50 protein-coding genes and 1 tRNA gene (1 of these 51 cut by a window edge) are annotated in these 57,671 nt (G+C 70.3%); 37 read left to right on the top strand and 14 right to left on the bottom strand.

From position 1 onward, the window contains the following. From HKK74_RS27495 to HKK74_RS27470, 6 genes are all read right to left on the bottom strand, one after another. On the bottom strand, positions 1 to 1,105 hold the 5' portion of the coding sequence (locus HKK74_RS27495) for an acyl-CoA dehydrogenase family protein (protein WP_187246252.1). Its footprint begins 47 nt before the window's first position; only the first 1,105 of its 1,152 coding nucleotides appear in the window; its start codon is at positions 1,103 to 1,105; its stop codon lies beyond the left edge, outside the window. A 206-nt stretch (positions 1,106 to 1,311) separates the two neighbouring features. After that, the gene (locus tag HKK74_RS27490) at positions 1,312 to 1,650 is read right to left on the bottom strand and encodes a hypothetical protein (protein WP_187246251.1); all 339 of its coding nucleotides are present in this window, start codon (positions 1,648 to 1,650) and stop codon (positions 1,312 to 1,314) included. 52 nt (positions 1,651 to 1,702) lie between these two features. After that, positions 1,703 to 3,070 carry a glutamine synthetase family protein gene (locus HKK74_RS27485; RefSeq protein ID WP_187246250.1) on the bottom strand — a complete coding sequence of 456 codons (1,368 nt, stop codon included), beginning with the start codon at positions 3,068 to 3,070 and terminating at the stop codon, positions 1,703 to 1,705. Positions 3,071 to 3,225: 155 nt separating this feature from the next. Continuing rightward, entirely contained in the window at positions 3,226 to 4,470 is a 1,245-nt protein-coding gene (locus HKK74_RS27480) for a hypothetical protein (protein ID WP_187246249.1), read from the bottom strand. 93 nt (positions 4,471 to 4,563) lie between these two features. Then, positions 4,564 to 6,429 carry an ABC transporter ATP-binding protein gene (locus HKK74_RS27475; protein ID WP_187246248.1) on the bottom strand — a complete coding sequence of 622 codons (1,866 nt, stop codon included), beginning with the start codon at positions 6,427 to 6,429 and terminating at the stop codon, positions 4,564 to 4,566. Then, positions 6,426 to 8,327 carry an ABC transporter ATP-binding protein gene (locus HKK74_RS27470; protein WP_312881824.1) on the bottom strand — a complete coding sequence of 634 codons (1,902 nt, stop codon included), beginning with the start codon at positions 8,325 to 8,327 and terminating at the stop codon, positions 6,426 to 6,428. The genes HKK74_RS27475 and HKK74_RS27470 overlap by 4 nt, the downstream gene beginning before the upstream one ends. 132 nt (positions 8,328 to 8,459) lie before the next feature. Between HKK74_RS27470 and HKK74_RS27465 the strand changes: the two genes are divergently transcribed. From HKK74_RS27465 to HKK74_RS27370, 20 genes are all read left to right on the top strand, one after another. Continuing rightward, complete coding sequence (locus HKK74_RS27465; RefSeq protein ID WP_312881823.1) at positions 8,460 to 9,131, top strand: TIGR03085 family metal-binding protein; 672 nt, start codon at positions 8,460 to 8,462, stop codon at positions 9,129 to 9,131. 407 nt (positions 9,132 to 9,538) lie between these two features. Further along, on the top strand, positions 9,539 to 9,745 hold the full coding sequence (locus tag HKK74_RS27460; RefSeq protein WP_187246247.1) for a cold-shock protein: 207 nt from the start codon (positions 9,539 to 9,541) through the stop codon (positions 9,743 to 9,745). A gap of 154 nt (positions 9,746 to 9,899) precedes the next feature. Beyond that, positions 9,900 to 10,274, top strand: coding sequence for a phosphoribosyl-AMP cyclohydrolase (hisI, locus tag HKK74_RS27455; protein ID WP_187246246.1), 375 nt, complete (start codon positions 9,900 to 9,902; stop codon positions 10,272 to 10,274). Between the two features lie 10 nt (positions 10,275 to 10,284). Then, positions 10,285 to 10,947 (top strand): Trp biosynthesis-associated membrane protein, encoded by a 663-nt coding sequence (locus HKK74_RS27450; RefSeq protein ID WP_187246245.1) that lies wholly within the window; start codon positions 10,285 to 10,287, stop codon positions 10,945 to 10,947. Between the two features lie 41 nt (positions 10,948 to 10,988). After that, positions 10,989 to 11,648: a winged helix-turn-helix domain-containing protein gene (locus HKK74_RS27445; protein WP_187246244.1), complete on the top strand. Its 660-nt coding sequence runs from the start codon at positions 10,989 to 10,991 to the stop codon at positions 11,646 to 11,648. Between the two features lie 129 nt (positions 11,649 to 11,777). Beyond that, positions 11,778 to 12,206 carry a DUF2752 domain-containing protein gene (locus HKK74_RS27440; RefSeq protein ID WP_187246243.1) on the top strand — a complete coding sequence of 143 codons (429 nt, stop codon included), beginning with the start codon at positions 11,778 to 11,780 and terminating at the stop codon, positions 12,204 to 12,206. 238 nt (positions 12,207 to 12,444) lie between these two features. Beyond that, positions 12,445 to 13,251 (top strand): indole-3-glycerol phosphate synthase TrpC, encoded by an 807-nt coding sequence (gene trpC, locus HKK74_RS27435; RefSeq protein ID WP_187246242.1) that lies wholly within the window; start codon positions 12,445 to 12,447, stop codon positions 13,249 to 13,251. Between the two features lie 95 nt (positions 13,252 to 13,346). Further along, complete coding sequence (trpB, locus tag HKK74_RS27430; protein WP_187246241.1) at positions 13,347 to 14,585, top strand: tryptophan synthase subunit beta; 1,239 nt, start codon at positions 13,347 to 13,349, stop codon at positions 14,583 to 14,585. Between the two features lie 86 nt (positions 14,586 to 14,671). Then, positions 14,672 to 15,487: a tryptophan synthase subunit alpha gene (gene trpA / locus HKK74_RS27425; RefSeq protein WP_187246273.1), complete on the top strand. Its 816-nt coding sequence runs from the start codon at positions 14,672 to 14,674 to the stop codon at positions 15,485 to 15,487. A 166-nt stretch (positions 15,488 to 15,653) separates the two neighbouring features. Then, on the top strand, positions 15,654 to 16,184 hold the full coding sequence (locus HKK74_RS27420) for a MauE/DoxX family redox-associated membrane protein (RefSeq protein WP_246492025.1): 531 nt from the start codon (positions 15,654 to 15,656) through the stop codon (positions 16,182 to 16,184). A 91-nt stretch (positions 16,185 to 16,275) separates the two neighbouring features. Next, entirely contained in the window at positions 16,276 to 17,073 is a 798-nt protein-coding gene (locus HKK74_RS27415) for a DsbA family protein (RefSeq protein ID WP_187246240.1), read from the top strand. Positions 17,074 to 17,159: 86 nt separating this feature from the next. After that, positions 17,160 to 18,485: a prolipoprotein diacylglyceryl transferase gene (gene lgt, locus HKK74_RS27410; RefSeq protein WP_187246239.1), complete on the top strand. Its 1,326-nt coding sequence runs from the start codon at positions 17,160 to 17,162 to the stop codon at positions 18,483 to 18,485. After that, entirely contained in the window at positions 18,482 to 19,195 is a 714-nt protein-coding gene (locus HKK74_RS27405; RefSeq protein WP_312881821.1) for a VIT1/CCC1 transporter family protein, read from the top strand. The genes lgt and HKK74_RS27405 overlap by 4 nt, the downstream gene beginning before the upstream one ends. 208 nt (positions 19,196 to 19,403) lie before the next feature. Continuing rightward, entirely contained in the window at positions 19,404 to 20,171 is a 768-nt protein-coding gene (locus HKK74_RS27400) for a hypothetical protein (protein WP_187246238.1), read from the top strand. Between the two features lie 95 nt (positions 20,172 to 20,266). Continuing rightward, positions 20,267 to 21,337, top strand: coding sequence for a hypothetical protein (locus tag HKK74_RS27395; protein ID WP_187246237.1), 1,071 nt, complete (start codon positions 20,267 to 20,269; stop codon positions 21,335 to 21,337). Between the two features lie 148 nt (positions 21,338 to 21,485). Then, positions 21,486 to 22,430 carry a hypothetical protein gene (locus HKK74_RS41050; protein WP_187246236.1) on the top strand — a complete coding sequence of 315 codons (945 nt, stop codon included), beginning with the start codon at positions 21,486 to 21,488 and terminating at the stop codon, positions 22,428 to 22,430. A 389-nt stretch (positions 22,431 to 22,819) separates the two neighbouring features. Beyond that, positions 22,820 to 27,382, top strand: a complete 4,563-nt coding sequence (gene gltB, locus HKK74_RS27385; protein WP_376771562.1) for a glutamate synthase large subunit — start codon at positions 22,820 to 22,822, stop codon at positions 27,380 to 27,382. 15 nt (positions 27,383 to 27,397) lie between these two features. Further along, on the top strand, positions 27,398 to 28,861 hold the full coding sequence (locus HKK74_RS27380; protein WP_187246235.1) for a glutamate synthase subunit beta: 1,464 nt from the start codon (positions 27,398 to 27,400) through the stop codon (positions 28,859 to 28,861). Between the two features lie 100 nt (positions 28,862 to 28,961). Further along, positions 28,962 to 29,411 carry a helix-turn-helix transcriptional regulator gene (locus tag HKK74_RS27375; protein ID WP_222722788.1) on the top strand — a complete coding sequence of 150 codons (450 nt, stop codon included), beginning with the start codon at positions 28,962 to 28,964 and terminating at the stop codon, positions 29,409 to 29,411. A 115-nt stretch (positions 29,412 to 29,526) separates the two neighbouring features. Next, positions 29,527 to 29,985: a VOC family protein gene (locus HKK74_RS27370; RefSeq protein WP_187246234.1), complete on the top strand. Its 459-nt coding sequence runs from the start codon at positions 29,527 to 29,529 to the stop codon at positions 29,983 to 29,985. Between the two features lie 55 nt (positions 29,986 to 30,040). On the opposite strand, the gene HKK74_RS27365 is transcribed toward HKK74_RS27370, so the two are convergent. Next, a complete protein-coding gene (locus HKK74_RS27365; protein ID WP_187246233.1) occupies positions 30,041 to 30,733 on the bottom strand; it encodes a maleylpyruvate isomerase family mycothiol-dependent enzyme in 693 nt (230 codons plus the stop codon). Between the two features lie 102 nt (positions 30,734 to 30,835). Continuing rightward, positions 30,836 to 32,263, bottom strand: coding sequence for a pyridoxal phosphate-dependent decarboxylase family protein (locus HKK74_RS27360; protein ID WP_187246232.1), 1,428 nt, complete (start codon positions 32,261 to 32,263; stop codon positions 30,836 to 30,838). A 95-nt stretch (positions 32,264 to 32,358) separates the two neighbouring features. Here HKK74_RS27360 and HKK74_RS27355 point away from each other — a divergent pair, with 95 nt between their 5' ends. From HKK74_RS27355 to HKK74_RS27340, 4 genes are all read left to right on the top strand, one after another. Then, positions 32,359 to 32,628, top strand: a complete 270-nt coding sequence (locus HKK74_RS27355) for a hypothetical protein (RefSeq protein ID WP_222722787.1) — start codon at positions 32,359 to 32,361, stop codon at positions 32,626 to 32,628. 96 nt (positions 32,629 to 32,724) lie between these two features. Then, the gene (locus tag HKK74_RS27350) at positions 32,725 to 33,279 is read left to right on the top strand and encodes a type 1 glutamine amidotransferase domain-containing protein (RefSeq protein WP_187246230.1); all 555 of its coding nucleotides are present in this window, start codon (positions 32,725 to 32,727) and stop codon (positions 33,277 to 33,279) included. Positions 33,280 to 33,468: 189 nt separating this feature from the next. Then, positions 33,469 to 34,905 (top strand): pyruvate kinase, encoded by a 1,437-nt coding sequence (pyk, locus tag HKK74_RS27345; protein ID WP_187246229.1) that lies wholly within the window; start codon positions 33,469 to 33,471, stop codon positions 34,903 to 34,905. A gap of 105 nt (positions 34,906 to 35,010) precedes the next feature. Further along, positions 35,011 to 35,190: a hypothetical protein gene (locus HKK74_RS27340; protein WP_187246228.1), complete on the top strand. Its 180-nt coding sequence runs from the start codon at positions 35,011 to 35,013 to the stop codon at positions 35,188 to 35,190. Positions 35,191 to 35,199: 9 nt separating this feature from the next. Here HKK74_RS27340 and HKK74_RS27335 read toward each other — a convergent pair whose 3' ends face one another. Together HKK74_RS27335 and HKK74_RS27330 are read right to left on the bottom strand one after the other, a co-directional pair. Next, complete coding sequence (locus tag HKK74_RS27335; RefSeq protein WP_312881819.1) at positions 35,200 to 35,913, bottom strand: helix-turn-helix domain-containing protein; 714 nt, start codon at positions 35,911 to 35,913, stop codon at positions 35,200 to 35,202. A 93-nt stretch (positions 35,914 to 36,006) separates the two neighbouring features. Further along, positions 36,007 to 36,092, bottom strand: a tRNA-Leu gene (locus HKK74_RS27330). A gap of 99 nt (positions 36,093 to 36,191) precedes the next feature. Between HKK74_RS27330 and HKK74_RS27325 the strand changes: the two genes are divergently transcribed. From HKK74_RS27325 to HKK74_RS27300, 6 genes are all read left to right on the top strand, one after another. Then, positions 36,192 to 36,800: an ANTAR domain-containing response regulator gene (locus tag HKK74_RS27325; RefSeq protein WP_312881818.1), complete on the top strand. Its 609-nt coding sequence runs from the start codon at positions 36,192 to 36,194 to the stop codon at positions 36,798 to 36,800. A gap of 307 nt (positions 36,801 to 37,107) precedes the next feature. Next, positions 37,108 to 38,262: a branched-chain amino acid ABC transporter substrate-binding protein gene (locus HKK74_RS27320; protein WP_312881831.1), complete on the top strand. Its 1,155-nt coding sequence runs from the start codon at positions 37,108 to 37,110 to the stop codon at positions 38,260 to 38,262. A 90-nt stretch (positions 38,263 to 38,352) separates the two neighbouring features. Further along, a complete protein-coding gene (locus HKK74_RS27315; protein ID WP_187246224.1) occupies positions 38,353 to 39,318 on the top strand; it encodes a branched-chain amino acid ABC transporter permease in 966 nt (321 codons plus the stop codon). Positions 39,319 to 39,488: 170 nt separating this feature from the next. Further along, on the top strand, positions 39,489 to 40,619 hold the full coding sequence (locus tag HKK74_RS27310) for an ABC transporter permease subunit (RefSeq protein ID WP_446678438.1): 1,131 nt from the start codon (positions 39,489 to 39,491) through the stop codon (positions 40,617 to 40,619). Next, positions 40,616 to 41,425, top strand: coding sequence for an ABC transporter ATP-binding protein (locus HKK74_RS27305; RefSeq protein ID WP_376771561.1), 810 nt, complete (start codon positions 40,616 to 40,618; stop codon positions 41,423 to 41,425). Before HKK74_RS27310 ends, HKK74_RS27305 begins: the two co-directional genes overlap by 4 nt. Continuing rightward, positions 41,415 to 42,185, top strand: a complete 771-nt coding sequence (locus HKK74_RS27300) for an ABC transporter ATP-binding protein (RefSeq protein ID WP_187246222.1) — start codon at positions 41,415 to 41,417, stop codon at positions 42,183 to 42,185. The genes HKK74_RS27305 and HKK74_RS27300 overlap by 11 nt, the downstream gene beginning before the upstream one ends. Positions 42,186 to 42,295: 110 nt before the next feature. On the opposite strand, the gene HKK74_RS27295 is transcribed toward HKK74_RS27300, so the two are convergent. Continuing rightward, positions 42,296 to 42,853 (bottom strand): DUF4352 domain-containing protein, encoded by a 558-nt coding sequence (locus HKK74_RS27295; protein WP_187246221.1) that lies wholly within the window; start codon positions 42,851 to 42,853, stop codon positions 42,296 to 42,298. Positions 42,854 to 43,234: 381 nt separating this feature from the next. On the opposite strand from HKK74_RS27295, the gene polA reads away from it, so the two are divergent. The 5 genes from polA (at position 43,235) to coaE (ending at position 51,475) form a co-directional block, all read left to right on the top strand. Next, positions 43,235 to 45,928, top strand: coding sequence for a DNA polymerase I (gene polA / locus HKK74_RS27290; protein ID WP_187246220.1), 2,694 nt, complete (start codon positions 43,235 to 43,237; stop codon positions 45,926 to 45,928). A gap of 704 nt (positions 45,929 to 46,632) precedes the next feature. Further along, complete coding sequence (gene rpsA, locus HKK74_RS27285) at positions 46,633 to 48,123, top strand: 30S ribosomal protein S1 (RefSeq protein WP_187246219.1); 1,491 nt, start codon at positions 46,633 to 46,635, stop codon at positions 48,121 to 48,123. Between the two features lie 129 nt (positions 48,124 to 48,252). Further along, a complete protein-coding gene (locus tag HKK74_RS27280) occupies positions 48,253 to 50,205 on the top strand; it encodes an endonuclease/exonuclease/phosphatase family protein (protein ID WP_312881817.1) in 1,953 nt (650 codons plus the stop codon). Positions 50,206 to 50,308: 103 nt separating this feature from the next. After that, entirely contained in the window at positions 50,309 to 50,845 is a 537-nt protein-coding gene (locus HKK74_RS27275) for a GNAT family N-acetyltransferase (protein ID WP_187246218.1), read from the top strand. A gap of 27 nt (positions 50,846 to 50,872) precedes the next feature. Beyond that, a complete protein-coding gene (coaE, locus tag HKK74_RS27270) occupies positions 50,873 to 51,475 on the top strand; it encodes a dephospho-CoA kinase (RefSeq protein ID WP_187246217.1) in 603 nt (200 codons plus the stop codon). A gap of 14 nt (positions 51,476 to 51,489) precedes the next feature. Here the strand turns inward: coaE and HKK74_RS27265 are convergent, their stop codons facing one another. Together HKK74_RS27265 and HKK74_RS27260 are read right to left on the bottom strand one after the other, a co-directional pair. Further along, positions 51,490 to 51,891, bottom strand: a complete 402-nt coding sequence (locus HKK74_RS27265) for a hypothetical protein (protein ID WP_187246216.1) — start codon at positions 51,889 to 51,891, stop codon at positions 51,490 to 51,492. Between the two features lie 88 nt (positions 51,892 to 51,979). Continuing rightward, the gene (locus HKK74_RS27260; protein WP_187246215.1) at positions 51,980 to 52,891 is read right to left on the bottom strand and encodes a glycerophosphodiester phosphodiesterase; all 912 of its coding nucleotides are present in this window, start codon (positions 52,889 to 52,891) and stop codon (positions 51,980 to 51,982) included. Positions 52,892 to 53,043: 152 nt separating this feature from the next. Between HKK74_RS27260 and HKK74_RS27255 the strand changes: the two genes are divergently transcribed. Next, positions 53,044 to 54,222 (top strand): sensor histidine kinase, encoded by a 1,179-nt coding sequence (locus HKK74_RS27255; RefSeq protein ID WP_187246214.1) that lies wholly within the window; start codon positions 53,044 to 53,046, stop codon positions 54,220 to 54,222. A 7-nt stretch (positions 54,223 to 54,229) separates the two neighbouring features. Here HKK74_RS27255 and HKK74_RS27250 read toward each other — a convergent pair whose 3' ends face one another. Then, positions 54,230 to 55,180 carry a glycerophosphodiester phosphodiesterase gene (locus HKK74_RS27250; protein ID WP_187246213.1) on the bottom strand — a complete coding sequence of 317 codons (951 nt, stop codon included), beginning with the start codon at positions 55,178 to 55,180 and terminating at the stop codon, positions 54,230 to 54,232. 220 nt (positions 55,181 to 55,400) lie between these two features. Between HKK74_RS27250 and uvrB the strand changes: the two genes are divergently transcribed. After that, positions 55,401 to 57,518 (top strand): excinuclease ABC subunit UvrB, encoded by a 2,118-nt coding sequence (uvrB, locus tag HKK74_RS27245; RefSeq protein ID WP_187246212.1) that lies wholly within the window; start codon positions 55,401 to 55,403, stop codon positions 57,516 to 57,518. The last annotated feature ends 153 nt before the right edge of the window (positions 57,519 to 57,671 follow it).

The raw sequence follows: 57,671 nt of genomic DNA, 5'->3' as shown, positions 1-57,671 counted from the left end.
GGATCTGGTTGGTGCCCTCGAAGATCTGCATCACCTTCGCCTCACGCATATAGCGCTCGACCGGGTAGTCGCGGGTGTAACCGTTGCCGCCGAGCACCTGCACGGCGTCGGTGGTGACCTTCATCGCGGCGTCGGTGGCGACGAGCTTGGCGATCGACGCGGCCCGGCTGTACGGCAGGCCCCGGTCACGGCGCCTGGCGGCGTCGAGATAGGTGGCGCGGGCCGACTCCACCGCGGCCGCCATGTCGGCCAGCAGGAACGCCAGCCCCTGGTGCTCGATGATGGCTCGCCCGAACTGCCTGCGGCCGCCGGCATAGGCCACGGCCTCGTCCAGCGCCGCCTGGGCGAGGCCGACCGCGCACGCCGCGATGCCGAGACGGCCGGAGTCGAGCGCCGACAGGGCGATCGGGAAGCCCTGGCCCTCGACGCCGATCAGCCGATCGGCCGGCACGCGCGCGCCGTCGAAGTGCAGCTGGGTGGTGGTCGAGCCGGTCAGGCCCATCTTGCGCTCCGGTGGCCCCGGCGTCATCCCGGCCATCTCGCCGTCGATGAGGAAGCAGCTGATCCCCCGCGTGCCCTCATCAGAGGTGCGGGCGAAGAGCGCGTAGAAGTCGGCCTCGCCGCCATGCGTGATCCAGGACTTGCCGCCGGTGACGACGTAACCGTCCCCGTCCCGGACTGCGCGGGTGCTCAGCGCGCCCGCGTCGGATCCGGCCTGTGCCTCCGACAGGGCGTACCCGCCCAGGAGTTCACCGGCGAGCAGTTCGGGCAGCCGCTCGCGCTGCCGCTCGGAGCCGAACGCCGCCAGCGGGTGGCAGGACAGTGAGTGCACGCTGACCCCCACGGCGACGGACTCCCAGGCCGACGCCAGCTCCTCCAGCACCTGGAGGTAGACCTCGTAGGGCTGGCCACCGCCGCCCTGCTCTTCCGGATAGGCCAGCCCGAGCAGCCCGGACCGTCCGAGCAGCCGGAAGATCTCCCGGGGGAACTCCGCCCGCTCCTCGGCCGGCGCGGCGCGGGGCGCGAGTTCGGCGGTGGCGATCTCACGTGTCAGCGCCAGCAGTTCCTCGGCCTCGGACGAGGGCAGAACGCGGTCGGCAGGCATGGTGCACCTCTCACTGTCACGCCGGACGCGGCGTAACAGACATAACAAACTTAACGGGCGTATTGGATGAACAGGGCCTCGCGGGCCCGACCTGGTCGTCCGCCGACCAAGGTACGCGCCCGCCGGGGCGGCGATGATCGCGGCCCGCTCGTCAGCTCATCGGAGCGGTGACCCGTCCCCGGCGGGCGGCATGGGACGTGGCGTGCTCAGCCGCCGCCGCCCTGGGAGATCTTGACGACCACGTTGTCCTGGGTGACCGACTGGACCGAGACGTTGAAGCCCTCGGCCTGCTCCTCCCCGTTGACGGGGACGGTCACGGTCTGGCCGGCGACATTGAGGGTGACCTGGTCGCCTTTCACGCCGACCAGCTCGGCCTTGACACCGAGGATGGAGGCGCTCGCGTCCACGCCCCGGTCGAACGTCACGGTGCAGGAGTTGATCGAGCAACTGGTGTCGGTTCCCTCGCCGCCGCACCCGGTGACGGTGCCGAGGGCCAGGAGGGCGAACGGGACGGTGACGAGAACGCGGCGAAGAGGGGAGATCATGAAGCCGAGTCTACGGTGCGCGGTCGTGGTCGAGCTCGATCGGTGAGCCGGCTCAGAACCTGGCGAAGTGGTGGAAGCACTCGAAGGCGGCGTCATGCCCGGCGAACTCCGCGATGTCGGAGCGCTTGACGGCCAGGTAGGCCTCGCGCCGCAGCGGCCCCAGGGCGTCCATGAGCAGCGGGTCGCCCTCGAGCGCGTCCAGGGCCTCCTCCAGCGACACCGGCAGGCGCCGGACGCCGCGCCGCTCACGCTCCTCGTCGGTCAGCGTGGCCGGATCGACGCCCACCGCCTCGCCCGGGTCGGTCCGGTTGCGCACCCCGTCGAGACCGGCGTGGATGTAGGCGCCGAGCGCCAGATACGGGTTGGCGCCGGAGTCCGACGGCTTCAGCTCCAGGTTCGTGGAGCCGGCCACGTCGTCGCCCATGGGCGAGCAGATCCGGACGGCCGCCTCCCGGTTGTCCATGCCGTAACAGGCGTAGGCGCTGGACCACGCGCCCGGCACCAGCCGGCGGTAGCTGTTCACCGTCGCCGCGGTGAACGCCATGAGGGCGGGCAGGTGCGCGAGCAGGCCGCCGATGAAGTGATAGCCGGTCTCGGAGAGGCCGTGCGGGTCGCCGCCGTCGTGGAAGAGGTTGCGGGACCCGTCGAGCGACCACAGGGACGCGTGCAGGTGGCACCCGTTGCCGATCTGGTCGGGAATGGGCTTGGCGGCCATGGACGCCCAGAGACCCCGCTGGAACGCCAGGGCCCGGACCGTCTCGCGGTAGAGCACATGGTTGTCGGCCGCGCGCAGCGCCGGCGCGTGCCGGACCGAGAGCTCCTGCTGACCATGCCCGTACTCGGGGTAGTAGAGCTCGGGTTCGAGCCCCTGTGCCTGCAGCGCCCGTACGAGGTCCAGGGCGAACTCGTGCGCGAGGTGGAACCCGGTGGCGGAGTAGCAGGCGCTGTCGTCGAGCGGCTCCAGCCGGTCCGGCCCGCCCGCCGGGCCCGGCACGCGGCGGCCGAGTGTGAACTCCGGTTCGAAGGCGGCCCGCAGGGCGGTGCCGTCGGCGGCCAACTCGGCCACCGCGTCCTTCAGGAAGGTGCGCGCACACGCCTCCCAGGGGCGCCCGTCCAGCCGTACGAGGTCGGCGCACATCGCGGCGGCGCCCGGCGCGTAGGGCAGCATCGTGAACGTCGAGGGATCGGGCACGATCCGGACCTCGCCGACCGGGCCGGCGCCCTCCACGGGCTGCAGCAGGTCGAGCATGGACATCGCCATCATGCCGACGGTATGGCCGATCCCGCTGCGCATCCGCTGGCCCAGCCGGGTCAGCGTGGTGGCCTTGCCGCGGATCACGCCGTCGTGGTCGGCATAGAGGAACCTGATGAGTTCGGCGTTCTCGACCGTCGCCCGCTCGACCACCCGCTGTTCACCCATGCTCCCTGGTTAACACGGGCGCGGGCGCCCGTACAGGGCACATCCGCGGGCCGCCGCGCCCGGCGCACGTTCGCATGGGAGCCGCGCGGTCACCCTCGGAGGGGCGCGTCCCGGCCGCCGAGCCGGCGCGTCGACCCGTGGGGCGTCGGGGAGCGTCAGAGACGAAGCGCCGCCGCGGATCGCACGTCGGCGTCCTCGGCGGCGCAGCCGGACAGGCGGCGGATCCGCAGCATGTTGTCGTCGCTCGGGGGAGCGGTGGCGACCGCCGCGCGCCGGACGTCCTCCTCGCAGTCCCAGAGCCCTTCGGTGGCGTAGGCCTCGGAGGTGTAGGGAGCGGTCCGGGCGAGGGCGGCCAGCAGGCGCGGTCGCAGATAGGCGTATTCCGACTCGGTCCAGGTCTTCTTCAGCAACGGGACGGCCGCGCCCGAGCGCAGCCGCCCCAGGCCCTCGATGGGGCTCGCGGCGGCACCCCAGTTCCGCTCGGTGAGGGCGGTGTCGAGATCGCCCAGCAGCGCGGGCACGTCCTGCTCGGTGCCGTGCCGGGCGAGCACGGAGATGCCCACGTCGAAGCAGCCGGACCGGCGGGCGATCCAGATCCGGGCTCGGGGCACCGCGAGCGCGCCGAGATCGCGTATCGCGTGGCACACCGCTCCGCCGTAGCGTCCGGGTTGCCCGCGCAACAGCTCCTCGGCCAGGTCGAGCAGGGCGGGGCTGCGGCGGCGCCCGAGCTCGAGGATCGCCGCGACCGCCGAGTCGCCGGAATGCCTCGCCTGCTCCAGAAGCTCGGCGTCGGACCGCCCCGAGGTGTCCGGGCGCGCCGCGCAGCGGACGCCCGGACGGCCGGCGGCCTCGTGCTCGGCCACGGCGGCGGCGATCCGGGGCTGCCGGCGTGCCCAATCACGGATGACCGGGTTGTCCGGCTCGGCGACGAGCCAGCGGAGATCGTCGTCGTTACAGCGGGCCACGGCGATCTCGTCGAGGCCGCCGGCGAGCGCCGGGTCGCCGACCGAGCTGAGCGCGTGCAGGGCGTCGTACCAGTGCGTGCCCTCCTCGGCGTATCTCCTCAGCGGCCCGGCGGCCTCGCGGCGGCTCAACCGCAGCAGATCGGCCAGAACGTCGATGGCCAGCGAGTCACGCCAGAGATCGGTGTCGGCCGGTCCGCCGGGATCGGCGAGATGATCGGCCACGGGACCGATGGAAAGTTCCAGGTCGACGATGAGCCTGGCGTAGAAGAGGCTGCGGGACTCGACCTGGCGATCCCAGCGAGGATCACTGCGGATGCAGTCGTAGACGAACTCGCCCGCGCCCGGTCTCGCCGCCGCTCGCCGGGCGGCCCGGCCCAGGCCGCGCTGCAGTTGCCCGTGCAGCGTGTCAGCTGGTTGCATCACGACCTTGTCCATGTGTGCAGGATGCGCACTCGACAACATAACGGGCAAGCCCTTTATGGTGCGAGCTTGGGCAGGGCCAGGGAACGGAACGCCCGGAGGCCCGGCTCACACCCGGCGCTGCGCGATCCACGACTCGTGCAGATCCGCGTAGACGCCCGGCTCGCCGACCAGTTCGGCGTGCGGGCCGCGCTGCACGATGCGCCCCTGGTCGAACACGATCACCTCGTCGGCCGCCTCGGCCGTCGACAGGCGGTGCGCGATCGAGATGGCCGTACGACCGCGGGTCACGCCGTCGAGCGCACGCTGGATCCGCACCTCGGTGGCCGGATCCACCGCGGAGGTCGCCTCGTCCAGGACCAGCAGGTCGGGGTCGGCGATGTAGGCGCGGGCCAGCGCCACGAGCTGCCGCTCGCCCGCCGACAGCGACTCGCCCCGCTGGCCGACCGGGGTGTGCAGGCCGCGGGGCAGCCCCTCGAGCCAGTCGGTCAGCCCGAGCTCGGTCAGGGCGAGACGGATGTCGTCGTCGCTCGCGCCGGGTCGCCCGTAGCGGATGTTGTCGGCGATGCCGGCATCGAACAGGAAGCCGTCCTGCGGCACCATCACGATCCGCTCTCGCAGGGACGAGAAGCGCACCGTGTCGAGGGGGACATCGTCGATCAGCACCCGGCCCGAGGTCGGATCCATCAGCCGGGTCAGCAGCTTGGCGAAGGTCGTCTTCCCCGACCCGGTCTCGCCGACGACCGCGACCCGCGAGCGCGGGGCGATCTCGACGCTGACCTCGTGCAGCACGGTGGGGCCCGACCGCGCGGCCCGGTCCGCGAACGCCTTCTTCTCCGGCGCCTTCCCTCCTTCTGGGTTCGCCTCCTCGGAGTGCGCCGGGTAGGCGAACGAGACGTTCTCGAACCGCACCTCGATGGGCCCCCTCGGCAGATCGCGCCCTGCCGGTCCCGGGTCGGCGACGTCGGGAGTGGTGTCCAGCACTCCGAGCACGCGGCGCCACCCGGCGATCGCGTTCTGCGCCTCGTTGAGCACCTCGGTGGCCACCTGCATGGGCCCGACGAACAGGGTGACGAGGAACAGGAAGGCCACCAGCCGGCCCGCGGTGAGATGCCCGCCCACGCCGAGCAGGGTGCCCGCCACCACCACGCCGGCGGTGGCGACCGCGGCGACCAGCTCGCTCACGGGAAAGGTCAGCGCGACCAGGCCCTGCGCCCGGACCTGTGCCCGCTGGTGCAGGCCGACGGACTCGTCGACCCGCTGGGCGGTGCGCCCCTCGGCGGCGTACGCCCGGATCACCGACGCGCCGACGACCGACTCGCTGACCGCCGACAGCAGGTCGCCGACCCGTTCCCGCACCGTGGTGTACGCCCGGGAGACCAGGCGCTGGAAGTGGCGCAGCGCGAGCGCCAGCGGCAGGAACGACACCCACACCAGCAGGGTGAGCTGCCACGAATAGACGGCCATCAGCACACTCGCCACGACGAGCTGGCCCAGCGACACGATGATCATCAGTCCGCCCCACTGCATGAACTGACTGATCTGGTCGACGTCGCCGGTCACGCGCGAGACCAGCGCGCCGCGCCGCTCGCCGCTCTGAGTGAGCATCGACAGGTCGTGGACATGCCGGAAGGCCCGCACGCGCAGTGCGGCGAGGCCCGTCTCGGTCGTCCTGTACAACCGGACGTTCATTGCGTACGCGCACAGCGCCGTCACCAGGACCGCCACCGCGCACACCAGCACGGCCGTGCGGATGAAGGCGATGTCCGGCTCGCCCCCGTGCGCGGTCACCGGGCGCAGCCCCTCGTCCAGTGTCTGCTGTACGGCGACCGGCACCACGATCCGGCCGATCGTGGCGACCAGGGCGAGGGCCAGTGTGCCGGCGAGCCCGGCGCGGAACTCCGGGCTGAGCCGCAGTCCCCGGCGCAGAGTGCTGAGCGCTCCCTCTCGCTGGGCGACGTCGTTCAGGCTCACGCCAGTGCCTCCTCGTCCTCCGCGGCGGCCTGCTCCGCGGCTCGTCTCTCCTCGTCCGCGCGCTCGTACGCGTTGACCAGATTGCGGTAGCCGGTAGAGCGGGCCAGCAGCTCGGCGTGGCCGCCTTGGTCGGCGACCCGGCCGTGTTCGAGGTAGACGATCTCGTCGGCCAGCGAGATGGTCGCCTTGCGGTAGGCCACCACGACGACGGTCGCGGCGGTCTCGCGCAGGCCCCGCAGAATGCGGGTCTCGACCTGTGGGTCGACGCTGGAGGTCGCGTCGTCCAGTACCAGGAGCCTGGGCCGGCGCACCATCGCCCGGGCGAGGGCGAGCCGCTGCCGCTGGCCGCCCGACAGCGTCGCGCCGCGTTCGCCGACGCGGGTGTTCAACCCGCTGGGCAGCGCCGCGACGAACCCGTCGGCCTGGGCGACGCGCAGCGCCTCCCAGACCGCCTCGTCCGGCACCTCCAGGCCCAGCGTCACGTTGCCGCGCACTGTGTCGTCGAACAGGAACGCCTGCTGCGGGACGAGGGCGGCGGTCGCCGCGAGACCGCCCTGCCGCAGGTCGCGCACGTCCACGCCGTCGAGCAGCACCGTGCCGGCGGCCGGGTCGACCAGCCGTACGAGCAGGCCGGTCAGCGTCGACTTGCCGGATCCGGTGGGCCCGACCACGGCGACCGTGCCGCCCGCCGGGACGGTGAAGGACACATCGCGCAGCACCGGCCCGCCGCCGTCATCACCGGCGTCGTCTCCGCCGCCGCGCCCCTTGCCGCGTGCGCCGTCACGCGTGCCGTCTTCGTCTGGGTGATCGCGACTTGGGGCGTCGTAGCCGAAGCGCACCTCGCGGACCTCCAGCGAGGCGGCGGTGTCGCCGTCCAAGGTCCGCGTGCCGTGCGGCAGCGAGCCGGTCGCGTCCAGCACACCGCGCACCCGCTCCCAGCCGACGACGCTGCGCGGAACCTCGGCGAGAACCCAGCCGAGTGCCCGGATCGGCCAGGCGAGAAGAGTGAACAGGTAGGCGACGTGCACCAGGTCGCCCGCGTGGATCGCGCCGTGCTCGAGCCGGATCGAGCCGATGAGCAGCACGGCGAGCACGCCGAGGTTGGGCATGGCCTCGAGCAGGGGGTCGAACAGCCCCCTCACCCGGCCGACGGCCACGTTGGCGTCGCGGAGCCTCTCGGCCCGGGCCGCGAAGCGCTCGGTCTCGATCTGCTCCCGGCCGAGCGTCTTGATGACCAGCCCGCCCTCGAAGCTCTCGTGCGCCACCTCGCTGACCTCGGCCCGCAATTGCTGTGCCCGCGCGGCGATGGGGGACAGCCGCCGCTGGTAGACGACGTTGAGCAGCGCGATCGCGGGGAAGACCAGGAAGCCGACGATGGCGATCACCACGTCGGCGAGCAGGATGGAGGCCGCGGCGATCACGAGCATGAAGAGCACGCCCACGGCCATCGGCAGCGGTGCGATGGGCGCCCAGACGGCCTCGACGTCGGCGTTGGCGTTGGACAACAGCTGGCCGGTGGGGTGCCGGTGGTGCCAGGCCAGCGGCAGGCGCAGGTACTGCCGGGTGACCGCGCGGCGGTACGTCGCCTGGAGGCGGTACTGCATGAGGCCCGCGAAGAACCGGCGGCCGGCGACCCCCAGGGCCTTCAGGAACGCCACTCCGGTGATGGCGAGCGCGCCCGCGGTGAGCGCGCCGGCCGTGGTCCGGCCGTCGCGGAACGCGGGCAGCACGATCTCGTCGGTGGCCCAGCCGAGCACCCATGCGGTCGCCACCGTCATGGCCGCGTAGAGCGCGCTGGCGATGACCGACAGTGTGAAGATCCGGGGCTCCGCCCGGATCGCGACGGCGAGCACCCGTAGCCCTTCCCGCAAAATATTGCGGTCTGCCGCCTTCTGCACGAGGTTCCTCCGAACGATGGAAGCTTGAGACTGCTCATGCCTACCATCCGGAGACGTCCGCTTATTCCCGCCATGATGCGGTCTGTGGCCCACCCACGCACCAGCAGGGCCTGAGGGCTTAGCATCTCGGGCGTGAGCGCCTCCTCGAATCCGGCGTCCGGGCCGTCGCCGGCGCCCGGCCTGGCGCGGGCGGAGCGGCTGGCCCTCTGCGACCTGATGGCGCGGCTGGGCCCGGACGCGCCCACCGGATGCGCGGGCTGGACGACGGCCGATCTGGCCGCCCATCTCGTCATCCGTGAATACCGGCCGGACGCTGGGCCGGGGATCCTGTTCCGCCCACTGAGCGGCTACACCGAACGCGTCCGTCTCGCGGTTAAGGACTCGACCCCATTCCCACAGATGCTTGACCGGATCCGGGAGGGGCCGCCGAAAGCCTCGCTCTGGCGCCTGCCAGGGATGGACAAAGCGGGCAACTCCGTTGAGTACTTCGTGCACCACGAGGACGTCCGGCGCGCCCAACCGGACTGGCGGCCGCGCTCCCTTCCCCCGGACGCCGAGGAACGGCTGTGGCGACGGTTGAAAATGGCACGATTTGTTCTGCGTAAAGTGCAGGTCGAGGTCACCTTGGTACGGCCTGACGGCAAGACGATACGAGTCAGCAAGGGCGCCGGGCAGGCTCGGGTGCACGGCCCGGTCGGCGAGCTGATGCTCTGGGCACTGGGGCGGGGCGAAGTCGCCCAAGTGCGCTTCACCGGTGCGGCCGACGCCGTGCGGGCTCTAGCGGACGCGCGCTGGAGCCTTTGACGCGAACCCTGCCCCCGCTTGGCCGCAACGCGGCTCGCGCGGCTCGCGGGGGACGGTCCTCGGTGAAGCGCGCATCGGTGCTCGGCCGCCCGACTCGGAGCCCTTCCCGTGGCCCGTCTCTACGGGACCGCCGCTCGCCGATACGTCGCCTATTGTCAAGGTTAGAGCGCCGGTTTCCGGTCGGGGAATCGCGTTCTTCTGTTTCCCCGCTTAAGGCGCAAGCGATGATACGGTGGTGCCGTCGGTTGCAGTCGTGGTTCTCGATCGTTTGACTCAGGCGCCCGCGGACTGATGGCAGCGGGCGTTTTGGTTTTCCAGGGGCCGTACCCGGAAGACGAGAACGTTGCGCAGTGACCGCACTGGGCTCACGAGGTGTGCGCCCAAAGTTTTGCCGCAAGGAGAAAGACATGGCCCAGCAGGGCACCGTGAAGTGGTTCAACGCTGAGAAGGGCTTCGGCTTCATCGCTGTCGACGGCGGTGGTCCGGACGTCTTCGTGCACTACTCGGCGATTCAGTCCTCCGGTTACCGGACTCTCGACGAGAACCAGCGTGTCGAGTTCGAGGTCACACAGGGTAACCGGGGTCCGCAGGCCGACCAGGTCCGCCCCCTGTAAGTCTCCAGTCGTCGAAAACGGGGCCCGTACCGATCATGGTGCGGGCCTCGATTTCGTGCGGCGAGGCGTCTTCTCCTGCCCTGTTCGGTGTCATCGGCCGGTCTCCGGCGATGCGATGCGGGGCCGGCCGGGTCGAGGCGGCAGAATGGACCGCATGTCCGTACGCTCGTCCGACCTGGACCCCAAGATCGCCGATCGGCTGAAGCGCACCGCCGACGGTCTCGTTCCCGCCATCGCCCAGCAGTACGACACCGGTGAGGTGCTCATGCTCGGCTGGATGGACGACGAGGCGCTCCATCGCACGCTGACCACCGGCCGCTGCACGTACTGGTCCCGCAGCCGCCAGGAGTACTGGGTCAAGGGCGACTCGTCGGGTCACCAGCAGTGGGTGAAGTCGGTGGCGCTCGACTGCGACGGCGACGCCATCCTGGTCAAGGTCGACCAGGTCGGTGCCGCCTGTCACACCGGCGACCGCACCTGCTGGGACGCCGACGTGCTCGATCCCGTCGTCGGCACCCGGCCGGAATGACCAGGTCGTCGTGAGCCCCCGCCGGGAGTTCGCCACCGCGGCCCTGATGTGCGCCGTGGGGGCCGGCTCGGCCGTCGTCGCCGGTGGCCGCTCATGGGCGACCGTCCGGGCCACGGACACGATCACCCCTCTCTCGCAGCACGTGACGGGGCGCGAGCTCACGGCCGTCGCCCTGGCGCTGGGCTGGGCGGGACTCGCCGGGCTGGCCGCGCTGTTCGCCACGCGCGGCAGGGTCCGCGCCGCGGTCGGCTGCCTGCTGGCGCTGTTCGGCGCCGGCATCGGCTACGCCTCCGCGACGGCCGTGCGCGATACGAACGTGCTGCGCGTCGCGGCGGAGAAGAGCCCGATGCTGCGGCTGGACGGTGACGCCGTCGTGCAACCGGCCGCCTGGTGGATCGTGTCCCTGGCGGGCGGCCTGCTGCTCGCCGCGGCCGGTGTGATCATCCTGCTCCGGGGTGCCCGCTGGCCCGGCATGTCCGCGCGCTACGAGACCGCCGGCACCGGCGGGGCGCGCGAGGGGACGCCGCCCGGCCCGCCGCGCGCGGGAGCGACCACGCGGCCGCAGGACGGTGACGCCTCGACCCTCTGGAAGTCCCTGGATCGCGGAGAGGACCCCACGCTCACCCCAGCGGACCGGGATGATGGAGGCGCGCGGGAGAAGGAGGAGCATTGATGTCCGGCGGGAACCCCACGCCCCCAAAGGGCTAGGGCACGGTGGTCGATGAGGACGGGCGCGTGCTGGTGGTCGAGCACGATCCCGGCGTCGCCGAACTGGAACGGCTGTATCTGACCCGGGAGGGCTTCGTCGTCGACGTCGAGCCCGAGCCCGCGGACGCCCCCGCGGCCGCGGCCCGGATCCGGCCCGACATCGTGGTGCTCGACGTGTCCGCACCGGGCGTACGGCCGGCGGAGCTCTACCGCCGGGTGGCCGAGGCGGCCCATCCGGCTCCGATCATCTGCGTGCACTCGCCCGACACCGACCAGGGCGAGCTCGGCGAGTACCGGGTGAGCCGGCCCTTCGGCCCTCGGCTCCTGGTGGCCGCCGTGGCCGACGCGCTGCGCCGGCGTGACGCCGGCGACGGTGCCGACGTGCTGCGCATGGGAGCGGTCACGCTCGACCCGCAGACCCGTTCCGTGAGCGTACCGGGCGGCCCCGCGGCGCTGACCGCCACCGAGTTCGACCTGCTCGCCTTCTTCATGGCCAACCCGGGCCGGGTCTTCACCCGGGAACAACTGCTCGACGCGGCGTGGGCGCCCGGCGCCAGCGCGGGCACCCGCACGGTCGACGTCCACATCGCCCAACTGCGCGCCAAGCTCGGCGCGGCCAGCCCCATCCGCACGGTGCGGGGCGTCGGCTACGCCGCCGACCTGTGAGATCCGCCGAACCCGGAAGGGTGGGGCGGCCGGGCGCGGCGGGCGCGATGGGCGATGGGCGGTGGGGACAGGGGCGGACGAGCGCGGTCCCGGCATGCCCGGCGACGCCATGGAACGTAGGCTGGGCGGGTGGCCCAGACCCGTGTTCCGACCCGGCCCCGGCGGTGGCGCGCGCTGGCGGCACCGCTCGCGCTGCTGGGCGCGGTGACGGCGGCGACCGCGTACGTGGCCGCGGTCGACCCGAACGAGGCCGGGCACTACCCCACCTGCCCCTTCCTGTGGGCGACCGGCCTGTACTGCCCGGGTTGCGGATCCATGCGCATGGTGCACGCGCTCGCCCACGGTGACGTCGGCGAGGCCTTCGGCCGCAACCCGCTCGCCCTCCTGCTGCTCCCGGTGCTCGGCTACCTGTGGTGGCGATGGCTCACCGCCGCGGCCGCCGACCGGCCGGTGAGCGCCAGGCTCGTACGGCCCGCGACGGCCTGGGCCCTCGGCGCGTTGCTGATCGCCTACTGGATCGCGCGGAACCTTCCCGTCGGTCACGCACTCGCGCCCTAGCAGGCAGGCCATGGTCGGCGGCGGCCGCCCGGACCGTCCTCCCCGCCTCTTCCGCCTCCCGGGTGCGGAGGCGGGTCGGCCCTCCGGATACGATCGGTGAACGCAAGGACCGCTTTCCGCTGACGAGGGGACCCGACCCAGTGAGCGACGTGACGAGCCGCCAGGTGAGGAACGGAGCGAACAGTTTGGTACAGCAGTGCTGCGAGCGTGTCGATGAGCCGCTAGGTGAGGTGGGCGTGTGAGCGTGCTCGACGACATTCTCGAAGGCGTGCGGGCCGATCTCGAAGAGCGGCAGCGCGCGATCTCGCTGGACGCGCTCAAGGAGATGGCCCGCCACGCGCCCTCCCCGCTCGACGCGATCGGCGCGCTCAGGTCCGAGGGCGTCTCGGTCATCGCCGAGGTGAAGCGCAGCAGCCCCTCCAAGGGAGCTCTCGCTGCCATCGCCGACCCGGCCGCGCTCGCCCGCGACTACGAGGCCGGCGGAGCCAAGATCATCAGCGTGCTCACCGAACGTCGCCGGTTCGGCGGCGGCCTCGACGACCTGGCCAACGTGCGCAACAGCGTCGACGTCGCGGTCCTGCGCAAGGACTTCATTCTCACCTCCTACCAGCTCTGGGAGGCGCGCGCCTACGGCGCCGACCTCGTGCTCCTCATCGTCGCGGCGCTGGAGCAGCCGGCCCTTGTGTCGCTGGTCGAGCGTGCCGAGTCGATCGGGCTGACCCCGCTCGTCGAGGTGCACACCGAGGACGAGGTCGAGCGGGCCGTCGACGCGGGGGCCAAGGTCATCGGGGTCAACGCCCGGGACCTCAAGACCCTCAAGGTCGACCGCGGCGTCTTCGCCCGGATCGCCCCGCTGATCCCCAGGAACATCATCAAGATCGCCGAGTCGGGAGTGCGTGGGCCGCACGATCTGCTCGCCTACGCCTCCTCCGGCGCCGACGCCGTCCTCGTCGGCGAGAGCCTCGTCATCGGCAAGAACCCGCGTGCCGCCGTCGCCGATCTGGTCGCGGCGGGTGCGCACCCGGCGCTCCGGCAGGGCAAGTAGGATCAGCCCTATGCCGCAGCCGCGTGAACGATGGCGTGCCTATCCGCTGTACCACTGACCGGATAGGCCCCTTCAAGCACGACAGGACAACATCGATGACCATCGACGCCGCGCGGCGTGATTTCGCCGTGCCCTCAGAGAGCGGCCACTTCGGCCGGTTCGGCGGCCGGTTCGCCCCCGAGGCCCTCATGGCCGCGCTGGACGAGCTGACCGTCGAGTACGCGACCGCGAAGGGCGATCCGAAGTTCCAGGCGGAGCTGACCGACCTCCTGGAGAACTACGCCGGCCGCCCAAGCCCGCTGACCGAGGCGAAGCGCTTCGGCGAGCACGCGGGCGGGGTCCGGATCCTGCTCAAGCGCGAGGATCTCAACCACACCGGCTCGCACAAGATCAATAACGTGCTCGGCCAGGCGCTGCTGACCCGCCGCATGGGCAAGAAGCGCATCATCGCCGAGACCGGCGCCGGCCAGCACGGTGTGGCCACCGCGACCGCGGCGGCGCTGCTCGGCCTCGAGTGCGTCGTCTACATGGGCGAGGAGGACACCGTCCGGCAGGCCCTCAACGTCGCCCGCATGCGGATGCTCGGCGCCGAGGTCGTCTCGGTCAAGACCGGCAGCCGCACCCTCAAGGACGCGTGCAACGAGGCGTTCCGCAACTGGGTTTCCACGGTCGACGGCACGCATTACTGCATCGGCTCGACCATGGGCCCGCACCCGTTCCCGATGATGGTCCGCGACTTCCAGCGGATCATCGGGGTCGAGACCCGCCGGCAGGTGATCGACCTGACCGGGTCCCTGCCCGACGCCGTGGTGGCCTGCGTCGGAGGCGGGTCGAACGCGATGGGCATCTTCCACGCCTTCATCCCGGATACCGACGTGAAGCTCTACGGTTTCGAGGCCGGCGGCGACGGAGTCGGCACCGGCAAGCACGCCGCCACACTGGTCGGCGGATCCGTCGGGGTCATCCACGGCATGCGCACCTACCTGCTGCAGGACGAGGACGGGCAGACCATGGAGACGCACTCGGTCTCGGCCGGGCTGGACTATCCCGGGGTCGGCCCCGAGCACTCATGGCTGCACGACACCGGCCGCGCCGTCTACCGGGAGATCAACGACGCCGAGGCCATGGACGCGTTCTCGCTGCTGTGCCGCACCGAGGGCATCATCCCGGCGATCGAGTCGGCCCACGCCCTCGCCGGCGCTCTGAAGGTCGGCCGCGAACTCGGTGCGGACGCCACCGTCGTGGTCAACCTCTCCGGGCGCGGCGACAAGGACATGCACACAGCGGCACAGTGGTTCGGGCTCATGGACGAGGAAGCGGGAGCGGGCCGGTGAGCGGGCACGAAGAGCCGGCGGGCGGGCGTGACGGCCGCGCCGAGACGGTGAGCGGCGGCCTCGGGGCCGGCCCGGCGCGCGGTGGCGTGGCCGGGGCGTACGAGAAGGCGGGGGCCGAGGGCCGCGCGGCGCTCGTCGGCTACCTCCCCGCCGGATTCCCCTCGGTCCAGGGCGCGATCGACGTGGCGACCGAGATGGTGCGGGCCGGGTGCGACGTCATCGAGATCGGCCTGCCCTACAGCGACCCGCTGATGGACGGCCCGACCATTCAGGACGCCGTTCACCAGGCGCTCGTCGGGGGTGTGCGGATCTCCGACGTCTTCCGCACGGTCGAGGCGGTGGCGGCGACCGGTGCGCCGACGCTGGTCATGACGTACTGGAACCCGGTCGACCGGTACGGTGTCGACGCCTTCGCGAGGGACCTGAGATCGGCGGGCGGCGCCGGCCTGATCACCCCCGACCTCGCCCCCGAAGAGGCCGGAGACTGGCTCGAGGCCGCCGAGACCCATGACCTCGACCGGATCTTCCTGGTCGCGCTGAGCTCCACCGACGAACGCATCCAGAAGATCACCGGGGTGTGCCGCGGCTTCGTGTACGCGGCCTCGCTCATGGGCGTCACCGGTGCCCGCAGCGTGGTCGACACCGGTGCCGCGCGCCTGGTCGAGCGGACCCGCAAGGTCATCTCCGACCGTCCCCCGGGTGCGCCGCGCCTGCCGATCGGCCTGGGACTCGGCGTGGGCACCGGCGATCAGGCCGCCGAGGTGGCCGGGTTCGCCGATGGGGTCATCGTCGGCTCGGCGTTCATCCGCAGGCTGCTCGACGCCCCGTCCGAACAGGCGGGTCTGGACGCCGTACGCGAGCTCACCGCCGAACTCGCCGAGGGAGTGCGCCGGGGACGGTGAGACGCCGGTCCCCGGGGCATCGTCGACATCGGCTCGTGGAACCCGGCAGGATTTGGAACCACGTTCTGACGTCGCGCTTATGTCACGCGGCGTAAGGTACGTCGCGCCGGGGCGCGCACGGGCGCAGCCCGGTCCGTCCCGGCCGGCCGATGGAGACGAGGAGACGATGGCGATCAAGGAGACGATGGCGATCGAAGACGCCGCGGTTCCCGACGCCGGCGGCGCCTGGACCAAGGCGCAGCCCTGGATCACGACGGCCGGCCGCGTGGGTCTGGCCGGCGTGCTCGGCTACGCGGGCTGGGCGAAGGTCACCGAGCCCCCGGCGCTGCAGAAACTCGCCGTTTCCTCGTACCAGATCCTGCCGGATAGTCTGGTGGCACCGGTCGGCTTCGGTCTGCCCATCCTCGAGCTGGTGCTCGCCGTGCTGCTCCTACTGGGTTTCGGCACCCGCTTCACCGGCGCGTTCTCCGGCCTGCTGATGATCATTTTCATCGGCGGGATCATCTCGGTCTGGTCACGTGGACTTTCGATCGACTGTGGATGTTTCGGTAGTGGAGGGGCCGTCGAACAGGGCCAGACACGCTATCTTCAGGAGATCTTGCGAGACACCGGATTCCTTGCCCTCGCGGCCTGGATCACGGCGTTCCCCCGCAGCAAGCTCGCGTTGGACCGCCTGCTCGGACTGTACAAGGACTGACTTCGCCGGCCGGAGCCGTAACGCACCGGCGGACCTGTGCGCCGGGCCGCGCGGGTCATGAACGGGCAGTGATGAATTCGAAGGAGACGAGATGAGCAAGGCCGCGCGGGAGCGTACGGCCCGGGACCGGCTCGCCGAGGAGCGCAAGCGGCAGGCCGAGCGGCACAAGCGGCTCCGGGCGATCATGGTCACCTTGGGTGCCATCGCGGTGATCGCCGTCGTCGTGGTCGCCTTCGTGGCCGTCCAGTCCAACAGGGACAACACGGACGGCTACCAGGGGCCCCTCGCACCGCTGTCCCGCCAGGCCGACGGCTCGGTCGTGATGGCCAAGGCCGGGGTCGCCGGCCCGGTCCTCGAGGTCTTCGAGGACTTCCAGTGCCCGGCCTGCAAGAACTTCGAGGACGTCAACGGCGACACCGCGAAGCGGCTGGCGGCCGAGGGCAAGGTCAAGGTCATCTACCGGCCGTTCCGGCTGTTCCAGCAGGAGCCGCTGAAGTCGAACTCGCAGCGCGCGGCCAACGCCGCCGAGTGCGCCCCCGCGGACAAGTGGATCGCCCTTCACGACCTCATCTTCAAGAACCAGCCGGCCGAGGGCAGCAAGGGCTTCTCCAACAAGGACCTGATCGGCTGGGGTAAGGAGGCCGGCATCAACGACGCGGCCTTCGAGAAGTGCGTGAACCAAGGCGAGAAGAACTCCGTGGTCGACCAGGCCACCCAGTACGCGAGTTCCGCCGGTGTGCAGGGCACCCCCACCCTGAATCTCAACGGCACGAAGCTCGGCGACGACGCGACCTACACCCAGGCGGGTCTGGAGAAGGCGATTCAGGCGGCCGCGTCCGCGCCCGCCCCGAGTGCCACACCGAGTGCCACACCGAGCAAGAGCAACTAGAGTCCGCTTTGTACGCCGCGCCGCGGGTCCTCGATCGGTGAGGACCCGCGGCGGGCGCGGCCTTCCGGAAGGTAGCGTCAACCGTCATGCAGCCGCTCGCCTCTCTCCCCAGCCCATCCGATGGTGTCTGGCACCTCGGCCCCCTTCCCCTGCGGGCTTACGCCCTCATGATCATTATCGGGATCGTCGTCGCGATCTGGCTGGGTGAGCGGCGCTGGACCGCTCGTGGCGGTACACCGAACGTCGTGGTCGACGTCGCGGTCTGGACCGTGCCCTTCGGCCTCGTGGGCGGCCGGCTCTACCACGTGATCACCGACTACGAGCGTTACTTCGGCGACGGGCAGGACCCCGTCAACGTGCTGAAGATCTGGCACGGGGGGCTCGGGATCTGGGGGGCCATCGCGCTGGGCGCCGTGGGCGCCTGGATCGGCTGCCGGCGGCGGGGCATCTCGCTCGGCGCCTTCGGCGACGCCGTCGCCCCGGGCATCGCGCTGGCCCAGGCGATCGGCCGGTGGGGCAACTGGTGGAACCAGGAGCTGTACGGGAAGCCGCTCAACACCTGGTGGGCGGTGAAGATCGACGCCGCGCACCGGCCCGCGGATCCGAAGTACGCCGACATCGCCACCTACCACCCCACATTCCTCTACGAGTCGCTGTGGTGCGTCGGGGTCGCCGTCCTCGTCATCTGGGCGGGCCGGCGGTTCCGCCTCACCCATGGCCGCACGTTCGCGCTCTACGTCGCCGCCTACACCGTGGGGCGGTTCTGGATCGAATCCCTGCGCATCGACGACGCCCACCACCTCCTGGGAATGCGGCTCAACAACTGGACGGCTCTGATCGTCTTCATCGGCGCGGTGGCCTACCTCTGGCAGGCCCGTGGCCGTGCGGGTGGTGAGGAGGCCGTCACCGTCGCGGCGGCGGGCGTCGAGACCGCCTCGTCCACCGCCGACACCGCCGACCCCGTGCCCGCCGGTTCCGTCGCGGCGCCCGCTGCCGTCCAAGTGGAGAAGTCCGCGTCCGGATCGCCGCAGGCCGGCCCGGTCGCGGTGGCCACCGACGAGCGCGAGACCCCGCCCCCGGACGCGCCTGACGCCCCGGTGCCCGGCGCGCCGGAGAGCGCCACGGCCGATGAGCCGGTGGCGCCGGGAGGCGAGACGGCGGGCGCGGCGACCGAGCAGCTGGCCGACCAGACGACCGGTGCGGCGACCGAGCAGGCGGCGGACGAGGCCGCGGGCGGGGACGGTGACCGGGACCCGGAGGAGCCCGGCGATGAGTCCGGGACTCCCGCCGTGGACGAGCCGCGGCCCCCCGCCCAGGAGGACGCCGCCGAAGGCGATTCCGCCGTGGCGGGCGACCGCTCGAAGACGGCCGGGCCCTCGGCCGAGGAGGCGGCCGACAAGGAACCGTCGTGAGCGCGACGGCCTCCGACACAGAGATCCATCACGAGCACAGGGACGTCACGGGAGGCTGGCTACGGCCGGCCGTGTTCGGCGCGATGGACGGGCTGGTCTCCAACTTCGCGCTCATCGCGGGCGTCGCGGGCGGCCGGGCCGACCAGGAGGTCGTGGTGCTCGCGGGTCTGGCCGGCCTGGCGGCCGGTGCATTCTCCATGGCGGCGGGGGAGTACATCTCGGTGGCCTCGCAGGCCGAGCTCGCCGAGGCCGAGATCGAGGTCGAGCGGAGTGAGCTCGCCCGTCACCCGCGGGCCGAGCAGGCCGAGCTGGCCCGCCTCTATGAGGCTCGAGGGCTGGAGCCGGAGCTGGCCGCAGAGGTGGCCCGCCAGCTGTCCCGCGATCCTGAGGAGGCGCTGAGGGTCCACGCCGAGGCCGAGCTCGGCGTGTCACCGGACGATCTGCCGTCGCCGCTGCTGGCGGCCGGCTCCTCGTTCCTCTCGTTCGCCGTGGGCGCGTTCCTGCCCGTGCTCCCGTACCTGCTCGGCGCGCAGAGCCTGTGGCCGGCCGCGCTCATCGCCGCGGCGGGGCTGTTCCTGGCCGGTGCGGTCGTGTCCAAGATCACCGCACGGTCCTGGTGGTTCGGCGGCCTGCGCCAGTTCGCCTTCGGCGGGGTGGCCGCTCTGATCACTTTTGCCGTCGGCTCCCTCATCGGGACCAGCGGACTCTGACCCTTAACGTGCGACAAAACCGGAGGAATCGGGTGTTTGCCCGCGGCGTTCCCCAGGGGACCGCTAAGCTCACGAACGGCGAGCGACGTCCGCGCAAGCGGCCGCTCGCGTCGCAGTCACGGCGCGACGTCCGTGCGGCATCGGCGAAGGCGGACCCGCCGAGTGGGCGGAGCGAAGCGGAGGAATCGTGAGCGATACGAGTTCGCCCATGAAGACACGGCAGGCCGGAGGGGACGACGACTTCTGGCCCGAGGAACGATCGAGGCCCGTGTCCCCCAAGCTGCTGATGGGGATTGCCGCGGTACTGGTCATTGTGGTGATCGGCGTCGTGGTCGTCATGGTCCTCGGCTCGGGCGACGACGACAAGGGGGGAGCGGCCACCGGGAACGGGCCGGGCGCGCCGCCCACCGTGTGGGTCGGTACCGCCGCGAGCGCGGGCACGGCGAAGCTCAACCTGCGCAGCGCGGACCGGCGGCCGCTGAACGAGGGCGAGATCTTCACCAACGAGGTCAAGAGCGTCTCGCACGGCAAGTACACCTTCAACCTCGCCGCCTCCCAGCTCTCCAACGACTGCGGTTCGGTGACCTGGGGTCAGCGCCTCCAGGCCGACCTGCGCAAGTACGGATGCACCCAGATCGTGCGGGGCGCGTACCTGTCCACCGACAAGAAGCACGTCGGCCAGTTCATCGCCATCAACCTCGACCGGCTGGAGGGCGCGGACCAGATCGTCCGTGATCTCGACCCGCAGACCAACGCCGGGTTCGTGCTGCCGCTCAACGCGCCGGGCGTGTCCAAGTTCGGGACGGGCTTCAGCGCCGCCTACGGTCAGCCCTTCGGGCACTACGTGGTCCTCAGCTGGGTGCAGCGCAACGGGGGCGCCCGGCCGGACTCGATGAACGAGCTGCTCGACGCCAGCGTCGCCATCGAAGGCGCCGACGACTTCGTCTGGCAGCGCCTCATCCTGGCCGGCGGCTGAGGAGACCGCATGGACGGTTCCGCTTCGCAGGTCCACCTGGACCGGGCGCCTGTCCGGACGCTGGCCCGAACCCCGGGAAGGTCGCTCGCGCCGAGGTGAGCAGAGACCCGAACCCCTCCCACGGCGGTCGCAGGTCCGCGCCGGCCGCACGGGGATCCCGGCAGGACAAGGCCCGGCAAGAGCGGGCCCGCCAAGAACGGGCCCGTCAGGAGCGGATCCGGCAGGAACGGGCCCGCCAGGAGCGGGCACGTCCGGACGGGTCCCGCCAGGACGGCGGTTCCCGGGAGCGTGTCCCCAGGGAGCGCACCGGCAGGAAGGGCACGGGTACCGGCGCGAAGCGCGTCCGCCCGGGCGGATCGCGGCCCGTGGCCGGCTCGCGCGACGCAGCCCGCACCGCCGGGGCGATGCCCGGCCGCCCGCGCCGGAGGCCGCCCCGCGCCCCCGGCGCCGCCGCCGGATCTCGCCGGCCCGGCGCGGCGCCGGTGATGTTCTTCGGCGCGGCGGCGCTCCTGGTGGTCGGGCTGGTCGCCGCAGTGGTGGTGGTCGGGCTCGACGGCGGCGAACGCTCCGCCCCGCGGTCGACTGTGGGCCGCCCCGACGAGGACGGCGTCGTTCCCTCCACGTACTCGTCCGCGCCGTCCACGGCCGCGTTCGGCGCGATCGACCGGCGTACGGCCGATGCCGCCCCGCTCACCGGCGAGGAGGTGTTCCCGGCGCGCTCCCGGTCCCTGGCCGGGCCGGCCGGCAAAGGCAAGCTGACCCTGCGAGACCAGCGCCTCGACGCCGACTGCGCCGAGGCGGTGTGGGGCGTGACGGTGGGCGAAGCGCTCCGCGAGGGCGGCTGCACCCAGGCGGCCCGGGGGGCCTACTCCGGCGGTGGCCACGGCATGACCGTCGCGATCTTCAACATGGCCGGGGCCGAGGACGCGAATCGCCTGGTCACGGTTCTCGGCCAGAGCGGCGGAGGCGGCTTCGTGAAGCCGCTCGGCGACTTCGGGCAGGGGTTCAGCATGGCCCGAGGTCTGGCGATGGGTCACTACGCGGTCGTCGGCTGGGTGCAACGTCTCGACGGCAAGGGCGATGCACAAGATGAGGCTCTGCTGTCCCTCCTCGTCCAGTCCGGCGACTCCAAGGCCGTCCTCGCCCGGGCCGTGCGGCCGCGGTGACCGACCGTGGTCCGGGCGGCGGGACGTGGAGCGTCCGGGACCGGGGGACGGCCGGGAACGAGGTACGAGTGATCGGCTGCGACGATGAGCGTGGAACGGCCATGGGGGTCGGCCGCGTCGAAGGGTCGTACGAAAGGAATGCGTTCAGGTGAGCTATCCGTATCCCCATGACCCGTCCCAGCAGCCGCCGGCCGGCCCGCCGCCCGGAGGCTGGGGAGGGGTGCCGCAGGGACCGGTGCCTCCTCCCGGCGGCCCTGGCTGGCAGCACCGGCAGATGATGCCCGGGGGACCTGGCATGCCGCCCGGCCCGCCCTACGGGCCGCCGCCGTCCGGTGGGTCCAACACCGGTTTGATCATCGGCTTGGTGGCGGGCGGCGCTTTCATGATCGTCGTCGTTCTGGCGGTCGTGCTCGTCGCGGTGCGCGGCGGGGACCCGGAGCCGTCCCCGACCGTCCGGACGTCCACGAGCGGCGCACCGGTCGCGGGCGCCGAGCTGAAGCCGAACGAGTATGACGGCGACCCCTCGTGGAGCCTGTGGGATCCCCTCAACGACCGCTCGAACGACAGTGCCCCGCTCAGTGCCGAGGAGGTCTTCGGCAGCAGGGACTCCAGCAGTGTCGAGGACAGCCGCAAGAACCTCTACACAGTGCTCGGCAACGGCGGCCGGCTCGACACCGACTGCGCGCAGGCGGTCTGGGGTGAGGCGCTCAGGTCCGCGCTGCGGAGCCATGGCTGCACTCAGGCCGTGCGAGGCGTCTACACCGACTCCAGCAGGCGGGTCGTGGGGCACGTCGCGGTGTTCAACCTGCGTGACGTGACCAGTGCCGACCAGTTCATCAAGGATCTCGACCCCGCGACCGGAAAGGGCTTTCTCGTCCCGCTGTCCGGACAGCCGTCCCCGGTGGAGCGGTTCGGCACCGGCTACTCCGGGGCCGACGCCGGTGCGTACGGTCACCTGGTGGTCGTGTCCTGGGTCGGCTACACCGATGGCACGAACGACTCCTCCTCGAGCCTGGACGCCATTGCCCCGCGCTCGGCGGTGGAGCGGGCCGCCAAGAACTTCCTGTTCTCCCGGGTGACCAGGGCCCGCTGACCCGGCGGCCGGTAACGGTACCGAGGCACCCGGCCGGTGGCCGCCGAGGGGCCCCGGCGGGTCGCCGCCGTGCCGCTACGGTGCGGCCAGCAGAGATCCTTGAAAACGCATTGCCCCGATTTGGCGGTTTCTTGTAGCCCTGTGGTATCTCATCGTGGGTACTGGGTACATACATGGAGGATCCACCCCTTATGCAACGCCCGAAAGGCTCCGTCGAACGGTGCCGTGCGGGCGTTGCGCTTCCTCAGGGATCATCCGCACGGACGGCGTGACCAGGAGAAGTTTCGCGATCACGGCGATTCGGGGATGATCCCGACGGTGATGTAACCTCGTTACACCGCAGGCAGGGCCAACGCCGTCCCCGACTGCACTGACTTAACAGCAGTGACATGACGACGACGGGAGGGTTGATGACGGCTGCCGCCCTCACTCCTGGGCTGCCAGAACCCCAGGGGCTCTATGACCCGGCCAACGAGCACGACGCCTGCGGCGTCGGCATGGTGGCCGATCTCACCGGACGCAAGAGCCACGACATCGTCGAGAAGGCTCTGACCGTCCTACGCAATCTGGATCATCGCGGTGCCAAGGGCGCCGAACCCGACGACGGCGACGGCGCGGGCATCCTGACCCAGATTCCGGACGCGTTCTTCCGCGAGGTCGTCGACTTCGTGCTACCCGCCCCAGGCGCCTACGCCGCGGGCATCGCGTTCCTGCCCGCCGACGCCGCCGAGCGCGCCGCCACCGTACGGAAGATCACCGAGGTGGCCGCCGACGAGGGCCTGACGATCCTCGGCTGGCGCGAGATGCCCTACGACCCGCAGTTCTGCGGGCCGACCGCCCGCCGGGTCATGCCGCACTTCGCCCAGCTCTTCCTGGCGGCCGACGACGGGCGCACCGCCCTGGAGCTGGACCGGCTGGTGTTCTGCATGCGCGAGCGCGTCGAGCAGGACACCGGCGTCTACTTCCCCAGCCTGTCCAGCCGCACCATCGTCTACAAGGGCATGCTGACGACCCCCCAGCTGGAGCCGTTCTTCCCAGACCTGTCCGACCGGCGGTTCACCAGCGCGATCGCGCTGGTGCACTCGCGGTTCTCGACCAACACCTTCCCGGCCTGGGAACTCGCCCACCCGTACCGGTTCATCGCCCACAACGGTGAGATCAACACGGTCAAGGGCAACCGGAACTGGATGCGCGCGCGTGAGGCGCTGCTGGCCTCCGACGTGATCCCCGGCGACCTGTCCCGGATCTACCCGGTGATCGACATCGAGGCGAGCGACACCGCCTCGTTCGACGAGTGCCTGGAGCTGCTGCACCTCGGCGGCCGTTCCCTGGCCCACTCGGTGCTCATGATGATCCCGGAGGCCTGGGAGAACCACACCGAGATGGATCCGGCCCGCCGGGCCTTCTATGAGTTCCACTCCACCCTCATGGAGGCGTGGGACGGCCCCGCGAGCGTGACCTTCACCGACGGCACCGTCGTCGGCGCGGTTCTCGACCGCAACGGCCTGCGCCCCGGCCGCTTCTGGGTGACCGAGGACGGCTTCGTCGTCCTCGCCAGCGAGGCCGGCGTGCTCGACATCGACCCGGCCACGGTCGTCCGCAAGGGCCGCCTGCAGCCCGGCCGGATCTTCCTGGTCGACACCGAGGCCGGCCGCATCATCGAAGACGACGAGATCAAGGCCGAACTCGCCGCCGAGCACCCCTACGCCGACTGGCTGCGCGACGGCCTCGTACGGTTCGGGGAACTGCCCGCCCGCGAGCTCGAACACCCCAGCCACGAGACCCTCGTCAAGCGGCAGCAGGCCTTCGGCTACACCCAGGAGGAGCTGCGGATCCTGCTGGCGCCCATGGCCCGCACCGGCGCCGAGCCGATCGGATCCATGGGAACCGACACCCCGCTCGCGGCCCTGTCCGACCGCCCGAGGCTGCTGTTCGACTACTTCAAGCAGCTGTTCGCCCAGGTCACCAACCCGCCGCTGGACGCCATCCGCGAGGAGCTCGTCACCTCGCTGCAGTCCACCCTCGGCCCCGAGAGCAACCTGCTCGACCCGGGCCCCGACTCCTGCCGGCGGCTGGTGCTGCCCACCCCGATCCTGGACAACGACGAGCTCGCCAAGATCGTCCACATCAACGACGAGGACACCCTCCCCGGCCTGGAGGCCCACGTCGTGCACGGGCTGTACGACGTCAACGGCGGCGGCGAGGCCCTCCAAGAGCGCCTCGCCGAGATCTGCGACGAGGTGTCCGGCGCCATCCGCGGGGGAGCGCGCATCATCGTGCTCTCCGACCGGGGCTCGGACTCCACCCGGGCGGCGATACCCGCGCTGATGTTCACCGGAGCGGTGCACCACCACCTGATCCGGGAGAAGACCCGCACCCAGGTCGGCCTGGTCCTCGAGACCGCCGAGGCCCGCGAGTGCCACCACATGGCCCTGCTCATCGGCTACGGCGCATCCGCGATCAACCCCTACCTCGCCATCGAGACGGTCGAGGACCTGGTCAAGGCCGGCGTGATCACCGGCATCGAGGCCGAGCAGGCCACCCGCAACCTGGTCAAGGCCTACGGCAAGGGCGTGCTCAAGGTCATGTCCAAGATGGGGGTGTCCACGGTCGCCTCCTACACCGGAGCGCAGATCTTCGAGGCCATCGGCCTCGGCCCCGAGGTCATCGACCGGTGCTTCACGGGCACCACCTCCCGCCTCGGCGGGGTCGGCTTCGACGTCATCGCTCGCGAGGCCGCCGAGCGCCACCACCGTGCCTACCCGCCCCGCGGCAACGAGGTCGCGCACCGCACCCTCGAGGTCGGCGGCGAGTACCAGTGGCGCCGGGAGGGCGAGCCGCACCTGTTCAACCCCGACACGGTGTTCAAGCTGCAGCACGCCACCCGCACCCGTCGGTACGAGATCTTCAAGGAGTACACCGCACTGGTGGACTCCCAGGCCGAGAAGCTCATGACGCTCCGCGGCCTGTTCAAGCTGCGCGAGGGCGTCCGGCCACCGGTCCCGCTCGACGAGGTCGAGCCGGTCTCCGAGATCGTCAAGCGGTTCTCCACCGGCGCCATGTCGTACGGGTCCATCTCGGCCGAGGCGCACGAGAACCTCGCCATCGCGATGAACCGCCTCGGCGGCAAGTCCAACACCGGCGAGGGCGGCGAGGACCCCGAGCGGTTCATCCCCGACGGCAACGGCGACCTGCGTCGTTCCGCGGTGAAGCAGGTCGCCTCCGGCCGCTTCGGCGTCACCTCGGAGTACCTCAGCAACGCCGACGACCTGCAGATCAAGATGGCGCAGGGCGCCAAGCCCGGCGAGGGCGGCCAGCTGCCCGGCCACAAGGTCTACCCCTGGATCGCCAAGACCCGGCACTCCACCCCCGGGGTCGGCCTGATCTCCCCGCCGCCGCACCACGACATCTACTCGATCGAGGACCTCGCCCAGCTCATCCACGACCTCAAGAACTCCAACCCGTCGGCGCGCGTGCACGTCAAGCTCGTCGCCGAGGTCGGGGTCGGCACGGTCGCGGCCGGCGTGTCCAAGGCGCACGCCGACGTCGTCCTGATCAGCGGCCACGACGGCGGCACCGGCGCCTCACCGCTCACCTCGATCAAGCACGCGGGCGCGCCGTGGGAGCTCGGCCTGGCCGAGACCCAGCAGACCCTGCTGCTCAACGGGCTGCGCGACCGGATCGTCGTACAGACCGACGGCCAGATGAAGACCGGCCGCGACGTGATCATCGCCGCGCTCCTCGGCGCCGAGGAGTACGGCTTCGCGACCGCGCCGCTGGTGGTCTCCGGCTGCGTCATGATGCGGGTCTGCCACCTCGACACCTGCCCCGTCGGCGTGGCCACGCAGAACCCCGAGCTGCGCAAGCGGTTCACCGGCAAGCCCGAGTTCGTCGTCAACTTCTTCGAGTTCATCGCCGAGGAGGTACGGGAACACCTCGCCGCCCTCGGCTTCCGCTCCCTCGACGAGGCGATCGGGCAGGTCCAGCTGATCGACCCGCGCGACGCCGTCGACCACTGGAAGGCCGGCGGGCTCGACCTCGCACCGATCCTGCACCGGCCGGAGCTGCCCGAGGGCACCCCGTTGCGCCGCACCACCGCCCAGGACCACGGACTGGAGAAGGCGCTCGACAACACCCTCATCCAGCTCGCCGAAGGCGCCATCGCCTACGGCGACCCGGTCCGGCTGGACATCCCGATCCGCAACGTGAACCGGACGGTCGGCACCATGCTCGGCCACGAGGTCACCAAGAAGTGGGGCGGCGACGGCCTGCCGGACGACACCGTCGACGTCACCTTCACCGGCTCGGCCGGCAACTCGTTCGGTGCCTTCGTCCCGCGCGGCGTCACCCTCCGGCTGATCGGCGACGCCAACGACTACCTCGGCAAGGGACTGTCCGGCGGCCGCCTCACCGTGCGTCCGCACCCGGACGCCCCGTTCGTCGCCGAGGAGCAGATCGCCGCCGGCAACGTCGCCCTCTACGGGGCGACCTCCGGCCAGCTGTTCCTGCGCGGCATCGCGGGGGAGCGGTTCTGCGTCCGCAACTCCGGGGCGACCGCCGTCGTCGAGGGCGTCGGCGACCACGGCTGCGAGTACATGACCGGAGGCCGAGCAGTCATCCTCGGCGCGACCGGGCGCAACTTCGCGGCCGGCATGTCCGGAGGCATCGCCTACGTCCTCGACCTCGCGCCGGAGCGGGTCAACCCGGAGATGGTCGACCTCGACCCGCTCTCCGACGACGACCGCGGCTTCCTACGCGAGATCGTCCAGCGGCACCTCGACGAGACCGGATCCGCGATCGCCGAAAAGCTCCTCGCCCACTGGGACGCCTCGGTCGACCGGTTCGGGAAGGTCATGCCACGCGACTACAAGCGCGTGCTCGAGGCCCGCGCGAAGGCCGAGGCAGAGGGACGAGACGTCGATGACGCGGTCATGACCGCGGTACACGGCTGAAAGGGGGACTGATACATGGCCGACCCGAAGGGGTTCATGACCCACCCGCGCGAGCTGCCGAGCCGCCGCCCGGTCGACGTCCGGATCCGTGACTGGCACGAGGTCTACGAGGACTTCGCCCGGCCGGCGCTCGAACGGCAGGCGAGCCGCTGCATGGACTGCGGCATCCCGTTCTGCCACCAGGGCTGCCCGCTCGGCAACCTCATCCCCGAGTGGAACGACCTCGTCCACCGGTACGACTGGCGGCAGGCCATCGAGCGCCTGCACGCCACGAACAACTTCCCCGAGTTCACCGGCAGGCTGTGCCCCGCCCCGTGCGAGACCGCCTGCGTCCTCGGCATCAACTCCGACCCCGTCACCATCAAGCGGATCGAAGTCGAGATCATCGACCGCGCCTGGGCCGAGGGCTGGGTCCGCCCCCAGCCGCCCGCGGTCAAGACCGGCCGGCGGGTCGCGGTCGTCGGCTCCGGACCGGCCGGGCTCGCCGCCGCCCAGCAGCTCACCCGCGCCGGTCACGACGTCGTCGTGTACGAGAGGGCCGACCGCATCGGCGGACTGCTCCGCTACGGCATCCCCGAGTTCAAGATGGAGAAGCGCCACATCGAGCGGCGCATCGCCCAGATGCGCGCCGAGGGCACCGAGTTCAAGACCTCGGTCAACATCGGCGTCGACATCACCGCCGACGAGCTGCGGCGCACCCACGACGCCGTGCTGCTCGCCGGCGGTGCCACCGCATGGCGCGACCTGCCCGTACCCGGCCGGGAACTGCGCGGCATCCACCAGGCCATGGAGTACCTCCCCGAGTCCAACCGGGTTCAGGAGGGCGACCAGGACCAGCCCGCGATCACCGCGGCGGGCAAGCACGTCGTGGTGATCGGTGGTGGCGACACCGGCGCCGACTGCATCGGCACCGCCCTCCGCCAGGGCGCCGCCTCCGTCACCCAGCTCGAGATCATGCCGCGGCCGCCGGAGGCCCGCCCCGACTCCCAGCCGTGGCCCACCTACCCCATGCTCTTCAAGATCGAGAGCGCCCACGAGGAACTCGCCGACAAGGGCGGCGAGCGCGTCTACGCGTTCTCCACCCAGGAGTTCGTCGGCGACGACGACGGCAACGTCAAGGCGCTCCGCATGATCGAGGTCGAGGGTCCCGCGAGCGGCTTCAAGCCGATCCCCGGCACCGAGCGGGAGATCCCGGCGGAACTCGTCACCCTCGCCATGGGCTTCCTCGGGCCAGAGAAGGCCGGCCTGCTCGAACAGCTCGGGGTCGACCTGGACGGCCGAGGCAACGTGCAGCGCGACAAGACGTACAAGACCTCACTCGACGGAGTCTTCGTCGCCGGCGACATGGGCCGCGGCCAGTCCCTGATCGTCTGGGCCATCGCCGAAGGCCGCGCGGCCGCCGCGGGCCTCGACAAGTGGCTCACCGGCCACACCGGCCTGCCGTATCCGATCCCGCCGACGGCCAGGCCCATGGCCTGATCGACGCACGACCCGGCACCGGGCCCTCCTCGACCGGGGAGGGCCCGCCCCCTGGTGAAGGGGACGCCGTGGGCACGGCATCGATGGCAGGATCGCGACCATGAAGACCCACCCGCCGGCACCGCCCGTCGCCCGGGAGGGCACCCGGCCGCCCGACCCCGCACTCCTGCGGCGCATGCGCATCGCCAAGGACACGATGGACCGGGACTGGGCCGAGCCGCTGGACGTCGCGACCGTCGCCGCCCGCGCCGGCTACTCCACGTACCACTTCGTACGACGCTTCCGCGAGGTGTACGGCGAGACCCCGGGGCAGTACCTCAGCCGCCGGCGGATCGAGCGCGCCCAGGACATGCTGCGCTCGGCCAACCTCACCGTCACCGAGATCTGCATGCTGGTGGGCTTCACCAGCCTCGGCACGTTCTGCACCCGCTTCAAGCAACAGACCGGAATGACCCCCGGCCGGTTCCGCGAGAGCGCCCGCCAGAGCGGATCCGCGCACGTCCCCGGCTGCTTCGTGCTCTTCTGGGCGGGCGGCTTTCGCGGCGCCTGAGCAATTTTCGAGAAGGCGTGAGCGGCCGCCGCTACCTAGCGTGAACGCGCAGAACCGCGAACACCACACCGCGAACACCCCTACACCGCGAACACCTCTCGAAGGAGCACATCGAATGATCACGGGACTCGGGCTCGCCACCATCTGGGTGCTCGACCAGGACTCCGCCAAGGAGTTCTTCACCGAGAAGCTCGGCCTCGAGCTCAGATACGACATGACCCTCGGCGAGGGCGGCATGCGCTGGGTCACCGTCGGCGCGAAGAACCAGCCGGAACTGCAGCTGACCCTCATGGTGCCCGGCCCCCCGTCGCTGGACCCCGAGTCCGCCGAACAGCTCAAGGCACTGATCACCAAGGGAGTGCTCGGAGCCGGCGCTTTCAACACCGACGACTGCCACGCCGCGCACCGCGAGCTGTCCGCCAAGGGCGTCACGTTCCTGCAGGAACCCCAGAAACGCCCGTACGGCATCGAGGCCATCTTCCGCGACGACTCGGGCAACTGGTACAGCCTTACCCAGCCCTTCGACGAACTCGACGAGAGCGCCGGCTGGGGCGGAAGCGAGGAGCAGGCCTAGAGGAGGGCGGCCGCCGTCCGCTCGCGCTCCTGATCGTGATCTGCGTCAAGCGGCGTCAGGCAGTCAGGGGACCGTCCAGGATGTGCCGGCCGGCTTGCTGGTCGCCCTCCCACACGAATGCCTCGCTGTCGCCTCGCACTCTGCCCCAGAGCAGTAGCAGAAGGTTCTCCGCGGTGGCGGAGAGCGTGGCCACCGGGACACCTGGGCCATACGTCCAGCAGGTTCCGGTGTCCGTGGCTTCAAGCCGCAGCGCGGATGCGGGCGGTTTCGCACGGCCTCGGGCCATCTGCCTCGGCGCCATCGTGTCGAAGACTTCCGCAACCCCCTCACCTGCCAGTTCGGCGTCGAGCAGGCTCGGTATACCGATCGCGTGTTCGGCGTCCCAGCGGTGCACGAGCGCCTCCAGGCAGCGGCGCCGCTGCCAGAAACCGACCGTATGCGGCGGGTGAAACGCCCAGGCGCTGGTACCGGGATCCCTGTCCAGTGCGTGGAGCAACGTCGCGGACGACTCCTCGAACCAGCTCACCAGCGCAGCCGGATCCCGAGGAGCCGCCGGAGGCTTGTAGTCACCACGCTGCTCGATCACAGCAGCCGCCGCCCACAGATTCGAACCGCCCAGGTGGTCCGCCAGATCGTGCAGCGTCCAATCGCCACAGTGCTCGATCCGCGCTGACAAGTCACGGCTGAGACAGGCCTGGAAGGTATCGAGTTCCCGGCGCAGGTGAAGGAGAAGCGACGCAGACCTCATGGCCGGTGAACCTAGCCGAGCCCTCTGACAGCACTGGACGACCGGCCAAGACCCGCCGGACAGGAGGCTCTAGAGCACCCGGACCACCGGCCGGCTCGTCGCTCAGCCGGCCTTTTCGGCGCCGAGCTCCCGGACGACCTCGACGAACAGCTCGATGTCGGACACCGTCGTACGCCAGTTCACGATCGCGGGCCGCAGCACCGTCATCCCGCGATAGGTGCTCGTACCCGCGTAGACCCGGCCGTCGGCCAGCAGCGCCGCGCCCAACCGGGCGTTGAGGTCGTCCAGCCGCTCCTCCGGCACGCCCCGCGGGCGGTACCGGAAGCACACCACGCACAACCGCACCGGCGCCAGCAACTCCAGATCCGGATCACCCTCGACGAGCCCGCCCAGGTGGGCCGCCACGTCCAGATGGCGCTCCACCATCGCCCGGTACCCCTCACGCCCGTACGCGTACAGCGTCGCCCAGATGGGCAGAGCACGCGCCCGCCGCGACGACTCCGGGCCGAGCATGTTGTAGTTGACGTGCTCGTCGTCGGCGTCCGGCAGATAGGCGGCACCCCACGCACCGAACGCCCGGCCCGGCAGCGAGGCGTCGCGCACGAACGAGAACCCGCTCTCATAGGGCACATTCAGCCATTTGTGCCCGTCGACGGTCACCGAATCGGCCCGCTCGACCCCCCGGGCCATGTGCGCGGTCCGCGGCGAGAGCGCCGAGAACATCCCGAACGCCCCGTCGACGTGCAGCCAGGCGCCGTACCGCTCGGCGAGATCGGCGAGCGGCTCGATCGGATCGGAGTCGCCGGTGTTGACCTCCCCGACATTGCCCACCAGGACCGCCGGGCCGCCGATCTCGGCGAGGGCCGCCTCCATCGCCGCCAGATCCAGCCGCCCGGTGTCGTCGAGCGCGAACGTCCGCAGCGTGTCACGGCCGCACCCGAGGATCTGCAGGGCCTTCCGGGTGCTCACGTGCACATAACCGCTGCTGAGCACCGGCATCGCCGGCAGCCCCGCCAGACCCCGCGCCGTCACGTCCACACCGTGCCGATCCGCCCACCAGAACCTCGCACAGGCCAGACCGCTCACGTGCGCCAGCGTCGCACTCGGCGTGAGCACCCCGCCCCACGACTCCGGCAGGCCGAACAACTCTTTCAACCAGCGGAGCACGACGCCCTCGGCACGCGCGGCGAACGGCGAGGTCGCCCACAACCCCGACGCCTGGTCCAGCAGCGAGGTGATCCAGTCGCCCGCCACGGCCGCCGGCGTCGCCCCGCCCACCACGAAATGGAAGAACCGCGGCCCGGCCGAATGCGTCCCCGCCTCGGTGCCGACGCGCAGCAACCGCTCGACCCCCGCCACGGCCCCCGCCCCCCGCTCGGGCAGCGGGCCGTCGAGCTCGTCGAGCAGCACATCGCGCGTCCGGTCGTGCACCAGGCGGTCGGGGAGGCTCCGCAGGTACGGTTCTGCGGCCGCTCCGACCAGGTTCAGCGCGGCGGCGGCCTCATCTCGTTCACCAAGGGGGTCGGCCATCACGCAAGTGAATCAGGGGCACGGCGGCGTTGTCGATCTTTCCCCGGCGGGCGGGTCACCGGCAAGAACGAGTGAGGTAACGACTACGATGAGTGATGAACGCTCATCGCCGTGACGGGGGTGGTCTGATGCGCGTCCTGCTCGCCCTGGCGGCGACCCTTGGCCTGCTGGGGGGTGCCTGCGCCGGGGAGGCACCCGGGCCCGGCACACGGGGCTGCCCGCAGGCCTGCACCATGATCTACGAGCCGGTGAACTGCCGGTTCGCCAACGGCACCACCATGACGTTCGGCAATCGCTGTGTCGCGGACGCCTACGCCTGCCGGCACCGTCTGCGCATCGTCGGTTGCGGCGCGAAGGCCGATTGACGCGTCACGCGCCGCCTCGCGAGTAGCCGTCCGATCGCCGGGCAGGGCTACCCCCGTCAGCAGCCGCAGCAGCGAGAACGGGAGAGAGAGTCCGACATGACCACCGATATACAGGGCAAGACCATCGCGTTCCTCGTCGCCCCCGAAGGGGTCGAGCAGGTCGAGCTCACCGAGCCGTGGAAGGCCGTCGAACAGGCCGGAGGCACACCCAGGCTGATCTCGACCGACTCGGGCCGGGTCCAGGCCTTCCACCACCTCGACAAGGCCGACACCTTCGCTGTGGACAGCACCGTCGACGTCTCATCGATCGAGGAGTTCGCCGGCCTGGTGCTGCCGGGCGGCGTCGCCAACCCCGACTACCTGCGGATGCAGCCCAACGCGGTCGCGTTCGCCAAGGGGTTCTTCGAGGCGGGCAAGCCGGTGGCGGCGATCTGCCACGCGCCGTGGACGCTCATCGAGGCCGACGTCGTACGGGGCCGCACGCTCACCTCGTGGCCCAGCCTCAGGACCGACCTGCGCAACGCCGGGGCGACCTGGGTCGACGAGGAGGTCCATGTCTGCACCGACGGGCCCAACACGCTCGTCACGAGCCGCATGCCCGACGACCTCAAGGCGTTCTGCCAGCAGACCGTCGAGGTGCTGAAGGGATAGGCTCGACGCGGGCGCGGCCAAGATCCTCGACCAAATCCCGACGGCCCCGGGCGGGTCCGCCGTAGGGCTCCCGACCTCCTCTTTTCTGGTCTAGACCAAACCTCGAGGTCTATACCAATCTGTGAACGTTCGTCGACGATGTCCTGCACAAATCAACGTACCGACCGGTAATTACATAGTGTTGTGCCCGTGAGTCGTCGAGCGAAAATAGTCAGCACCATCGGACCCGCCTGCTCCAGCAGGGAGAAGATCCACGCCCTCGTCGAGGCCGGCGTCGACGTGGCTCGGCTCAACATGAGCCACGGCGAGCATGCCCAGCACGAGGAGGTCCATGGGTACATCCGCGAGGCCTCCGAGGCGACCGGCCGGGGAGTCGGCATCCTCGCCGATCTCCAGGGGCCCAAGATCCGCCTCGGCCGCTTCAGCGAGGGGCCGGTACGCCTGACGCTCGGCGACGAGTTCACGATCACGACCGAGGACGTCCCCGGCGACCGCAAAGAGGTCTCCACGACCTACGCCGGGCTGCCGGGCGACGTGACGGCCGGAGACACCGTGCTCATCGACGACGGCCGGGTCGCACTCGAGGTCGTCGAGGTCGACGGCCCGCGCGTCCGCACGCGCGTCGTCGTCGGCGGCATGGTCTCCGACAACAAGGGCCTCAACCTGCCCGGCGTCGCGGTCAGCGTCCCCGCCCTCACCGACAAGGACGAGACCGACCTGCGCTGGGCACTGCGCCTAGGCGTGGACATGATCGCGCTGTCCTTCGTGCGCAGCCCCGAGGACGCCGACGACGTCTACCGGATCATGGAGGAGGAGGGCGTCCGCCTCCCCGTCCTCGCCAAGATCGAAAAGCCGCAGGCGGTCGAACAGCTCAGTAACATCGTGGCCGCCTTCGACGGCATCATGGTCGCCCGCGGCGACCTCGGCGTCGAGCTCCCCCTCGAGCAGGTGCCGATCGTGCAGAAGCGCGCCATCGAGCTCGCCCGCGAGAAGGCCCGGCCGGTCATCGTGGCCACTCAGATGCTCGAGTCGATGATCTCCGCGCCCCGGCCGACCCGCGCCGAGACCTCCGACGTCGCCAATGCGGTCTTCGAGGGCGCCGACGCGGTCATGCTGTCCGGTGAGACCAGTGTCGGGCAGTACCCCATCGAGTCGGTCGAGACGATGAGCCGCATCGTCTGCGCCGCCGAAGAGACCACCCTGCGCACCTCGCACGCGCTCACCCGCATGCCCGAGACCGTCGGCGGTGCCATCGCCAAGGCGGCGGCCGAGGTCGGCGCGATCGTGGGGGCCAAGGCCCTGGTCGCCTTCACCATGACCGGCGAGAGCGCCCGGCGCCTGTCCCGCTATCGCTCCTCCATCCCCCTGCTGGCCTTCACGGCCGTGCAGAGCACCCGCGGTCAGCTCGCGCTGGTCTGGGGCACCGAGACCTTCACCGTGCCCAGGGTCGACCACACCGACGAGATGGTCCGGCAGGTCGAGCAGGCGCTCCTGGAGATCGGCCGGTGCCAGAAGGGCGACCGGGTCGTCATCGTCGCGGGCTCACCCCCCGGCACTCCGGGATCGACCAACGCCCTGCGCGTGCACCGCATCGGCGACGCGATCGCCCAAGCCGCCCGGTCCTGAGATCGCCCGCGCCCTCCCTACGAGTTCGCAGGAGAGGGCGCGGTACGGGGGTGCGGTTCGGGTCGGTGTATGGACTTCCCGGCCGTGGAGATCCACTATTAGGCCATGGAAGACGAGTCCGGCCGCGTCGCCGACAACGAAGACGCACCGCAGCGGTTCGGGAAGCTGCCGCCGCGCATCCGCCTCGAGGACACCGTGGCTTCGCAGGAGACGCCGCCCAAGCCGGAGGTCATCGGCGACCCACCCGTGGACGCCCGGCACGAGTTCATGATCCGCCACGCCTGACCGCCGGGCTCAGTACTTCGGCCCCACGAACTCGTCCAGCCGCGCCACCGCATCCCGCCGGGCGACCGAGATGGTCTTTCGATTCATGCGCTTCCAGGCGATCCCCAGCCGATCTAGCGCATCGGTGAAGAGTCGCCGGATATCCACAGACTCGTTACAGAAGGTGTAACGCGGGTATTCATACCACCGATCCCCGTCCTTCAGCGGTCGTCGCACGCGGTTGATACTCCGGCAGCCGTCTGACTGGATCAAACCGCGGACGAACTCTTGGGTGTATTGGTCGACGATTTCCCGCTGCCAGGCCATCAACTCGATGTCGCGGGTGTGCTTCATGCCTGGACCGTGTTGTGGAAAAAGGCACGGCATGTGCTTCGACAGTGCGAAGACGACGGTGCACCCGCTCCTTTGGCGGCTGCCGATGGAGTGACCCGGTAGGACGGCTGCCATCACGTCCGCAGCGGCCTTGATAAGACCTGGCCAATCGTCGCTGCAGTAGATGTCCAGCCGGAATACCTCCTTACGGCAGCGGGCGATGTGGCCGTCGCCGAGATAGAGGCCGAGGAGGTAGGCGTAGGAGGCCGTAGCGAGGTCGCGCCCGTCACAGCGCGGACAGTCCCGTTTTCTGCGACGAGTTCCGCGCGCGTCGCGACGGTCGCCTCGTCGCCAGTGCCTGATCGCTTTAACCGAGACGCCGCATATCAGGGCGTTCTGCTGGTCCGGCACTCCAAGGTTCGATAACCGGAGGGCTAGATCTACCGTCGCACGGGGGTACATGCGTACATAGTCTCGTGTGCCACTGACATTTTAGGCGACCACTGGTACCGGGAGCGGGATTCGAACCCGCACACCCTTTCGGGCAGACGCTTTTGAGGCGTCCATGTCTACCGTTCCATCATCCCGGCGCATTCATCGTGACATCATGATAGATGTCCGAGCTTGCCCTCGAGCGTCCAAGTTGGCCCCCCGGGGCAGGCACTAGCGTACCGGGTCCAGGTACGCTCGTGCGCGTGACCGATAGCGCTCGACGAGTAGTGATCGCTGAGGACGAGGCCCTCATCCGTCTCGACCTCAAGGAGATGCTGGAAGAGGAAGGCTACGAGGTCGTCGGCGAGGCCGGTGACGGCGAGACAGCCGTCAAGCTGGCCACCGATCTCAAACCGGACCTGGTGATCCTGGACGTCAAGATGCCGGTCCTCGACGGTATCTCTGCCGCCGAGCGGATCGCTGCGGACCGGATCGCCCCCGTTGTGATCCTCACCGCCTTCTCCCAGCGCGAGCTCGTCGAGCGGGCCCGGGACGCCGGGGCGATGGCCTACCTCGTGAAGCCGTTCACCATGGCCGACCTGATCCCGGCCATCGAGATGGCGGTGAGCCGCTATCAGGAGGTCAAGGCGCTGGAGGCCGAGGTCGGCTCGCTCCAGGAGCGGCTGGAGACGCGCAAGCTCGTGGAGCGCGCCAAGGGGCTGCTGCAGTCGGCGCACGGGTGGACCGAACCGGAGGCCTTCCGCTGGATCCAGAAGACGTCGATGGACCGCCGGCTCACGATGCGGGCGGTCGCCGAGGCCGTGGTCGCGGCCCCCACGGACAACGGCGACGGCGACATGCGGTGAGCGGCCGGCCGAACCGGAGATGTTCAGGGCCTACCGGCGTTTCGCGGTGTCGGGTAGGGTCTACGGACTCAACCTTGGCGTCATGGGCCCTACCTGCTGGTTTGTCTGGCCACGGACTAGTAACGAAGGAATAACCCTTCGGTTTTTGAGCTACTACTTCGGGCGATCCGGTCGATGTACTACGGACTGGACCCGGGTGAAGGTTCCATGAAACCCGGGACATGTCTTGATACCTGATCCTGGCGGATCCGGACTTGAAAGGTTGGCGATCTTGCGGCTCAACAAGGTTCGCATCGGCGCGATCGCTGTGGGGGCGGTTCTCGCACTGGGCGTAAGTGCGTGCGGTGGTGGAGACGACGATTCCTCGTCCGGTGGTGGGGGTGGCGACGCCGCCAGTTCCGTGACGATCGGGTTCATGGGTGACTTGACGGGTGAGAACTCCGGCATTGTGATCCCGCCGAAGCAGGGCGCTCAGCTCGCCATCGACGAGTACAACGCGACCAACCCGAAGACGAAGATCACTCTCAAGGAGTACGACAGCCAGGGCAGGCCGGAGCAGGCGACGCCCCTGGCGAAGACGGCGATCACGCAGGACAAGATCGTCGGCCTCATCGGCCCGGCGTTCTCCGGTGAGTCCGCGCAGGTCGGCCCGGTCCTCGAAGAGGGCAAGGTTCCCAGCATCTCGCCCTCGGCGACGAACGCGAAGCTGGCCCAGAACGGCTGGAAGTACTGGCACCGGGTCATCGCCAACGACAACGTCCAGGGTGCGGGCATCGCGACGTTCATCACCAATGGGCTGGGCGCCAAGAAGGTCTTCGTCATCGACGACGCCTCCGAGTACGGTAAGCCGCTCGGGCAGACCGTGAAGCAGTCGGTCGAGAGCGGCGGAGCCACGACCTCCGTGGACTCCATCGACGCGCAGGCCTCGGACTACGGCTCGACCGTGAACAAGGCCAAGGCCTTCGCGCCTGACGCGATCTTCTTCGCCGGCTACTACGCCCAGGGCGGCAAGCTGCTCAAGCAGCTGCGCGAGGGTGGCGTCGACGCCCGGTTCCTGTCGGGTGACGGTTCGCTCGACGCCGGCCTGGCCAAGGGCGCGGGTGGCAAGGTCGCCGACGGCTCGGTCATCGGCTGCCCCTGCCTGATCGACCCGGCCGGCGAGGCCAGCCCGGCGAGCAAGAAGTTCGCGGACGCCTACAAGGCCAAGTTCAACAACGACGCGGCGATCTACGCCGCCGAGGGCTACGATGCCGCGACCGCGTTCATCACCGCGATCAAGGCCGGCAACACCACCGCCGAGAAGATCAACGCCGCTCTGTCGTCGGTCGACGTCGCCGGCGTCGGCAAGCAGGTGAAGTTCGGCTCGAACGGTGAGGTCACCGCGACGGACGTCTTCGTGTACGAGGTCAAGGGCGACACTCTGCCGCTGCTGGGCAACGCGAAGGAAGCCAAGCTCGGTTAACGTCCCGGTCCTAACGGCGGGGATCTTTGTACGCGCAGGAGCGGGAGCGCGCAGGATGCGCTCCCGCTCCTTCGACGAAGGCGACTAAAGGTGCTCCAAGGCTTTATTGATCAATTTTGGCCGTCGACCATCGACGGCCTGGCGCTGGGCTCGATCTACGCGCTCATAGCGCTCGGCTACACGATGGTTTACGGCGTCCTGCGGCTCATCAACTTCGCGCACTCCGAGATCTTCATGATTGGGACCTTCGCGGCGCTGGCCACACTGCACGGGCTCAGCCTGTCGCCGGTCGGAGGTTTCTCGCTGGTCCTGCTCGTGGCGGTGCTCGCGCTCATAGCCGGGGCGGTCTCCGGCGGCAGTGCGGTTCTCCTCGAGTTCATCGCCTACCGGCCGTTGCGCCGTCGCGGCGCCTCCCGGTTGGCGGCGCTGATCTCCGCGATCGGTGCGTCGATCTTCCTGCAGCAGCTCTTCGCCAGGGTGGTCATCCCGTGGTGGTTCGACCTGCCGAAGGAGAAGGGCCCGCTGCCGATCCAGGAACACTTCGTCGAGCGCTCCAACGTGATCGCCATCGGCGACTTCGTGGTGAGCATCGACAAGTTCCTCATCTTCGCCGGCGCGATCATCATGATGTTGGCGCTGGACCTCCTGGTGAACCGCACCAAGCTCGGCCGGGGCATCCGCGCCACCGCGCAGGACCCCGAGACCGCGGTGCTGATGGGGGTGAACATCGACCGGATCGTGACCGCGACGTTCGCGATCGGCGGTGCGATGGCGGGTGTGGCCGCGGCGCTGTTCATCATGCGGTTCGAGGAGACCAACTACTTCGTCGGGTTCCTGCTCGGCATAAAGGCCTTCACGGCGGCGGTGCTCGGTGGCATCGGCAACCTGCGTGGTGCCTTGGCGGGTGGCCTCGTCCTCGGTCTCATCGAGATGTACGGCTCGAGCATCTTCGGGTCCGAGTGGCGGGACGTCGTCGCCTTCAGTGTCCTGGTCCTGGTCCTCATGTTCCGTCCCACCGGCATCTTCGGTGAGTCCCTCCAGCAGGCGCGCGCATGAAAACAAACGAGAGTACGAGAGAGCGTACGAACGGGAGCCCGACGGTGACCAATGGCCGGCCCTCGTTCGCGGCGCTGACCCCGCGGGCCCGCGATCTCGCCGGTCGCCTTCCCGCGGCGCTGAGGGCGCCCGGGCTGCCGCTCGCCTTTCCGTTCGCGGTGCTCGGCCTCGTGGCCGATCTGTTCCGCGACTGGTGGGGCCGGCAGACCGGGTACGTCCGGTGGGCGATCTACGGGCTGCTGATCGTGGGTGCGCTCCTGCTGCCATCGGAGCAGGTCGGCGGATTCATGTCGCCGTACAGTGACTGGGCCCAGTTGCTGTTCTTCCCGATCGGCGGTTACATCCTGCTGGCCATCGGGCTCAACGTGGTGGTCGGTCAGGCCGGTCTCCTGGACCTCGGGTATGTGGCGTTCTTCGCCATCGGCGGCTACACGATGGCGGTGTTCGGCACCAAATTCGGGTGGAGCTTCTGGGAGATCCTGGTCCTCGGCGTTCTGCTGTCGGCGCTGTCCGGGGTGATCCTCGGTGCGCCGACGCTGCGGCTGCGCGGGGACTATCTGGCGATCGTGACCCTGGGCTTCGGTGAGATCATCCGGATCGCCGCGCGGAACACCGACTACATCGGCGGGCCGAACGGCATCAGCGGCATCCCGCATCCGCCCACCCTGTCCGAGTGGACCGTGCCCGAGTCCGAACCGTTCACGACTCTGGGCTTGGCCGGGATCGCGCCGTTGAAGTACGGCGCGCTGGACGGCCGGCCGTACTACTACCTGATGCTGGCCGCCATCGTCGTCACGATCATTTTTGTGAAGCGGCTGGAGAGCAGCCGGGTGGGCCGGGCGTGGGCGTCGATCCGCGAGGACGAGGACGCCGCCGAGCTCATGGGCGTGCCGACGTTCAAGTTCAAGCTGGCCGCGTTCGCCATCGGCGCGGCGATCGGCGGTGCCGCGGGTGTGATCTACGGCTCGCAGGCGACGTCGATCATTCCTCGGAACTACGAGTTCATCATCTCGGCGACGATCCTGGCCGCGGTGGTGCTCGGCGGGTCGGGGAACCTTCCCGGGGTCATGCTGGGGGCCTTCCTGGTCGCCTGGATTCCCGAGCGGATCCGTGGCCTGCAGGAGTACCGGATTCTGGTGTTCGGCGGCGTGCTGGTGCTGTTGATGATCTTCCGGCCCGAGGGGCTGCTGCCTTCGCGCCGGCGAAAAGCCGAGTTGGCCGAAGGCACCGGGGGGATGGGCAGTCTCGGTGCCGAGGTCGGGGGCCCGACGACGCACGCGGCTGCCGAGGTGGGCAAGTGAGCGAGACGAAGGAGGCCCCCGCCGTGGGCGAGGGACGGCCGATCCTCGAGCTGAGCGGGTTGACCATGCGCTTCGGCGGCGTGGTCGCGATCAATGGGCTCGATCTGACGATCAACCAGGGTGAGATCTTCGCGTTGATCGGCCCGAACGGCGCGGGCAAGACCACGGTGTTCAACGTCGTGACGGGCGTCTACCGGCCGACCGAGGGCTCTGTGGGGTTCAGCGGTCACCGGATCGACGGCAAGAAGCGATTCGCGGTGACGAAGCTCGGTGTCGCCCGGACGTTCCAGAACGTGCGGCTCTTCCACAACATGACCGCGCGGGAGAACGTCATGGTGGGTGCGGACGCCCACCATCGCACCGGGTTCGTCGGAGCGGCGCTGGGCCTTCCGTGGCACCGGCGCGAGGAGCGGGACGGCCGGGCCAAGGCCAAGGAACTGCTCGACTTCGTCGGTGTCTCGCACCGGATGGAGGAGTCGGCGAAGAATCTGCCGTACGGCGACCAGCGGCGGCTCGAGATCGCGCGGGCGCTGGCGACGGATCCGAAGCTGCTGCTGCTCGACGAGCCGGCCGCGGGAATGAACCCGGCCGAGAAGATCGAGTTGCAGGACCTGATCAAGAGGATCCGGGACACCGGCCGGACCGTGCTGCTCATCGAGCACGACATGAGCCTCGTGATGGGGATCAGCGACCGGATCGCGGTCCTCGACTTCGGGCAGAAGATCGCCGAAGGGCTGCCGGCGGAGGTCCAGAACAACGCGCGGGTCATCGAGGCCTACCTGGGAGCGCCGGCCGATGCTTCTTGAGATCAACGACATTCATGTCCACTACGGAAAGATCGCCGCGCTGAAGGGCATCTCCCTCGAGGTCGACGAGGGCGAGATCGTCACGTTGATCGGTGCCAACGGCGCCGGTAAGACGACGACGTTGAAGACGATCTCGGGGTTGCGGCCGCTGTCGGCGGGCCGGATCACCTTCGACGGCAAGGACATCAGCCGGCTGGCGGGGCACAAGCGGGTGCTCGCCGGGATCGGTCAGTCGCCCGAGGGTCGGGGGATCTTCCCGGGGATGTCCGTCGCGGACAACCTCCACATGGGCGCCTACGCGCGCAAGGGGGATCTGTCGAAGGAACTGGCCGAGGTGTACGAGCTGTTCCCGCGGCTGGCCGAGCGCAAGGGCCAGGCGGGCGGCACGATGTCCGGTGGCGAGCAGCAGATGCTCGCGATCGGGCGGGCGTTGATGGCCAAGCCCAAGGTTCTGTTGCTGGACGAGCCGTCCATGGGCCTGGCCCCGATGCTCGTGCAGCAGATCTTCTCGATCATTGAGAAGATCAATGAGCGCGGAACGACCGTGCTGCTGGTCGAGCAGAACGCCCAGCAGGCGCTCCAGATCGCCCATCGGGCCTACGTGATCGAGACCGGGCGGATCGTGAAGAGCGCCGCGGCCGTGGATCTGCTGGACGATCCGGAGGTGCGGGCCGCCTATCTGGGCGGTGACCTCGGTGAGCCGGAGTCCATCGCCGCCGATGAGCCCGCTGCGACCGCGGACGGTCCGGCGAAGGACTGACGGCCGGATCGGGTCCCGCAGTCGCTTCGTACGGCGGCCGCGGGGCCCGTGCGCGCTGCGGGCGGCCCGTTCCGGCCTCGGCCCGCCCCGGGCTATGGGGACGGGCGCGTTCAGGAGAGGGCGATGTCGACGCCGGGCGGGTCCGAGGTCGCGCCGACGGGGGGTGTGCCGACGAGCCGGAGCGCCTTGACCCGGTCGCCGGGCGGGATGTCGTACCAGAGGTCGAGTTCGATGCGGACCGCCGAGCCGACGTCGATCGATTCGGGCTGCCGTTTGATGAGCATGGCCTGCCAGTCGGGCGGGTGCGTGGCGTCGTCAGTGGTGATCAGGAGCTGTTTGGCGGTGTTGAGGGTCTGGGTGGTCCTGCCACGGTTCTCGGTGACCAGGCGGATCCGGACGAACTGCCCTCTGGGGCGGACGTCGGCGTGGCTGCCGACGAGCTCGGGCATTCGGGTGCGCAGGCCGATGGGCGTGAAGGCGAGGTCGCCGCTGCGCACGGTGGTGCCGCGCAGGGCCTTCTCGCCGTCGCGCACCGGGCGTGCCGGGAGCTCGTAGGTGGGTGTGGGGGTGGCCGTGGCCTTCGACGGCCCGTCGCCGGACGAGCACGCCGTGAGGGTGGTTCCGGCCGCCAGCATGATGCCGGCGGCGGCCAGGATCCGTCGTCGCATGGCGTGACGGTAGGTCGAAGGGGATCACGGGCGGAAGGGCCCGGCGGATTCCGCAACCGAAATGCGACCGGCTATCGGCGTTTGCCGGTTGCGCGGGGCAGGTCGGCCGGGCAGGGGAGTGCGGGCGCGCAGCGGCCCGGAACCGCCTTTGGGGCCGCACGCGCCTTCCCCGGGCGCGTACGTTGTCTACTCGGCGGTCCCGGGCCCTTGGCTCCACGCTAGTGGGCGACCGCCGTCGCCGCAAAGAATGCGGGCTTCCCGCATGGCGGATTCCGGACATCGATACCGGGCCTTCGTGGAACGGGCGCGGGGCCGCGTGGTTCGCGCGCGTCCTGCGGCGGCGTGCCGGAAACCGTCGTACCGGGCGGCTAGAGTCACAGGGTGGCGACCAACCGACCGACCCCTGACAAAGACCGGCTGCTTCTGCTGGACGGGCACTCCCTGGCCTACCGGGCGTTCTTCGCACTGCCGCTGGAGAACTTCTCGACGACCACGGGCCAGCCGACCAACGCCGTCTACGGCTTCACCTCGATGCTCATCAACGTCCTGCGCGATGAGCAGCCGACGCATCTCGGGGTTTGTTTCGACCGGTCCGAACCCACGTTCCGGCACGAGGCGTACGTGGAGTACAAGGCGGGGCGGCAGAAGACCCCGGACGACTTCCGCAGCCAGGTGAGCCTGATCTTCGAGGTGCTCGACGCGCTGCGGATCCCGCGGCTGTCGAAGGCCGGGTTCGAGGCCGACGACCTCATCGCGACCCTCGCGACCCAGGCGGGTGAGCTGGGCATGGAGACGCTGATCGTCACCGGTGACCGTGACGCCTATCAGCTGGTCACCGACGGGGTGACGGTGCTCTACCCGCGCAAGGGCGTGTCCGATCTGGTGCGCACCACGCCGGCTGTGGTGGAGGAGAAGTACGGCGTGCCGCCGACGCGTTACCGCGAGCTCGCGGCGCTGGTCGGCGAGACCAGCGACAACCTGCCGGGTGTGCCGGGGGTCGGGCCCAAGACCGCGGCCAAGTGGCTCAACCAGCACGACGGGCTCGACGGGCTGGTCGCCCATGTCGACGAGATCAAAGGCAAGGCGGGCGACAGCCTCCGCGAGCATCTCGCGCAGGTGCTCCGCAACCACCAGATCAACAAGCTGGACTGCGAGGTCGAGCTCGAGCTGACGCCCGACCGGCTGACGATCGGGCAGTGGGATCGCGAGGAGATCCACTCGCTGTTCGACACCTTGCAGTTCCGGGTGCTGCGCGAGCGGCTGTACGCCACGCTGTCGACCGTCGAGCCCGAGGCCGACGAGGGCTTCGAGATCGAGCTGGCGACCCCCGGGCCGGGCGAGGTCGCCGAGTGGCTGGAGCGGCACGCGCGCGGCGCCGGCCGCATCGGGGTCGCGGTGTCGGGCACGTGGGGGCGTGGCACCGGTGAGCTGACGGGGCTGGCGCTGGCCGGGCTGGCCGGGCCGGCGGCCTATCTCGACCCGGCCGAGTTGATCGAGGAGGACGAGCGGGCGCTCGCCGGCTGGCTGGCCGACGCCGGGCAGCCCAAGGCGATGCACGACGCGAAGGGGCCCATGCTGGCGTTCGCCGCCCGGGGCCTGACGCTCGCCGGGGTGACCAGTGACACGGCGCTCGCCGCCTACCTGGCGCTTCCCGGTCAGCGGTCATTCGACCTGGCCGACCTGGTGCTGCGGTATCTGCACCGGGAGTTGCGCGAGGAGACGGGCACCGGTGGGCAGCTCACCCTCGACGGCTCGGGTGAGGAGGAGATCGCGCACGACCTGGCCGTACGGGCCCGTGCGGTGGCCGAGCTGGCCGACTCCCTCGACAAGGACCTCGAGCGCCGGGGCGCCGTGCGGCTGCTGCACGAGGTCGAGCTGCCGCTGGTGGGGGTGCTCGCGGACATGGAACGCACCGGCATCGCGGTGGACAACGATCATTTCGCTGCGCTGTCGTCGTCGCTCGGCGGGCAGGTGAAGGCGGTCGAGGAGCTGGCGTTCTCGGCCGTGGGACATGACTTCAACCTCGGCTCGCCCAAGCAGATCCAGCAGGTGCTCTTCGACGAGCTGGGGCTGCCCAAGACGAAGCGGACCAAGACCGGTTACACCACCGACTCCGAGGCGCTGACCAACCTGCTGGTGAGCGACGGTCATCCGGTGCTCGAGCATCTGCTGCGCTGGCGCGAGGTCGCCAAGCTGAAGAGCATCGTCGACTCGCTGATCCCGATGGCCGACGACGCGGGACGCATCCACACGACGTTCAACCAGCTGGTGGCGGCGACCGGGCGGCTCTCGTCCACCGACCCGAACCTGCAGACCATTCCGATCCGCACGGCCGAGGGCAGGCAGATCCGGGCGGGGTTCGTGGTGGGCGAGGGCTTCGAGTGCCTGCTCACGGCCGACTACAGCCAGATCGAGTTGCGGATCATGGCGGATCTGTCGGGTGACGAGGCGCTGATCGAGGCGTTCACCTCGGGGGCCGACTTCCACACGATCACGGCGTCGCGGGTGTTCGACGTGCCGCCCGAGCAGGTCGACGGCGAGTTGCGCAACCGGATCAAGGCCATGAACTACGGCCTGGCCTACGGTCTGTCGGCGTTCGGGCTGTCCCAGCAGCTGCGCATCCCGCCCGACGAGGCGCGCCAGCTGATGGAGGAGTACTTCGAGCAGTTCGGCGGGATCCGGGACTACCTGCGGGACGTCGTGGCCAAGGCCCGGCAGGACGGTTACACGGAGACGATCCTCGGGCGCCGCCGGTACCTGCCGGATCTGACCTCCGACAACCGGCAGCGTCGTGAGATGGCCGAGCGGATGGCGCTGAACGCGCCGATCCAGGGGTCGGCCGCCGACATCATCAAGGTCGCGAGCCTGAACGTCGACCGTTCCCTGCGGGAGCGCGGGCTCACGTCCAGGATGCTGCTCCAGGTCCACGACGAGCTCGTGTTCGAGGTGGCCGAGGGTGAGCTCGACGCGCTGCGGGAGCTGGTGAGCGAGCAGATGTGCGGGGCCTACGAGCTGCGCGCGCCGCTCGTGGTGTCGATGGGCACCGGCCGCACGCTGCAGGACGCCGGTCACTGAATCACTGAACCGGGGGCGGAGCCGCCGGCCGGTGAGCCGCGACGTCACCTGGCACCGTCGTTCCCGTCCGCTGTCGAACCTTTACCCGGGACCGGCCTAGGCGGGCCGTGCCCGGGGTAATGATCTTTGTGAGGGTTTCATCCGGTTCGGGGGACCGGCGGAACGTGGTCGAGCCGGCAGGTCCCCGACAGGGCAGGGGGAGTCGTGCCGAACCTACACATCCTCGCCGGTCTGGTGATCGTGCTCGCCGTGATCTACGGGCTGGTTGGGACGGGCGTGGAGTCTCCCGGTCAGCATCGGGTTCCGGGACCGGCCCAGAGCCGCGCGCCTCGGTGAGCGGGCGGAAGAGGCGGCCGGGACGGTCCGCCGCGTAGCGCGGAGAGGTGCTCCACGCCTGCCGCGGCCACGATATAATTTGATCGCACGGGGGTCGGGCGGACCGGAGCAGGGGAGAGGTCTGCCGGTCAGGCGGGTTGTCTTCACGTCTTGCGATTGACCCACGCCGAATGGTCCCATATGCTGATCGCTGCGCTGTGGGTCTGCGCGCACCTCGGACGGAGCAGGCTCGCGCTCGGTCAGGTCGACATCGGAAAGTTACTCGGACGGAGCAGGTTTCCGTCTCCTCCGGTCCTCGGCAGGGACGATAAACGGCCCGCCGCGCATCAACGACACCTACTATGTCCGTATCCGGAGCCAGCCCACACATGACGAGCAGCACCGAGGCCACCTCGACCACCCCGCAGGTAGCGGTCAATGACATCGGGTCCGAGGAAGCCTTCCTCGCCGCGATCGATGAGACCATCAAGTACTTCAACGACGGCGACATTGTCGAGGGCACTGTCGTCAAGGTCGACCGAGACGAGGTCTTGCTCGACATCGGCTACAAGACCGAGGGCGTCATCCCCTCGCGTGAGCTTTCCATCAAGCATGATGTCGACCCCAACGAGGTCGTCAAGGTGGGCGATCACGTCGAGGCGCTTGTTCTCCAGAAGGAGGACAAGGAAGGTCGCCTGATCCTGTCCAAGAAGCGCGCCCAGTACGAGCGCGCCTGGGGCACGATCGAGAAGATCAAGGAAGAGGACGGCATCGTCACCGGTACCGTCATCGAGGTCGTCAAGGGCGGCCTCATCCTCGACATCGGTCTTCGTGGCTTCCTTCCCGCCTCGCTCGTGGAGATGCGCCGGGTGCGCGATCTCCAGCCGTACGTCAGCCGCGAGCTCGAAGCGAAGATCATCGAGCTGGACAAGAACCGCAACAACGTGGTCCTGTCCCGCCGCGCCTGGCTCGAGCAGACCCAGTCGGAGGTCCGGCAGACCTTCCTCAACACGCTGCAGAAGGGGCAGGTCCGCAAGGGCGTCGTTTCCTCGATCGTCAACTTCGGCGCGTTCGTCGACCTTGGCGGGGTCGACGGCCTCGTGCACGTCTCCGAGTTGTCCTGGAAGCACATCGATCACCCGTCCGAGGTGGTCGAGGTCGGCCAGGAGGTCACCGTCGAGGTCCTCGACGTCGACATGGAGCGCGAGCGGGTCTCGCTGTCGCTGAAGGCGACGCAGGAGGACCCCTGGCAGCAGTTCGCCCGTACCCACCAGATCGGCCAGGTCGTTCCCGGCCGGGTCACCAAGCTGGTGCCGTTCGGCGCGTTCGTCCGTGTCGAGGAGGGCATCGAGGGTCTGGTGCACATCTCCGAGCTGGCCGAGCGGCACGTCGAGATTCCCGAGCAGGTCGTCCAGGTCGGCGACGAGATCTTCGTCAAGATCATCGACATCGACCTCGACCGGCGTCGCATCAGCCTGTCGCTGAAGCAGGCCAACGAGAGTGCCGCGGGCATCGAGGAAGAGGACTTCGACCCGACGCTCTACGGCATGCCGGCCGAGTACGACGAGCAGGGGAACTACAAGTACCCCGAGGGTTTCGACGCCGAGACCGGCGAATGGCTCGAGGGCTTCGACGATCAGCGCGAGACGTGGGAGCGGCAGTACGCCGAGGCCCGCACCCGGTTCGACTCGCACCGCAAGCAGATCGAGGAGGCCCGCAAGGCCGAGGCCGAGGCGGCCGGGTCGGGCGGCGGCGGTGGCGGTGAGGGCGAGACGTCCTACTCCGGCGGTGCCGACACCTCCGCCGACAGCGGCGGCGGCGCCCTGGCCTCGGACGAGGCCCTGGCGGCACTGCGTGAGAAGCTGTCGGGCGGTCAGTGAGCTGATCCGCTTGCCGGGCCGGCCGCCTTCGGGCGGGCTCCCGGCAGGTGACTGAGCACCTGCGGCCGGACGACACCCCTTTGCGGGGACGTCGTCCGGCCGCGGTGTTTTCTCCGGTAAGTTCATCGGGTGGTCAAGACCGACATCGGTGTGCGCAAGGAGGGTCCCGCCGGCACCGCGGGGCCCTCGATCGTTCCACAGGGCCCCGCGCGGCTCGTCCTGATCTCTGTGACGATCGCGCTGCTCGCTCAGACGGTGCGGTTCGCGCTGCCGCAGTTCGGCCATTTCGCCGAGGACACGGGAGTGTCGGCCGCCGCCCCCCTCGTCCTCCTGGTGTCCTTGGCCGGGTTCCTCGCCCCCGTGATCCGCCGGCTGGCCGGCGCGCGGGGGCTGCTCATCGTGGGCGTCGGCGGCCTCCTGGCCGTACGTCTGCTCGCGCAGGCGATCTCCCCGCGGCTGTGGCTGGCGTTCGTCGGCGTCGCCGTCGGGATGGTCGCCGTGGCGGCGCTGTACGAGGGGGCGCGTGGTCTGTCGGGGGTCGGCTTCGCCACCGCGACGGTCGGCGGGCTGGCGGTCGACACCGCGTTGCGCATGGCCTTCGCCACATGGGATCCGGTCTGGCAGCCGGGAGTCGGTCCGTGGCTGGCGTGCCTGGGCGTCGTGGGGCTCGGTGTGGCCGCGCTCGCCCGTGAGCTCTCCTCGGGGCCGGTGGCGCCTCCCGGCATCTCCTGGCGCGACGCGCTGGGGGCGGCCGCTGTGGGGCCGTTCCTGGCGCTGCAGGTGCTGATCCTGTCCAGCCCCGCGTTCGTCGCGTCCTCGGGCTGGCAGTCGCTGCACGGCGCGCACGTCGCCGTGATCGTCGGTCAGGGGCTGGCGCTGGCGTTCCTGGCCTCGGGCCTGGCCGTACGGGCCGTGCCCGGCGGGGTGTGCGTGCTGGGCGGCACCGTACTCGGGGTCGGGACCGGCGCGATCGCCGGATCCTTCGCCGTCACCGGCACCGCCGTCGTCGGCGTGGTCATCGTCGGTCAGGTGCTGTCGGCCTGGCTGCTCGCGGTGGCCTGCCGGGCTCCGTTGCGGCGGGCCGGCGCCGGCGGCCAGGTGTGGCGGATCGACGTCGGCGCCGCCGTGGGCGGGTTTCTCGTCGCGGTGCTGCTGCTGACCTATCAGCTCGCCGGGGTCGAGTCGGTCCCGGTGCCGAACAACCTGCTGCCCGGCCTGGCCGGGATCCTGCTCGGCGCGCTCGCGGCCGTGGCCGCCGCGCGGGGCGGGCCGCTGCCGGCGCGGGCACCGCTGCGGGCGCTGACCGCGGGCGCCGCCGCGCTGGTGCTCTTGATCGGCACCCTGGTGTTCAACGCCACCGCTCCCAAGGCGACTCCGGCTCCGGTGAACGCGGGCGAGTTGCGGGTCGTCACCTACAACATCCACAGCGCGCTGAACGGCGAGGGCCGCCTGGATCCCGAGGGGATCGTCCGGGCGATCGAGGCGCAGCGGGCCGACGTCGTGCTCCTGCAGGAGGTGGCCCGGGGCTCGCTGGTGTCGGGCACCACCGACATCGGCGTCTGGCTGTCCCGCCGGCTCGGCATGCACCTGATCTGGGGGCCGGCCGCCGACAGCCAGTTCGGGAACGCGATCCTGACGTCCCGGCCGGTGCGCTCGTCCGGCACCGACCGGCTGCCGACCGGTGACTGGTCGCAGGTCCGCGGCTTCGTATGGGCCCGGATCGGGGTCGGGCGTACCACGGTCGACGTGTGGTCGACCCACCTGGAGGACGGCGGCGGGGAGGGCACCGTTCGCAACGCCGCGATCTCCGTCCTGCTCAAGGCATGGGCCGAGGCACCCCGTACGATCATCGCGGGTGACATGAACGCGGGACCGGGCAGCCCCGAGATCAGCCGGCTGGTCGACGGCACTGGGCTGCGCAGCGCCTGGGTGGACAGCGAGGTGACGCCCACGACCCCCGACGGCGGCAAGATCGATTGGATCTTCGGCACCGACGACCTCATGTTCAGCGAGATCGACGTACGGCCGTCGGCCGCCTCGGACCACTATCCGCTCGCGGCGACGGTCCGGATCGGCCAGTGACCGGCGTTCTCCGGGCGGCGCGGGAGCGGGGAACGGGTCCTCGCCCCCGGGCGGCGAGGCCGGCGCGGCCGGGCGCCCGTGGCCCGTGCCGAGGAGCGCGGCCATGAGCGCCCCGGATACCGGCGACGTCAAGATCACGGCGGCCGGTCCGGGCGACGCGGGAGAGATCCTCACCGTGCAGCGGGCGGCCTATCTGGTCGAGGCCCAGCTCTACGGCGACCCGTTCATCCCGCCGTTGGTGGAGTCGCTCGATCAGATGCGCAAGGTGCTCGGCGGCGATGCCGTCGTGCTCAAGGCCGTCGACGGCGGGCGCGTCGTCGGCGCGGTGCGCGCCCAGTTCAGTGATCGGCTGTGCCTGGTGGGCCGCCTGGTCGTCGTGCCCGACCGGCAGGGCAGCGGCATCGGCACCAGGCTCATGACGGCTCTCGAAGGCGAGGTGACGGGGCGGGTCGACGCCTGCGTGCTGTTCACCGGCCACCTCAGTGACGGCAACCTGCGGATGTACCGGCGGCTCGGCTATGCCGAGACCCACCGGGAACGGGTCGCCGCGCACTTGACGCTCGTGCACATGCGCAAATCGCTCCAGCCGGGGCCGCAGACCGGTCCCGCCGCTTTGCGGCGGTCCGCCCCAGGGCGGTAGCGGGCGGGGGTCGGGTACGCTCGCCCCGTGCTGCGAGTGGGGTTGACCGGCGGGATCGGGTCGGGCAAGAGCGAGGTCTCCAAGCGGCTGGTCGCGCTGGGCGCTGAGCTGATCGACGCCGATCTCATCGCGCGCGAGGTGGTGCGGCCGGGCACGCCGGGCCTGGCCGCGATCGTCGCGGAGTTCGGCGAGGGCATCTTGCTCCCCGACGGGACGCTCGACCGGCCCGCGCTCGGATCGATCGTGTTCGCCGACGACGAGCGCCGCGCGGCGCTGAACGCCATCACGCATCCGTTGATCGCCCGCCGGTCGGCGGAACTACTTGAGGCGGCCGCACCCGGCGCGGTCGTGGTCTTCGACATGCCGCTGCTGGTCGAGAAGGGGCTGGCCGGGCTGCAGGACGTGGTGGTGGTCGTCGATGTGCCGGTCGAGGTGCAGGTGGAACGGCTGATGGAGCGGCGTGGCATGACCGAGGCCGACGCCCGCGCCCGGATCGCCGCGCAGGCCTCCCGTGAGCAGCGCCGCGCGGTGGCCACGCATGTGATCGACAACTCCGGTTCGCTGGAGGAACTGGACAAGCGGGTCGACGCGCTCTGGGCGGAGCTCACCGCCCGGGCCGCCTCGGCCTGAGTGGGCGGCGTGGTTCAGATGGCGGCGGCCAAGGCCTGCGCCTGCGAGACCTGCTGGTGCACCCACTGCGCCGTGTACGGGTCGATGGCGGCGATCCGCGTGGCGTGGTAGAAGCCGCCGGGGCCGTGCACGCCGACCTCGATGAAGCCGTGCACGCGGGATTCCTTGGCGATCAGGAAGAACAGGCTGAAGACGCAGACGAAGAAGAAGCCGATGATCGCGAGGGCGACGGCCCACCCGGGGGTGCCGCTGGTCACGAAGGTCTGGTTGCTGACCGTCCACGTCGTTCCCCGGAGCGGGTAACGGCCGTGCGGCAGGATCACCGAGCTGTTCGTCACCCCCACGTCTCCGATCATGAAGAGCACGGGTTCGTCACCGGCCGGGTGGGGAAACGGGGGTGGGGTCCAGTAGCTCACGCCAGTTGACGATACGCGTCAGGTGGCGCCGTGGACATCCGCCGGCCAGTGCCGGATCGTGCCACCCGAGCGCGTCCGGGCGGCCGGGTCAGCCGCCGTTGACGCTCTGCAGTGTGCCGGGTCGGTTGGTGATGATGCCGTCGGCCCCGTTCTTGAGGAGCCGGCGCATCGTCGAGGCGTCGTTGACCGTCCAGGGCAGGACCCGCATCCCATGCTTGTGCACGCTCTCGACGTAGCCGGGGGTCGCGTTCGCTTGCGGCGGATTGATGTAGTCGGCGTACGTCGCGGCGTCGCTGAGGCTCGCTCGGGAGGGCGTGCCGAGCAGGCCGGTGGGCACGCTGGGCAGCCGGTTGTGGAAGTCGCGGACGAACGGCCAGTCGAAGCTCTGGACGATGACGCGATCCTGGTTCAGCCAGTCCGGGTGCTTACGGAGTTCGCCGGCCACCCGCTCGCCGATCCCGGGATACAGCGACGGCGACTTGACCTCCAGGAGCATGTCGAGCCCGCTGCCCTGCATCTCGCGCAGGGTGCTCGCCAGTGTCGGGACGCGCTGGTCCTTGTACTCGGATCCGTGCCACGAGCCGGCGTCGAGCTTGCGGATCTGCGCGAGGGTGAGATCGCGGACGCGCCACGGGCTCTTGCCCGGGAAGATCTTCTCGGCGTTGGTGGTACGGCCGAGCGTCGTGTCGTGCACCACGACGAGCTTGTGGTCCTTGGTCTCCTGAACGTCCAGCTCGATCACGTTCGCGCCGCGTTCGCGGGCGGCCCGGAAGGCAGCGAGCGTGTTCTCGGGCGCTTGGTCGGACGCTCCGCGGTGGGCGATGTTCAGAACCCGCCTGTCGTCGTCGGACGGGTCCTGTAAGGCGGACCAGGTCAGGGCGTGGGCGGCGTGGTCGGCGTGGGCGGCCGCGGTGGGGACGGATGTGGCTCGGGCCACCGGAACACAGAGGGCGAGGGGCGCGAGGGTCGCGAGGGCAAGAGGTCCAAGCTGCCTAAGCATGAGTGCTTCCTCCCCAAAGAGGGCGGTTTGCCTGTTCCCTCTGACTTTGTGGAGGTTCGGCAGCGTAACGGCAAGCACTCGGTGAGCAGCGGGTGGCCGCTAGGAGTCGGTTCCGTAACCCAGCCGTCGCCGACCTGCTTTACGCTCCCTTTATGCAACTCGATCGGGGGATCGCCTGGTGGCCACGGCGGCGCTCACGGGCGCTCGACATCGCCCTGGCGCTCAGCGCGGCCTGCCTCGACGGCGTCATCACCTGGTTCGCCACCGAGGAGTACTTCCTGCCGGCACCGGTGATCAGCGTGGCCAGCGTCCTGCTGGGCCTGACGCTCGTGGTGCGCCGCCGCTTTCCCGTACTCGTCGCGACGGCCTGCATCGTGGTCGGCACCGCGACCGGAGCCGGCGTGCTGTCCGTCCTGATCGCCTTCTATACGCTGGGCGCCTACGCCGCCTCTCGCCGGGTCGTGTTGATCACCGGCGCGCTGGCGATCGTCAGTGTCGTCGCCCAGCCGGGCCCCGCGCTCGAGACGGGGGAGCCGTTCTGGGTGCTCGTCGTGGTCGGTGTCGTCTTCGTCACCCCGCCCACGCTGCTCGGCCTCTACATGGGCACCCGCAAGCAGCTGGTCGCCTCATTGCAGGAACGCACGGCGCGGCTGGAGCGTGAGCAGCATCTGCTGGCCGAGCGGGCGAGGACCGAGGAGCGCACCCGCATCGCCCGCGAGATGCACGACGTGGTGGCCAACCGGGTGAGCGTCATGGTCGTACAGGCGGGAGCGGTCCGGGCGATCGCCAAGCGCGATCCGCAGAGGGCGGCCGAGGCGGCGGGCGTGATCGGCGACATGGGCCGCCAGGCGCTCGACGAACTGCGCCAGGTCATCGGGGTCCTGCGGCTCGGCGAGAACGCCGCCGCGCTGCCCGCGCCGGGCATCGACGACATCCGGGGGCTGGTCGGCCAGTCCCGCGCGGCCGGGCTCGAGGTCACTCTGACCGTCCAGGGCGACGAGCGCACGCTGCCCGCCGCGATCGCCGGCACGGCCTACCGGGTCGTCCAGGAGGCGCTCACCAACGTTCACAAGCACGCGGGGGCGGTGACCGCCCGGGTGGCACTCCACCATCTGCCGGACGCGATCGAGGTACGGGTCGAGAACGACGCTCCCTCGGCGCGGCCCGACCACGGACTGCCGAGTGGCGGAAACGGGCTGGTGGGGCTGCGTGAACGGGTCACCGCGCTTGGCGGCGTGTTCGAGGCGAGCGCCGGCGCCGGGGGCGGCTATGCGGTCCGTGCCCGGGTCCCGCTGCCCGCAGGATCGGTCGCGGCGCCCCAGAAGGCGTGATCCGCCCTCACGGGCTCCGGGCCGGCCCCTGCGCGAGCACGCTGTGGAGAATGTCCGGCCGGTCGGTGATGACGCCGTCGACGCCATGCGCGATCACCTGTCGCATGATCGCCGGGTCTTGCACGCTCCAGGTGAACACGTCCATGCGCAGCGCGTGCACCTGTGCGACGTACTCGGCGGTCAGGCCGTGGAAGGGCGGGTTGATCTGATCGGCGAACTGCGAGACCCGCGGCAGCCGTTCGGCGGCCGGTGCGCCGAGCAGGCCGACCGGCACCCACGGCAGGATGCCCTTGAGGGCCCGCATGCATTGCCAGTTGAAGGACTGCACGACCAGGCGCCGCTCCCAGCGGTTGGTGCTCAGCCAGTACGGGTGGCGGCGCAGTTCCTCGGCCAGCGCGTGCTCGATGCCGGGGTAGAGTTCGGCGGCCTTGATCTCCAGCAGCAGACCGAGCCCACTGCCGCGCATCTCCCGCAGCGCTTCGCCGAGCGTGGGGACCGGCTCGCCCTGGAACCCCGGGCCGAACCACGACCCGGCGTCCAGCCTGCGGATCTCGGCGAGTTCGAAGTCGGCGACCTGCCACGGGGCCCGTTCGGGGAAGACCTCCTCCACGTTGGTGGTGCGGGCCAGCGTGGTGTCGTGCATCAGCACGAGCTCGTGGTCCCGGGTCTCCTGCACGTCCAGCTCGAACATGTCCGCCCGCTGGGTCCGCGCGAGCCGGAAGGCCGCCATGGTGTTCTCCGGCGCGTACGCGGACGCACCGCGGTGGGCGACGTTGACGACCTTCGCCGGCGCGGCCGGCACCGAGGCGGATACGTGCGCGGGCGTGATCGCCGTCGTGGCCGCGACGGCGGTCGGCGGAGACGGGGGCGGGTCCGGTGCGGCGGTGGCCGGTGCGGCGGTGAGCAGGATCGCCGAGGCGGCCGCCACCACGGCGGCAAGGCGGAATGGTCGGGACATCAGACTCCTCTCCCACGAGGCGATACGTCTTCGATCTACGAGGAGTCCGTCCCCTCCTGATCGAAGATCGTATGACGAGCCGGTGCCGCTCGGTGACCATGCGCTCTCGGTGTGTCAGGCACTCGGTGTTCGGGCCGGGAATGTCACCGGCACCACGTACGGTTGAATCTGGGCCCGGGCCGGCACGTCGATCAGTGCCCGAGGCCGACCAGGAGGAGCAATGCGACCGGTCACCGACCTTCAGCGCCGGGTGGCGCCGTTCGAGGTCGTCACCGAGATGACGCCTTCGGGCGACCAGCCCCAGGCGATCGCCGAGCTGCGTGAGCGGATCGAGCGCGGTGACAAGGACGCGGTCCTGCTCGGCGCCACCGGCACCGGCAAGACCGCGACGGTGGCATGGCTGATCGAGCGGCTGCAGCGGCCGACGCTGGTCATGCAGCCGAACAAGACCCTCGCCGCCCAGTTCGCCAACGAGCTGCGGGAGATGCTGCCGAACAACGCGGTGGAGTACTTCGTCTCCTATTACGACTACTACCAGCCCGAGGCCTACGTCCCGCAGACCGACACCTACATCGAGAAGGACTCCTCGATCAACGACGAGGTCGACCGGCTGCGGCACTCGGCGACGAGCTCACTGCTCACCCGTCGCGACACGATCGTCGTCGCCTCGGTGTCGTGCATCTACGGGCTGGGCACGCCACAGGAGTACGTCGACCGGATGGTGCGGCTGCGGGTCGGCCAGGAGATCGAGCGCGACCAGCTCCTGCACCGCCTGGTGGAGATGCAGTACTCGCGCAACGACCTGGCGTTCACGCGTGGCACCTTCCGGGTGCGCGGCGACACCATCGAGATCATCCCGCAGTACGAGGAGCTCGCCGTCCGGATCGAGATGTTCGGTGACGAGATCGAGAAGCTCGCGACGCTGCACCCGCTCACCGGCGAGGTGCTGTCCGAGGACGAGGAGCTCCACGTCTTCCCGGCGTCCCACTACGTGGCCGGCGCCGAGCGGATGGAGCGGGCGATCGGCGACATCGAGGCCGAGCTCGACGAGACCCTCGCGCTGATGGAGCGGCAGGGCAAGATGCTCGAGGCCCAGCGGCTGCGCATGCGCACGACCTACGACATCGAGATGATGCGCCAGGTGGGCAGCTGCTCCGGCATCGAGAACTACTCCCGGCACATCGACGGCCGAGACGCCGGCACGGCGCCCAACACGCTGCTGGACTACTTCCCCGAGGACTTCCTGCTGGTCCTCGACGAGTCGCACCAGTCGGTGCCGCAGATCGGCGCGATGTACGAGGGCGACGCCTCGCGCAAGCGCACGCTGGTCGAGCACGGCTTCCGGCTGCCGTCGGCGATGGACAACCGGCCGCTGAAGTGGGAGGAGTTCCTCGACCGCATCGGGCAGACCGTCTACCTGTCCGCCACGCCCGGCCAGTACGAGCTCGGCCGGGTCAAGGGCGATGTCGTCGAGCAGGTCATCCGCCCGACCGGCCTGATCGACCCCGAGGTCGTCGTCAAGCCCACGAAGGGGCAGATCGACGACCTGGTGCACGAGATTCGCGAGCGGGCCGACCGCGACGAGCGGGTGCTGGTCACGACGCTCACCAAGAAGATGTCCGAGGACCTCACCGACTATCTGCTCGAACTCGGCATCCGGGTGCGCTACCTGCACAGCGAGGTCGACACGCTCCGGCGCATCGAGCTGCTGCGCGAGCTCCGCATGGGCGAGTTCGACGTGCTGGTCGGCATCAACCTGCTCCGTGAGGGCCTCGACCTGCCCGAGGTGTCATTGGTGTCGATCCTCGACGCCGACAAGGAGGGCTTCCTGCGGTCTGAGACCTCGCTGATCCAGACGATCGGTCGCGCCGCCCGTAACGTCTCCGGGCAGGTGCACATGTACGCCGACCAGGTCACCGCGTCGATGGAGCGGGCCATCGACGAGACCAACCGGCGCCGCGTCAAGCAGGTCGCCTACAACACCGAGCACGGCATCGAGCCCACGGCGCTGCGGAAGCGGATCGCCGACATCCTCGACTCGCTCGCCCGTGAGGACGCCGACACCGAGCGGCTCATCGGGGGTGCCGGCCGGCAGCAGAGCCGGGGCAAGGCGCCCGTGCCGGGCCTGTCCTCCCGGTCCAGGGAGACGGGCAGGCACGCGGCCGACCTGGTGGGGGATCGGCCCCGCGAGGAGATGGAGTCGCTCATCGACCAGATGACGGCCCAGATGCACCAGGCCGCCGCCGACCTCCAGTTCGAACTCGCCGCCCGGCTCCGCGATGAGATCAAGGAGCTGAAGCGTGAGCTGCGCGACATGAAAGAGGCCGGCGTCCGCTAGCCGTCCTGCGATTCCGCCGGCACCGCGGCACCGCGTGGCCGCCCCGGCCGGTCCGCCCTCGTAGACCCCTGCCTTGATGCACGGGCGCCGATGGGCGGTTACGCAACACTTCGCCGTCGGTGAGGTGTTCAGCTTGATTTCTGCGGGGTGCCA

It is taken from the genome of Actinomadura alba, assembly GCF_014323705.1.
Lineage (GTDB): Bacteria > Actinomycetota > Actinomycetes > Streptosporangiales > Streptosporangiaceae > Actinomadura_C > Actinomadura_C alba.
This window is presented reverse-complemented; position numbering and strand designations above follow the sequence as displayed.

What these genes read in the sequence shown, in the direction of transcription:
- HKK74_RS27490 (WP_187246251.1), bottom strand. Translation starts at nt 1,650, where the DNA reads ATGATCTCCCCTCTTCGCCGCGTTCTCGTCACCGTCCCGTTCGCCCTC.
- HKK74_RS27485 (WP_187246250.1), bottom strand. Translation starts at nt 3,070, where the DNA reads ATGGGTGAACAGCGGGTGGTCGAGCGGGCGACGGTCGAGAACGCCGAA.
- HKK74_RS27480 (WP_187246249.1), bottom strand. Translation starts at nt 4,470, where the DNA reads ATGGACAAGGTCGTGATGCAACCAGCTGACACGCTGCACGGGCAACTG.
- HKK74_RS27460 (WP_187246247.1), top strand. Translation starts at nt 9,539, where the DNA reads ATGGCCCAGCAGGGCACCGTGAAGTGGTTCAACGCTGAGAAGGGCTTC.
- hisI (WP_187246246.1), top strand. Translation starts at nt 9,900, where the DNA reads ATGTCCGTACGCTCGTCCGACCTGGACCCCAAGATCGCCGATCGGCTG.
- trpB (WP_187246241.1), top strand. Translation starts at nt 13,347, where the DNA reads ATGACCATCGACGCCGCGCGGCGTGATTTCGCCGTGCCCTCAGAGAGC.
- HKK74_RS27420 (WP_246492025.1), top strand. Translation starts at nt 15,654, where the DNA reads ATGGCGATCAAGGAGACGATGGCGATCGAAGACGCCGCGGTTCCCGAC.
- HKK74_RS27415 (WP_187246240.1), top strand. Translation starts at nt 16,276, where the DNA reads ATGAGCAAGGCCGCGCGGGAGCGTACGGCCCGGGACCGGCTCGCCGAG.
- lgt (WP_187246239.1), top strand. Translation starts at nt 17,160, where the DNA reads ATGCAGCCGCTCGCCTCTCTCCCCAGCCCATCCGATGGTGTCTGGCAC.
- HKK74_RS27400 (WP_187246238.1), top strand. Translation starts at nt 19,404, where the DNA reads ATGAAGACACGGCAGGCCGGAGGGGACGACGACTTCTGGCCCGAGGAA.
- gltB (WP_376771562.1), top strand. Translation starts at nt 22,820, where the DNA reads ATGACGACGACGGGAGGGTTGATGACGGCTGCCGCCCTCACTCCTGGG.
- HKK74_RS27380 (WP_187246235.1), top strand. Translation starts at nt 27,398, where the DNA reads ATGGCCGACCCGAAGGGGTTCATGACCCACCCGCGCGAGCTGCCGAGC.
- HKK74_RS27375 (WP_222722788.1), top strand. Translation starts at nt 28,962, where the DNA reads ATGAAGACCCACCCGCCGGCACCGCCCGTCGCCCGGGAGGGCACCCGG.
- HKK74_RS27370 (WP_187246234.1), top strand. Translation starts at nt 29,527, where the DNA reads ATGATCACGGGACTCGGGCTCGCCACCATCTGGGTGCTCGACCAGGAC.
- HKK74_RS27365 (WP_187246233.1), bottom strand. Translation starts at nt 30,733, where the DNA reads ATGAGGTCTGCGTCGCTTCTCCTTCACCTGCGCCGGGAACTCGATACC.
- HKK74_RS27360 (WP_187246232.1), bottom strand. Translation starts at nt 32,263, where the DNA reads ATGGCCGACCCCCTTGGTGAACGAGATGAGGCCGCCGCCGCGCTGAAC.
- HKK74_RS27355 (WP_222722787.1), top strand. Translation starts at nt 32,359, where the DNA reads ATGAACGCTCATCGCCGTGACGGGGGTGGTCTGATGCGCGTCCTGCTC.
- HKK74_RS27350 (WP_187246230.1), top strand. Translation starts at nt 32,725, where the DNA reads ATGACCACCGATATACAGGGCAAGACCATCGCGTTCCTCGTCGCCCCC.
- HKK74_RS27340 (WP_187246228.1), top strand. Translation starts at nt 35,011, where the DNA reads ATGGAAGACGAGTCCGGCCGCGTCGCCGACAACGAAGACGCACCGCAG.
- HKK74_RS27300 (WP_187246222.1), top strand. Translation starts at nt 41,415, where the DNA reads ATGCTTCTTGAGATCAACGACATTCATGTCCACTACGGAAAGATCGCC.
- HKK74_RS27295 (WP_187246221.1), bottom strand. Translation starts at nt 42,853, where the DNA reads ATGCGACGACGGATCCTGGCCGCCGCCGGCATCATGCTGGCGGCCGGA.
- rpsA (WP_187246219.1), top strand. Translation starts at nt 46,633, where the DNA reads ATGACGAGCAGCACCGAGGCCACCTCGACCACCCCGCAGGTAGCGGTC.
- HKK74_RS27275 (WP_187246218.1), top strand. Translation starts at nt 50,309, where the DNA reads ATGAGCGCCCCGGATACCGGCGACGTCAAGATCACGGCGGCCGGTCCG.
- HKK74_RS27260 (WP_187246215.1), bottom strand. Translation starts at nt 52,891, where the DNA reads ATGCTTAGGCAGCTTGGACCTCTTGCCCTCGCGACCCTCGCGCCCCTC.
- HKK74_RS27255 (WP_187246214.1), top strand. Translation starts at nt 53,044, where the DNA reads ATGCAACTCGATCGGGGGATCGCCTGGTGGCCACGGCGGCGCTCACGG.
- HKK74_RS27250 (WP_187246213.1), bottom strand. Translation starts at nt 55,180, where the DNA reads ATGTCCCGACCATTCCGCCTTGCCGCCGTGGTGGCGGCCGCCTCGGCG.
- uvrB (WP_187246212.1), top strand. Translation starts at nt 55,401, where the DNA reads ATGCGACCGGTCACCGACCTTCAGCGCCGGGTGGCGCCGTTCGAGGTC.